Consider the following 45,249-nt stretch of genomic DNA (forward strand, 5'->3'; position numbering starts at 1 on the left):
CAGCCACGAGCCGATGACGCTGCCGTGCCGCCAGACCTCGGCCACTTCAGCGATGTCGATGTCGAACTGGTAATATTGCGGGTTTTCCAGCGGGCTGGTTTCGGCGTCGGCGGTGCGCTGCCGCTTGCCGGCATTCGCCGACTTCAGGATGTTCATGCCCTCGGCATAGGCGGCCATGACGCCGTATTCGATGCCGTTATGGACCATCTTGACGAAATGGCCGGCGCCGCTCGGCCCGCAGTGGAGATATCCGAAGGGAGCGGTTCCGGCGTCCTTGCCGGGGGCAGGCGAAGCGGCGTCGGCGCCGGGCGCCAGCGTTGCGAAGATCGGATCGAGATGCTGGATCGCGCTGTCGGGACCGCCGATCATCAGGCAATAGCCGCGCTCGAGGCCCCAGACGCCGCCGCTGGTGCCGACATCGACATAGCTCAAGCCTTTCAACGCCAGGCGCGCGGCGTGGTCGACGGCCTCGTGATAATAGGAATTGCCGCCGTCGATGATGATGTCGCCCGGCTCCATCAAGGCGGCCACCTGGTCGACGATCCTGCCGGTGATCGCCGCCGGCAGCATCAGCCAGGCGCTGCGCGGCTTCGCCAGCTTGCCGACGAACTCCTCCATCGAGGCGGCTCCGACCGCGCCGGCGCTCACAAGCGCCGCGACGCTCGCCGGGTTGATATCGTAGACGACGCATTCGTGGCCATCACGCAGCAGGCGCCGAACCATGTTGGCGCCCATCCGGCCCAGTCCCATCATTCCTATCTGCATGGTCTCGTCCTGCCTTACTTGAGGGATCGATGATCTAGTGGCGCTGTTATTGAAGCATGATCTTTTCCGAAAACCGGTCTCCACTTTGCGGGATCATGCTCTCTCCGGTATCGCCGATGCCGACAGAAAAGTCAGCGTTCTCCCAACGGCCGGCATCGGACCAGAAGAATGTGAAGACAATGCTATTGCCCGGAGCGGCGTCGGCAACCGGCAACTCCGCGAGATGGATGCCGAAAAGATTCGCGGTGGTCTCGGCGTCATGGATGGTTGCCCAATTGTCGCTGCTCCAATGAACCACCGCCCGGGCCAGAAGTTCGATGCGCAACGCCTTGCCTGCCGGGATGGTACGGATCTTGTGGTTGAAGCGCCATGCCCTGAGGCGCGACACCGTCCTGCCCTCGACATAGCGCTTGACGCCTTGCGGCGGCATGTCGAACACGGCGCCGTCGCGCAGCGAACGCAGCAGTTTGATGTGCTCGGAATGCGCCCAGACCAGCGGCTTGGCGCTGCCGGAGGGCCCGCCATGCCGCAATTCGCGCTCCGGCATGTCGGGACCGTCCCAGACCTGCTCCGGCAGCAGGCCGCCCGGCCCGGCAGAGTTCTCGAACGTCCTGAGCAGGCTTGCCGCACTATCCCTACGGCCCGCCGCCAGCTCGTAATGGGCGCGCTCGCCGACCAGAAGCGGCCAGGGGCGACCCTGGCCGGTTCCATCGAAGGGCGCGCCGTCGGCATGCTCGCCATAGCCGTCGCCATTGTAGCGGTACCAGAGCGGGCCCTGCGGCAGTTCGCAGCGCAATTGCGCGTCGATGACCTTGACCGTGTCGAGGATGCGCGGATCGTCGGCTGCCTCAAGCCGAAGCGGACCAGTGCCAGCGCATCCGGGCTGACGATCGCCTCGGCCGGGCGGTTCGCATCGCCGGGCGGACGGTTCTTGATCGGTACAAAGCCGTCCTTCGGCGATGCCGCGCCGGCCGTCTCGGGCGGGGCGATGCGGACATAGTAGCCTTCGACGCCGGCTTCGTCGCATGCGGCGGTGCCGACGACGTAGGTCCAGCGCTCGATCTGATCGTTCCAGATATCGGCGGTTTCGCGCAGATAGTTTGCCGGCTCTGTTTTGCCGGCGGCGTCGAACATGTCCGCAGCCGCAAGCAGCGCCGCGATCTCGACCGCAAGTGTGAACGGGCTGTAGCCGGCGTCTTCTTCCCAGCGGTCCTCGCCGGTGACCGGGCCGTTGCGCACGACATAGGCGGCAGCGCGCTCGATCATCGGCATGAAGGAGGAGAGTGCGGCATGCGGCAAATGGCCGGCGCGGCGCAGCGCGTCGGCGAGCAGCAGCGGGAAGGCGCATTCGTCCATCTGAATGCCCGGCCAATAGGCCGACCCGTCGAGCCAGGCGTTCTGCGGCCAATGGCCGTCCGGCTGCTGGATCGAGCGCAGATAGCCAAGGATGCGCAAGGCTTCCGCCGGGTCGCCGGCGGCGAGGAAGCCGCCGGCGGTTTCGACCAGATCGCGCGGCCAGACCAGGTGATAGCCGCCGAGGTCGTCGTCGCCCTTGTTGAAGCCCCACGGGATCGACAGGCTGGCAACGGCTGCTCCGGCGGACGAGTGGTGTGCCGCCAGCACCGCCGTGCTGAGGCGGTAGTTGTTGAGCCCGGACGCCGCATGCCGGTCCAGCGGCAGCAATCCAGACTGCCATTGGCGCCATTTGTCGATGTAGGGTCTGGCTGCGGGCCCAAAACCTTGGTTCAGGCTGGCGAAAGCAGTCTCCGCCGCCTGTTGCGGCGTCGTGCCGAAGCCCAGTGCCAGCAATATTTTTGGGTTCGCGGCCGAAAAGCCGATCTCGCCGATCAGCGCGACATTGCCGTCCTCGGCCCTGCGGCAGGCCGGATCGAGCCGGCCGCCTTGACGAAGCTGCTGCCAGCCGTCGGAGACGCCGACATAGCCGGCCGCGCACGCCTTCCACGGCAGCGACGAGACGAGCGCCAGGCAGGTGCCGCGTCCCGATGCAAACAGGACAGGCTGTCCTTCATGGTCGTCGATCCAGGCGGTGTTGCCCATGCCGGCGTTGACGAGGTGCGGCGCCAGCAGCGCGTAGACGCGGTAATCGGCGGCCGCGCCTTTGAGCGGCGTGAACATAATCTGCTGCAGCAAGACGGGACGTTCCGGATCCGTCAGGATGCGCTTTTCGATCCTGTAGGTTCCATCGCTTGCGGTGTTGACCAGCCGGTAGGCAGGCACCCCGTCCTCCAGGGGTTCGATGCTGTGCTCGGCGTCGCGCTTTTCTTCCGAGAAATAGCCGTCCGGTCCGGTGACGATCAGCCCCAGATCGCGGGTGCAGGCGCTGTCGAGGCGGGGATAGTAGATCTCGTTGAGAATACCATGGCTGATGGTGAACCAGATCGGGCACGCCGGCGAAAGCGCGGTGCCGACGCCGCTCTTGGCGCTCGACGTCCAGCGCGCCGGAATGCCGGGTGCACCCGGCGCAAGATTCGCTGCCATTCAATCGGTCTCCAGCGCCATCCCTAGACCAGGAGTCGAACCAGTTTCAATGATTGCACCGCAAGTTGATCGCTGGCCATGGATTGCTGTTGACAGCTTGTCGCCTATCTGCATTTGTCTGATAATAGATAAAAAACAGCATTATGAGCATATCAGCCATTAGCCACCAGCCAGCCATTAGCCACTAGTAAGACAGCAACTCACGGGAGGAGTATGACATGAAGAAAATATTCGTTTTGGGCGCCCTTGCGGCAATGCTTGCCGCAGGCACCGCGCTTGCCGACACCAGCGGCAAGAAGATCGCCTTCTCCAACAATTACGCCGGCAATTCCTGGCGGCAGGCGATGCTGGACAGCTACGCCATCGTCACCAAGAAGGCGGTTGCCGACAAGGTGGTCGGCGCCGCCGACGTCTTCACGACGGCCGACAAGGAAGTGCCGACGCAGGCAGCCCAGGTGCAGAACCTGATCCTGCAGGGCTATGACGCGATCGTTATCAATGCGGCGTCTCCGGATGCGCTCAACGGCGCCATCAAGCAGGCCTGCGACGCCGGCATTGTCGTCGTCTCCTTCGACGGCATCGTCACCGAACCCTGCGCCTACCGGGTGGTCGTCGACTTCAAGGACATGGGCAAGCAGGAAGTCGAGCAGATGGCCAAATTCCAACCCAAGGGCGGCAACCTCCTGGAAATCCGCGGCCTCGCCGGCACCTCGATCGACGATGCCATCCATGCCGGCATCCTCGAAGGCGTCGCCGCCCATCCCGAGTTCAAGATCGTCGGCTCGGTGACCGGCGACTGGGACCAGACCACGGCACAGAAGGCCGTAGCGACGATCCTGCCGTCGCTGCCGGATGTGGTCGGTGTCGTCGACCAGGGCGGTGACGGCTATGGCGCGGCGCAGGCTTTCGCCGCTGCCGGCAAGCCGCGCCCGACCATCATCATGGGCAATCGCCAGGACGAGTTGCAGTGGTGGAAGGAGCAGAAGGAAAAGGACGGTTACCAGACCTGGTCGGCATCGATCGCACCGGGCGTATCGACGCTTGCCTTCTGGGTGGCGCAGCAGGTGCTCGACGGCCGCACCGACGTGCCGCACGACCTGCTGGTCCCCTATCTTGCCTTCACCCAGGACGATTTCGAGGCCGCGCTGCCGAAGATTCCGAAGGGCGGCGTCGCCAGCCACGAATACACGCAGGAAGACGCCGTCGCGGCGATCAAGGCCAACATCAAGTGAGCATGGCACTATTGTTGCCGCCACAGATAACCGGGTATCGTTAAGGGATGCCCGAGGCCAGTGCAGACATCATCAGGCCTGACGGCGCCGAAAAGCATTTCGGCGCCGTCAGTTTGGACATCATAAGACTGGACGGAGCCGAAAAACATTTCGGCGCCGTCAGGGCGCTCGCCGGTGTCGATTTCAGCGTTCGTGCTGGAGAATGCGTCGGTCTTGTCGGCCATAACGGCGCCGGAAAATCGACGCTCATGCATATGGTGGCGGGCACGCTTACCCCGGACGGCGGGCAGATCGCGGTCCGCGGCGGCGTCGAGGCAAGTTATTCGGTGCCGCGCGCGCAGCAGCTCGGCATACGCTGCGTGTTCCAGGAACTGTCGCTCTGCCCCAACCTCAGCGTCGCCGAAAACACGCGGATCAACCACGCCTCGCTTAATGGCTTCGGCTGGCGGCGCAAGGCGACCGATCTGATCGCCGCCAAGCTCGACGAGATCTTCCCCGGCCACAGCATCTCGGCATCCGACATCGTCGGCGACCTTTCCATCACCAGCCGGCAGATGGTGGAAGTGGCGCGCGCCTTCACGGTCACGCAGGAGCCGCTCGAACTGGTCATCCTCGACGAGCCGACATCCTCGCTCGATGCGCATACCGCCGGCCAGCTGCTGGCGTTCGTGCGCCGCTTCATAGCCGCCGGCAAGAGCTGCATCCTAATCTCGCATGTGCTGGGCGAAGTGCTCGGAAACGCCGACCGCATCGTCGTGATGCGTGACGGCAAGGTCGTCGCCGCCGGGCAGGCCGATCAATTCGACCGCGACAGGCTGGTGACGGCGATGGGCGGAGCGGAGGCGCGCGAGAAGGCCGCGGCCGAGATTGCGAGCGGCAAGCCGGAGCCCGGTCCGCTGCGGGTCCGGGCGCGTCCGGCGCGACAGCAGGACGGCAACGAGCTTGTCGCCCGTGCCGGTGAGATCATCGGGCTTGCCGGGCTTGCCGGGCATGGGCAGACCGATCTTTTGCTGGCGATCTTTGCCGCGGCTTCCCGCGCCAAGACCGGCATCGAGGTTACCGCGCCGGTGGCGCTGGTTGCCGGCGACCGCCAGTCGGACGGGATTTTTCCGCAATGGTCGATCGCCGAGAACATCGGCATCCGTTCGCTGGCGCGATTGCGCAACGGCCTTTTGATCTCGCCGCAGCGCGAAGCTGAGCTCGCCGAGCTGTGGCAGCGGAAAATCGGCATCCGCACGCCCGACATGAACAACAACATCTTCTCGCTGTCCGGCGGCAACCAGCAGAAGGCCTTGTTCGCGCGGGCGCTCGGCTCCGACGCCAAGATCGTGCTGATGGACGATCCGATGCGCGGCGTCGACATCGGCACCAAGCTCGAAGTCTACGACCTCGTGCGCGAAGAGGCTCGCCATGGCCGCACATTCCTCTGGTACACCACCGAAACCGAAGAGCTCGACAATTGCGACCACATCTATGTGTTCAAGAACGGCCGGATCGTCGCCAACCTTCGCCGCGACGAACTGACAGAGGAAAAGATCATCCAGTCCTCGTTCGGCGACGCGGCCTGAGATGACAGCGGTATCCATCGAGAATGGGCTAAAATCTTCGGCTCGCGCCACGAGGCGGGCGCGCACGCTGCGCAGCCTGCTGCCGGCACTGTCGCTGGCGCTGGTGCTCATCGCCATTGCCTGGCTCAATCCGCGCGCCATCAGTTATTTTGGCTTCAGCCTGATGCTCAATCTGGCGATCCCGATCGCGCTGGCGACGATCGCGCAGATGTTCGTCATCGCCGGCAACGAGCTCGATCTGTCGATCGGCACCTTTGTCGGCTTCGTCGGCTGCGTGACGGCGACGTGGCTGAAGGACGCGCCACTGCTCGGCGTCGTGATCCTGCTCGGGTCGATCGGCGTCTACGCGCTGCTCGGCGCGCTGATCCATCTGCGCAACCTGCCCTCGATCGTGGTGACGCTCGGCATGAGTTTTGTCTGGCAGGGCCTGGCCATCCTGATCCTGCCGAAGCCCGGCGGCAAGGCGCCGGACTGGCTGCTGGCGCTGATGGCCTTCAAGCCACCCTTCATTCCGTTCCCGATCATCGCGGCATTGCTGATCGCAGCCGTCGTCCACTTTGGCCTGATGCGCACGTCCTATGGCGTCATCCTGCGCGGATCGGGCGGCAATTCAGCTGCACTGAAGCGCGCCGGCTGGTCGCTGCTCCGCACCAAGATCACACTGTTTGCGCTGACCGGCCTGTTCGGCGTTTTGTCCGGCATGGCGCTGATCGGCATCACCACCTCGGCCGATGCCAATATCGGCAATGGCTACACGCTGCTTTCGATCGCCGGCGTCATCCTCGGCGGCGGCGAGTTCGTCGGCGGCCGGGTGTCGCCGATCGGCGCCGTCATCGGCGCGCTGACGCTGGCCCTGGCCGCCTCGCCGCTCTTGACGTTCATGCACATTCCACCCGACTGGCAGGTCGCCGCCAATGGCGCCATCCTGATCATCGTGCTGGCGGCGCGGGTGCTGATCAGCCGCAGGGAGAGGTGAGCATGGCCTCGCTGCGGACACTGCTCGCCAGACCCTGGATCTGGTCGTTCTTCGGGGCGCTGCTGGTATGGCTGGCGACCATCGCCTTCACGGGCGGCTATGGAGGCGGCGGCATGATCACGGCGGCGCTGTCGCTCGCCGTCTTCACCGTCATCGTCGGCGTCGGGCAGATGTTCGTCATCACGCTCGGGCCGGGCAATGTCGACCTGTCGCTGCCGGCCAACATCGGCCTTGCCAGCGCCGTTGCCATGAAGGTCATGGACGGCAATGATGCGATGATCGCGGTCGGACTGCTGGCCGCACTTGCCTGCGGCATGGCGATCGGCGCCGTCAACTACCTCCTGATCTGGGCGCTGCGCATTCCGCCGATCATCGCCACGCTGTCGGCCAGCTTCGTCATCCAGTCAGTCGATATCAGCTATGGGCGGGGCTTGCAGATCAAGCCGCCGCCGGGCTTTGCCGACTTCACCAACTGGCAGGTGTTCGGCATCCCGGTGCTGGCGATCCTCACCGTGCTGTTCACCATCGGCGCCGGCATCGTTTTGCAGCGCATGATCTACGGACGCTCGGTGCTGGCGATCGGCCAGAACATCCGCGCCGCCTGGCTGGCAGGCGTCAATGTCGGCCGCACCCGCTTCCTCACCTACACGCTGTCGGGCGCGCTCGGCGGCCTCGACGGTGCATTGCTCGCCGGTTATTTCCGCGGCGCCAACGTCGATATCGGCAATGAGTATCTGCTGGCCTCGATCGCTGTCGTCGTCATCGGCGGCACGTCGGTGGCGGGCGGCAAGGCCAATGTGCCGGGGGTCTGGGGCGCAGCGCTGTTCCTGGTGCTGCTATTGACCATGCTCAACACGTTCGGCGTCAGCGTCGGCGTCCGCCTGGTGCTGACAGGGCTGATCATCGTCGGCGTCATCACCGCGGCCGGCGGGCAGAAGGCGTTGCGCTAAGGCAAGGCCCGACCCGGGGCGCGAGTATATCGGTCCAGTCCGCAAAACACGTGGTTCCCATCCGCATGCCAGCGCTGTAAATCCCGTCGCGCTATTGGCCAACATCATTGTATGAGGTTTGCGTGACCGATTTCGTCAGCACTACAAGGCACGGCAACGTCGCGCTGGTGAGCATCGACAATCCGCCGGTCAACGCGCTGAGCTTTCATGTGCGCGAGCCGTTGATGCGGGCGCTTGTCTCGCTGCGCGACGAGCCTTCGGTGGCGGCAATCGTCATCGCCTGCGCTGGCCGGACCTTCGTCGCCGGCGCCGACATCACCGAGTTCGGCAAGCCGGTGCGGCAACCGGACCTGCGCGCCCTGGTCGCCGTGCTGGAAACTATCGCCAAGCCGACGGTCGCCGCCATTCATGGCACTGCGCTCGGCGGCGGCCTGGAACTGGCGCTCGGCTGCCATTTCCGTGTTGCCGACCAAGGGGCAAGGCTCGGCCTGCCGGAAGTCAAGCTCGGCCTGCTGCCGGGCGGCGGCGGCACGGTCCGCCTGCCGCGTCTCGTCGGTCCGCTGAAGGCGCTCAGCATGATCGTTTCGGGAACGCCGATCGTTGCGGCCGAGGCGCTCGCCGACGGCCTGGTGGATGCCGTCTTCCATGGCGACCTGATCGCGCAAGCGGTGAGTTTTGCGGCCGACATGGTCGCCAAAGGCGGTCCGTTCACGCCGGTGCGCGACCGCAATGATCGCCTCGACCAGGCCGACTTGCCGGCCTTCGACAAGCAGGCGGCAGCTCTTTCCAAAAAAGCACGCGGCCTCAAGGCGCCGATAGCCTGTGCGCAGTCGGTCCGCAACGCCCTGACGCTGCCCTTCGACGAAGCGCTGGCGGCCGAACGCGACCTGTTCCTCAAACTTGTCGCCGGCGACCAATCGCGCGCCCAGCGTCATTTGTTCTTTGCCGAACGTGAGGCGGCAAAGATCCCGGGCAAGGATGTCGGCAAGCGCGAGATCGCCCGGGTCGGCGTCATCGGCGCCGGCACGATGGGCGGGGGCATCGCCATGGCATTCGCCAATGGCGGCGTCCCCGTGACCTTGCTGGAAGCGACACAGGAAGCCTTGCAGCGCGGGCTGGCGACGATCGACAAGAATTATGCCGTTTCCGTCATCCGCGGCTCCCTGAGCGAAGATGCCAAGCGCGAACGGCTGGATTTGTTCAGGGGCAGCACCGACTATGCCGACCTCGCCGATTGCGACCTGATCGTCGAGGCTGTGTTCGAGGAAATGGCGGTCAAGAAGGAGGTATTCGGCAGGCTGGATGCCGTGGCCAAACCGGGCGCGATCCTCGCCACCAACACCTCCTATCTCGACGTCAACGAAATCGCCGCTTCGACGTCGCGGCCGCAAGATCTCCTCGGCATGCACTTCTTTTCGCCGGCTAACGTCATGAAGCTTTTGGAAATCGTCCGCGCCGACAAGACTTCGCCCGACGTGCTGACGACCATCGTCGATCTGGCGCGGCGGATCGGCAAGGTGCCGGTCGTCGTCGGCGTCTGCCACGGCTTCGTCGGCAACCGCATGCTGGCTGCGCGCGGTGCGGAACTGGAGATGCTTCTGCTCGAGGGCGCAATGCCGCGCCAGGTCGACCAGGCGTTCACCGATTTCGGCTGGCCGATGGGGCCGTTCGAGATGAGTGATCTCGCCGGCCTCGACATAGGCTGGCGCAACCGCAAGGCGCGCGGCCAGACGGCGGCAATCGCCGATGCACTGTGCGAACAGGGGCATTTCGGCCAGAAGACCGGCAGCGGCTTCTATCGCTATGATGACGGTTCGCGCACGCCGCTGCCCAATCCCGAGGTCGAGGCGCTAATCCGCAACAAGGCTGCCGAGCGCGGCATTGCACCGCGCCCGATCGGCACCGAGGAGATCATCGAGCGGACGCTCTATCCGATGATCAACGAGGGCGCGAAAATCCTGGAGGAGGGAATAGCCGCCCGCGCGTCCGATATCGACGTCGTCTGGGTCAACGGCTATGGCTTCCCGGTCGGCAAGGGCGGACCGATGTTCTGGGCAAGCCTCGAAGGCGTGGACAAGATCATCCGGCGGCTGGATCACTGGCACCAGCAGACCGGCAAGGACGTCTTTCGGGTGGCACCTCTGCTCAGGCAGATGGCCGAAACCGGTTCCTGGGACGGTGCTGCCGGATAAATGTGGACTACCGAATCCGCGCGTCCATGATCTCGACGAAACGTGCGAACAGGCCGGCCTGCGATTTGATCTTGAGCTTGCGGTAAATGTTGCGGCGATGAACTTTTACGGTTCCCGGCACGATGCGCATCGCCCTGGCAATCGATTCCGTGGAATGGCCCTGAAGCACCAGATCGACGACATGCTGTTCGCGCGGCGTGAGCGAAAGGCTCTTCCAGATGTGAGCACGTTCGAACTCGCTGACCGGAGCAATCGCCTCGTCTTGCTTCGTCCCAACCGGTCCGTCAGCCGGAAGGATAGGCCAGCGCAGCCTGATGAGGCTGATCACCGCAGGCGCCATGTCGCGCAGCAACCTGGCATCGGCGGTTCCGAACGGCCCCGAAGCGCGCAATCGCATTAGCGAGAGCACCAGCGCGTCCTTTCCCGGCAGCGGCACGAAGAAGCCGACCTCCTCCGCAAGCCTGGTCTGGCTGTAATAGGAGCGGTAATATTCGCTGGCATAGAAGCGGTCCGGCGCCAATTCGCGCATGCGCCAAAAGCCTTCCTTGCGCTCGACTGCCGCATGGTGGAACGGGTCGAGCAGATAAGGCCCTTCCTGATAGAGCGCGACGAAGACGTGGCTTTCGGCCGGCGAGAATGTCTCGAACAGCAGCGGCGGGCGTGAGGCGCCGCGATAGCCGAAGATCACGCAATGATCGAAGCTGACATGCTGGCGGAGCCAGGCGACCATTGCTTTGCCGAAAAGCTCGCCGCTCGTCTCCCGCGTCGCTGCGATGAGCGCAGCGAGCCGGCTGTATTCATCGCTGCGCGAAACGCTCAATTCATACCCCTCCAAACGAGAAAATAGACGAAATATACCACCTGGGAGGTATATACTAGCTGCCATTGGCTCTGATAGCGTTTCGAGGTTAGCTACCCGCAGGAGCCCGCAGCTTTGACCGCAGTGCCCGATGTCGAGTTTCGCGGGGTCACCAAACGCTACGGCAGCGTGACCGCGGTCAGCGGCATCGATCTTGTCATCCCGCCGTCTGCCTTTGTCGCCTTACTCGGGCCGTCCGGCTGCGGCAAGACAACCTGCTTGCGCATGATCGGCGGCTTCGAACAGCCAAGCGAAGGTGTGGTATTCATCCGTGGCCGCGACATGGCCGGCACGCCGCCCTATCGGCGGCCGGTCAACATGGTGTTCCAGCAATATGCGTTGTTTCCGCATCTGGATGTGGAGGACAACGTCGCCTATGGCCTCCGCCAGGCGCGGCCGCGCCTGTCGTCGCGGGAGATCAGCCTGAAGGCAGGCGAGGCGCTAGCCATGGTTCGGCTTGCCGGCTATGGACGCCGCAAGATCCATGAGCTTTCCGGCGGCCAGCAGCAGCGTGTCGCCCTGGCGCGGGCGCTGGTCAACAAGCCGGCGGTGCTGCTGCTCGACGAGCCCCTGGCGGCGCTCGACAAGAAGCTGCGCACCGACATGCAGATAGAGCTGCAGAATCTGCAGCGCGAGATCGGCATCACCTTCGTCTTGGTCACCCACGATCAGGAAGAGGCACTGTCGATGAGCGATTTCGTCTGCGTCATGAATGGCGGGCGCATCGTCCAGCTTGGGCAGCCGAGCGAAATCTATGACGAACCCGCCGACCTCTTCGTCGCCGACTTCGTCGGCAAGACCAATCTCTTGAGCGGCAAGGTCGTCGGGCTCTCGGGCAAGCTCGTCGAGGTGGCGCTTGCCGACGGCACTGTCATTGCAGCGCGCAAGCGGACTCCGCTAGCTCAGGGTGAAGCCGTTTCGGTCAGCCTGCGCCCTGAATCGCTAAGCCTCGGCGCGCCCGGAAGCGGCCGGCTGAACGGGCTTGTCCGCAACCGGATCTTTCTCGGTTCGACCGCGGAATATGCAATCGAGGTCCAGGGCATCGGGACACTGCTCGCCAAGGCCGATCATCTGGTCGGCGGTGGAAATCTCTTCAAGCCGGGTGAACCCGTCGCCGTCGGCTTTACAGCCGGAACGCCGCTGGCGTTTCCGGAGAATAACGGGACCAACCAGTGGGAAAACAAAAATGTCGAAATCGTATCGTGACGGACTGCCGATAAGCCCTGAAAAATTCGTCGACCAGTTGATGCGCCTCAAGCGCGGTTCCATCGGCCGCCGCGAGTTCCTTGGCCTTACCGGCCTTGGTCTCGCTACCGCGGTAATGGCCCGCGAACTCGGCATCATGCCGTCGCCAGCCTTCGCCCAGGAGGGGCTTGGCGACCGCATGTCGATTGCCACCTGGCCCAATTATCACGACCCGGCGACGTTCGAGAATTTCAAGGCCGAGACCGGTGTTGCCGTCGAGGTCAACGTGTTCGGGTCAAACGAGGAGATGCTGGCCAAGCTGCAGGCCGGCGCCTCGGGCTGGAGCCTTTTCGTTCCGACCAACTACACGATCTCGACTTACAAGAAGCTTGGCATCATCGAAGCGCTGGATATGGCCAAGCTTGCCAATTATGACGGCTCGCAAGAAGACCCGCGCTTCACTGGGGAAGGCACCATCGACGGCGTGACCTACGCTGTGCCGAAGAATTGGGGCACCACCGGCTTTGCCGTCAACACCAAGAAACTGGCCAAGCCGATGACGAGCTGGAAGGAATTCTGGGACACGGCCATGGCGGAGGGCGACGGCCGGACCATGGTTCATGATTACCAGCTGACCACGATCGGCAACGCGCTGAAATATTTCGGCTTCTCGTTCAACTCGCTGAAGCCGGACGAACTCGCCAAGGCGGAGGAATTGCTGCTGAAGGTCAAGCCGCATCTGTTCGCGGTCTCCAGCGACTACCAGCCGTCGATGCGTGCCGGCGACGCCTGGATGACGATGTGCTGGACCAATGACGGGGCGCAGCTCCACCGCGACATCCCCGAAATCGCCTATGTGCTTGGCAAGGAAGGCGGCGAGATCTGGACCGACTTCTACGCAATCCCCAAGGATGCGCCCAACAAGCCTGCCGGTTATGCCTTGCTCAACTATTTGATGAACCCGAAAGTCGCGGTCAAGGAGCACCTGGCCAATGGTGCGCCTTCCACCGATGCGCGGGTCAATGCGCTGCTGCCCAAGGAGGTGCTGGAAAATCCGATCCTCTATCCGGCGGCGGATCTGCTGAAGCCACTCGAATTCGGTGCAGCCGCGACCTTGACCGATCCGGGCCGGGCCGAATTGATGGCACGCTTCAAGTCGGCTTGACCGGGGCGGACCATAGGTCCGATGCAGGCAACTCCCCCGGCGGGCAGATGTCCGCCGGCACCGGGGCGGTTTTTTCAATGCGCAGCAATGTTTTTCGTCACAATCTCCTGACCGCCCTGCTGCTCGGTCCGGCGACCGCGTGGCTGTTGGTGTTTTTAGTTTTGCCGTTCGTCGCGATCACCGTCTTCAGTGTCGGCGAGCGGGCGCCGGAAGGCGGATATCAGGCCGCTTTCACCTTGGCGCAGTATGCCAATCTTCCGGCGCGGGCGACCGCCTTCTGGAACACCATGGTGCTGGCGCCGGCGGGTGCACTGGCCTGCCTTCTCGTTGCCTATCCGGCCGCCTATTACCTCGCTTTGCGCGCGCCGGAACGGTGGCGACTGATCCTGCTGGCGCTTGTCGTCATCCCGTTCTGGACCAGCCTGCTGATGCGAACCTATGCCTGGATGTATGTGCTTGGCGGGCGTGGCATCCCGGCTCTGCTGGCCTATGTCGGGGTCGAGGACGTGCGGCTGATCAACACGCCGGGAGCGGTTCTGCTCGGCATCGTCTATGGTTACCTACCGCTGATGATCCTGCCGATTTATGTTAGCCTCGAGCGGCTCGACCGCCGGCTGCTGGAGGCCTCCGCCGATCTCGGCGCGACGCCGCTCTCGACATTCCTCGGCGTGACGCTGCGGCTCTCTTTGCCGGGTGTGATGACCGGCTTCTCGCTGGTCATTATCCTGCTGCTCGGCGAATATCTGATCCCGACACTGCTCGGCGGCGGCAAGGTCTTCTTCATCGGCAACGCGCTGGTCGATCTGTTCCTGCAATCGCGCAACTGGCCATTCGGGTCGGCAATCGCCATCACGCTTGTGGCGGTTTCCGTGGTCGTGCTGCTTGCCGCGAACCGCATTTCGACCCGGCTTTCGGGTGCCCGCCGGGTGGACCTGATCTGATGCGTGCCTTCGTCGTTGCGGTCTTCGCCTTTCTCTACCTGCCGATCGCGCTGGTGGTGCTGTTCTCATTCAACGCCGGCCACCACGCCAGCGAGTTCACCGGCTTCTCGGTGCAGTGGTACGGCAAGGCACTGGCAAACCCTTTCCTGGTCGAAGCGCTGAAGAACAGCCTGTTCATCGCCACGACCAGCGCCTTGCTGGCGGCACTCTGCGGCACGGCGGCGGCGCTAGGCCTGGCGCGTGTTGGCGCCCGAACACGAGCCGTCTTCGATGCCCTCCTGGGGGCTGCGATCGTCGTTCCGGGCGTGGTCATCGGCATCTCGACACTGGTCGCGCTGGTCCAGCTGTTTGGGCTCGTCAACCCGTTTGTCGCTTCGCTGTGGCCGAACGACCAGCCACCGCGCCTGGCGCTTGGCTATGGCTCGATCATCGCCGCGCACGGGCTGTTTTCGATGGCGCTGGTGGCGATGATTGTCGGCACGCGCCTCGGCAGCCTCGACCGCAACCTGGTCGAGGCCTCGAGCGACCTCTATGCCACCCCGCTGACGACGTTCCGCAGCATCGTGTTGCCGCAGATCATGCCGGCGGTAATCGCCGGCTTCCTGCTCGCCTTCACATTCTCCTTCGACGATTTCATCGTCGCTTTCTTCGTCGCCGGCGCACAGACGACATTGCCGATCTATGTCTTTGCCTCGATCCGGCGCGGGGTCACGCCGGAGATCAATGCCATCGCGACGATCGTGCTTGTCGCCTCCGTTCTGCTCGTGGTGCTTGCCCGATGGCAACTGCGGCAACGAAAACCATCACACTGAAAGATAAAAAACATGATTCTGAGAGATCGCATCGCCTTGGTGACGGGTGCCGGGTCGGGGATCGGGCGTGCCGGCGCCATGATGATGGCCAGGGAAGGCGCGCTCGTGGTGATCGCCGACAGGGACCAGGCGGCGGGGGAAGCAACCGCTTCCGACATTCGTGCGGCCGGCGGTCGGGCCGAGGCAGTCGCCACCGATGTCGGCGAGGATGCGGCGGTCGAGCAGCTCATTGCAGGAACGCTGGGCCGGCATCGGCGGATCGACATCCTGCACAATCATGCCGGGATCCAGGTCGGCGGCACGCTGACCGAAGTCGGCGCCGACGGCATGGATGCCTCCTGGCGGATCAATGTGCGGGCGCAGTTCCTCGCGGCCAGGCTGGTCATGCCGTCGATGATCGCGCAAGGCGGCGGGGTGATCCTGAATACCGCCTCGAATTCGGGTGTGTTCTACGACCGCGAAATGATCGCCTACGCAACGTCAAAACATGCAGTGGTGGCGATGACCCGGCAGATGTCGCTCGACTATGCCAAACACAATGTCCGCATCAACGCGCTGTGCCCCGGCTGGGTCGATACGCCCTTCAACGAACCGTTCATCACGCAGATGGGCGGGCGGGCGGCGATCGAAAACTATGTCCGCACCAAGATCCCCATGCAGCGCTGGGCCAGCGCGGAGGAAATCGCCGAAGCGATCCTGTTCCTCGTCTCCGACCGCTCGTCCTTCATGACCGGCCAGGCGCTGGTGATCGACGGTGGCGAAAGCGTCGGCTGATCCGCCGCTCCCCGCATTTAGGAGCGGAAGATATCCTCTTGGCCTAACGGCCGGCGGCGAGATGTGCTTTCGTCTCAAGGAGAATGCGGCCAACATGGCTGGGCCGGGAGCAGAAATCGTCAGCGCAAAAGGGAAGGCTTCATAATGGCCGAGGCCTATATCTGCGACTACATCCGCACGCCGATAGGACGCTTCGGCGGTTCGTTGTCTGCGGTCCGCGCCGACGATCTTGGCGCGATCCCTCTGAAGGCGCTGGTCGAGCGCAATCCCGGCGTCGACTGGGCTGCCATTGACGACGTCGTCTATGGCTGCGCCAATCAGGCCGGCGAGGACAATCGCAATGTGGCGCGCATGGCGTTGCTGTTGGCCGGCCTGCCCAAGGAGGTTCCCGGCTCGACAGTCAATCGCCTCTGCGGTTCGGGAATGGATGCAGTGATGATTGCCGCCCGCGCCATCAAGGCCGGCGAGGCGGAGCTGATGATATCAGGCGGCGTCGAATCGATGAGCCGTGCTCCGTTTGTCATGCCGAAGGCGGAAACCGCCTTTTCGCGCAATGCCGAGATTTACGACACCACGATCGGCTGGCGCTTCGTCAATCCGCTGATGAAGAAGCAATACGGCGTCGATTCGATGCCTGAGACCGGCGAGAACGTGGCGGAAGAGTTCGCGGTCTCCCGCGCGGACCAGGATGCGTTTGCCGTGCGCAGCCAGGACAAGGCGGTCGCCGCACAAGCCAATGGCCGCCTGGCGAAGGAAATCACGCCGGTGACGATCCCGCAGCGCAAGGGCGATCCGGTGGTCGTATCAAAGGACGAGCATCCGCGCGCGGGTACGACCGTCGAAGCGTTGGCCAAGTTGCCGACGCCGTTCCGGCAAGGCGGCACGGTCACGGCCGGCAATGCGTCGGGCGTCAACGACGGCGCGGCGGCGCTGATCGTCGCCTCGGAAGCAGCCGTGAAAAGATACGGGTTGACGCCGATCGCCCGTATCCTCGGCGGTGCCACTGCCGGCGTGGCGCCGCGCATCATGGGCATCGGCCCAGTGCCGGCCACGCAAAAGCTATGTGCCCGGCTCGGCCTGACGCCGCAGCAATTCGACGTCGTCGAGCTCAACGAGGCCTTTGCCTCCCAAGGCATCGCCGTGCTGCGCCAGCTCGGCATCGCCGAAGACGCGGGGCACGTCAACCCGAATGGCGGCGCCATTGCGCTTGGCCATCCCCTCGGCATGTCCGGGGCGCGCATCACCGGCACGGCGGCATTGGAACTGCGCGAACGCGGCGGCCGCTACGGCCTCGCGACCATGTGCATCGGGGTCGGCCAAGGCATTGCGGTGGCGCTCGAGAGATTGTGAGCAAGCGTGGGTTTGCCGGGCCATTTAATGGCGCGTTCCGCCCACTCAAATTTGACCATGTGGACAAAAGCCGGGCACCGCTCCATAGTTCCTTCGCCGATATTCCAGAGAAGAGAGCCGGCTCGACACGGCGCCAATCAGAGGGGCATGCAATGGACAACGGGAAGAGCAGAATCCAATCGAAACGCGAAGGACTTTCGCGCCGCAATGTGCTGGAATTGGGCGCGCTCGGCCTTGCGGCGGCGATGCTGCCGGGCAGCGCCTTCGCTAAGACAAAGAAGCTGAAAGTGGCGGCGATCTTCGCCACGCCGATCGAGGAGCCGTGGGACAACCAGATCCACGTCGCCCTGCAGAAGGCCGAGAAGGAACTCGGCATCGAATACAAATGGTCGGAGAAGGTGCAGACCGCCGATTTCAGCCGTGTCATGCGCGAATATGCGCAAGGCGGCTATGAGCTGGTGCTGGGCGATGCCTTCGCCGCCGAGCGCGAATCGCGCAGGACCGCCAAGCAGTTTCCGAAAACGGCCTTCCTGTTCGGCTCCGGCGCTGGCCCGGCCGAGCCGAATTTCGGCGTTTTTGACAACTGGATCCACGAGCCGGCCTATCTGTCCGGGATGATCGCCGGAAAGATGTCGAAATCGGGCACGATCGGCACCGTCGCGGCGATGGGCATTCCGGAAGTGAACCGGCTGGTCAACGCCTTCTTTGCCGGCGCCAGGGAGGTCAATCCCAACATCAAGAAGAAGGTCGCCTTCATCGGCTCGTTCTTCGATCCGCCAAAGGCAAAGGAAGCGGCCGTCGCCCAGATCGATGCCGGCGTCGACGTCATCTATGCCGAGCGCTTCGGCGTCATCGAAGCGGCGGCGGAGAAGAAGATCCTCGCCATCTCCAACATGTCGGACCAGTCGAGCCTCGGCCCCGACACGGTGATCACCGGGCCGGTCTGGGATATGTATCCGACCGTCGAGCAGGCGATCAAGCTGGTCAAGGCCGGCGTCTTCACGGCGCAGGACTACGGCGATTTCTCGCGCATGGCCAAGGGGGGCTCCTACCTCGCGCCCTACCATAAATTCGACAAGACGCTGCCGGCCGAGGTCAAGGAACTGGTCGAGAAGAAGAAGGCCGAGATCCTCGATGGCAATTTCCGCGTCGACGTGGATGAGAATACGCCGGTCTCGGACTGAGAGATCCCTCCCCCTTGAGGGGAGGGTGGCCCGCAGGGCCGGGTGGGGTCCTCAGCGACGCGCTCCATCGTCTTAAGTCAAAGTCGAGGCAGCTGAGGTGACCCCTCCCGCCTCGCTTCGCTCGGTACCCTCCCCTCAAGGGGAGGGGTATCCGCGCCATCAACCCACCGGGAGCCATCTTGCCCGCCCCTCTCATCGAAATGCGCGGCATCTCCAAGAGCTTTGGCGCCGTCAAGGCGAACGAAGCCGTCGATCTCAGCGTCGCGCCGGGAGAGATCCTCGGGCTGCTCGGCGAAAACGGCGCCGGCAAGACGACGCTGATGAATGTGCTGTTCGGCGCCTATGCGCCTGACGCCGGCGAGATCCTGGTGCAGGGCCGGCCGGTGGCGATCAACAGCTCGGCCGATGCGCTTGCCGCCGGCATCGGCATGGTGCACCAGCATTTTCATCTCGCATCGCGGCTTTCGGTGCTGGAAAACCTCTTGATCGGCATTCCCGGCAGATCGGGCCGGATCGACCGGCCCGGCGGGCTGGCGCGGCTTGCCGAGATCGGCCGCCAGCACGGGCTGACGCTCGACCCGGACCTCCCCGTCGCGGCGCTGTCGGTGGGCGAGCAACAGCGGCTCGAGATCGTCAAGGCACTGTTTCGCGGCGCAAGGCTGCTGATCCTCGACGAGCCGACAGCGGTGCTGGCGCCAACCGAGGTCGACGGACTGTTTTCGGCGCTGCGCTCTATGGCGGCACAGGGGCTCGGCATCATCTTCATCTCGCACAAGCTCAACGAGGTGCGGGCGCTGACGCATCGCTGCGTCGTGCTCAGGCACGGGCGCGTTGCCGGCCGCGTCGATGCGCCGGCCAGCACGACATCTTCGGAGATGGCGCGGCTGATGTGCGGCCACGAGATCGTGCCGCCGGCCAGGGGGCCATCGACGCCGGGTGCGGCGGTACTGACGCTCGACGGCATCTCGACATCGCAGCATTCCGGCATGGCGCTGCGCGACGTGTCGCTGTCTGTACGTGGCGGCGAGATCCTTGGCATCGCCGGCGTCTCCGGCAATGGCCAGCGCGCGCTTGCCGAGGTTATCTCCGGCGTGCGAGCGCCCGATGCGGGACAGATGACGATAGCCGGCAAAGCAGTTTCGCGGTTCTCGCCGCGCGACGTGCAGGCGCTCGGCCTCGGCCGCATCCCGGAAGACCGTATGACGACAGGGCTGGTCACCAATCTGCCGCTCGCCGATTCCATGGTGCTGCCGCGCATCGGCACGGCGGCGTTCAGCCGCAACGGCCTGCTCAAGCCGGATGCGATCCGCGCCTTCGCCGAGGCGCAGATCAAGGCCTACGATATACGTTGCCCCGGGCCGATGACGCGCGCCGGGGCGCTTTCCGGCGGCAATCTGCAAAAGGCGCTTCTGGCGCGCGAACTCGCCTTCGATCCGAAGGTGCTGGTTGTTTCGCAGCCGACTCGCGGCCTCGATATCGGCGCCGCGCGCTTCATCCACGAAAAATTCCTCGACATGCGCGCCAAGGGCTGCGGCATCATCGTTATCGGCGAGGATCTGGAAGAGTTGCTGATGCTCTCGGATCGTATCGCGGTGATGTATGAGGGCCGCATCGTCAGCACGCTGGACAGCGCCGATGCCAGCGTTGCCAGACTCGGGTTGATGATGACTGGGGCGGAGGGAAAGGCTTGATGTTCCGTCTCGAGGCCCGCACCTCAACGCCCACCTGGTTCAATCTGGCGCTGCCGCTGCTCGCCATCGGGGCGGCGCTGATCCTGTGCAGCGGCCTGATCGCATTGGCCGGCGCCGGTGTCGTTGAGGCCTACGGCGTGATGTTTTCGGCGTCGCTGGGCGACAGCTATGCCATCACCGAAACGCTGGTGCGTGCCACTCCGATGATCTTCACCGGGCTTGCCGTGGCGGTCGCCTTCCGCGCCAAATTCTGGAACATCGGCGCCGAAGGACAATTGCTGGCCGGTGCGGTGGCGAGCTGTGCCGTCGGCGCCAGCCCGATGCCGGGTCCGCTCGCCATGCTGCTGATGGCGCTGGCGGGCGCCGCCGCCGGCGCGGCCGTCGCCCTGATCCCTGCGACGCTGCGGGTGAAATTCAGGGTCGATGACGTGGTCAGCTCGCTGCTGCTCAATTCGGTCATTTTCTACGCACTGATGGCGCTGATCGAGGGGCCATGGAAGGATAGTTTCAGCGGCTACCCGATCTCGCCGCCGATTGAGGATACGGCCAATTTTCCGGTGCTGCTCGAAGGCACGCGGCTGCATCTCGGCGTCGTCGCGGCGCTGGTCGCAGCACCCCTGATCTGGTTCGTGGTCGCGCGTACGACGCTCGGCTTCCGCATCAGGGTCATCGGCGAAAACCCCGAGGCGGCACGCTATGGCGGCATCAATGTCGAGCGGGTGCTGATTTCGACGGCGCTGCTGTCTGGCGCATTGGCCGGCCTTGCGGGCGTCGGCGAGGTCGGCGGCGTGCATTTCCAGGTGATGAGCGACATCTCGCCGGGCTATGGCTATTCCGGCATCGTCGTCGCCATGCTGGCGAGGCTCAATCCGCTCGGCGTGGTGCCGGCGGCGATTTTCCTTGCCGCGGTGATGACCGGCGCCGAGGCGATGTCGCGGGCGACCGGCGTTCCGGCCTTCCTCAGCGACGTTATTCAGGGAACGGCGCTGCTCGCCATGCTGGTGGCGCTGCTGTTCACCGCCTATCGCCTCCGCCGCGTGGGAACAGCCAAATGAGCGCGGTGCTGGAGCAGATATTCCAGGTCGGCTTCCTGGCCGCGATTATCCGCATCGCCACGCCGCTTGCCTTCGCGACGCTGGGCGAAATGTTTTCCGAACGCGCCGGGGTGCTTAATCTCGGTATCGAAGGCATCATGCTTTTGTCGGCAATGACCGGCTTCACCGCGGCGAGCCTCAGCGGCAGCCTCTGGCTTGGCGTGCTAGCGGCGGTGCTGACCGGGGCGCTGATGGGCGCCGTGCACGCGCTGTTCACGGTGGCGCTCGGCCTCAGCCAGCATGTCTGCGGCATCGGCGTGACGCTGTTCTCGTCGGGCCTTGCCTATTTCCTCTACCGGCTGATCTTCGGCCAGCAATCGGTGCCACCGAACATCAAGGGGTTCGAGACGCTGCCGATCCCGATCCTGTCCGGCATTCCGGTGCTTGGGCCGGCGGTGTTCAACCAGTTTTCGCTGGTCTACATGGCGATGCTGTCTATTCCCCTGGCCGCCGTCGTGCTCTACCGCACACCGTGGGGCCTGTCGGTTCGCATGGTCGGTGAAAACCCGCGGGCCGCCGATTCGGCAGGCGTCAGCGTCATCGCTACGCGCTTCCAGGCGGTGATTCTCGGCGGTGCCTTGATGGGGCTGGCCGGTGCCTTCCTGTCGATGGCGCAGTTCAACGCGTTCACCTTCGGCGTGGTTTCGGGGCGGGGCTGGGTGGCAATCGCACTCGTCGTTTTCGGCCGCTGGGATCCGTGGCGATCGGCAGGCGCGGCACTGCTGTTTGCCTTCGTCGACGCCTTGCAGTTGCGCATGCAAGCGAGTGGGCTCGGACACATTCCTTACGAGGCGTTCCTGATGCTGCCGTTCATCTTCACCATCGTCGCTATGGCGGTGATGTCGCGCAATGCGGTAGCCCCGTCGGCGCTGCTCAAGCCGTTCCGGCGCGAAGAGCGGTAGCGGCGCTTCGCCTTTCACATCGCGGTGAAGCCGTTGTCGACGAACAGATGGGCGCCGTTGACGAAGCTGGCCTCGTCGCTGGCCAGGAACAGGGCTGCCTTCGCGACCTCTTCCGGCTCGCCGATCCGTCCTTGTTGCGCCGCCATTGCCGCGTCGGAGACATCGACGCCGAGTTTGTCGAGATCGGCGACCTCGCGCAGGCCATGCGGTGTCCTGATGAAGCCTGGACAGACCGCATTGCAGCGGATGTTGCGGTCGCGGAACTCGACGGCAATGGCGCGCGCGAACATGTGGCAGGCACCCTTGGTAGTGTCGTAAAGCACCTCCATCGGCGTTGCCGCCACCGCCGAGATCGACGAGGTGCAGACGATGGAACCGCCGCCGGCGGCGATCATGCCGGGCAGCACGGCGCGCGTCATCAGGAACATCGAACGCACATTGACGGCATGCAGCCAGTCCCATTCCTGCAGCGTGGTCTCCAGGAAGGGCTTGATGACGATGGTGCCGGCGTGGTTGAACAGAACCGTGACCGGGCCGAATTTTTCCGTCGCGCCCGTCACCGCCGCTTCGACCTGCGCCTCATCCGATACGTCGGCGACCCAGTGCTCGGCGACATGGCCGCGTTCCCTGATTGCCGCTGAGGTGGCGGCAGCCGCTTCGCCGTTGCGGTCGATGATCGCCACCTTGGCGCCCTCGGCCGCGAAAAGCTCCGAGGCCGCACCGCCCATGCCCGTCGCGCCGCCCGAAATGATGGCGACCTTGCCGGCCAGTCTTGTGCCCATCTTTTGCTCCCTGCTGCCTTGCCGTGACGTCCCGGCTTTCCGCTGAAGCAGCGATGCTATCCTTCGTCCATTGGATCGCCAAGGAGCCACAGACACGTGGACCTGACATTTTCTGCCGTCATCCCGGCGTGCCTCAAAGGCAGCGCTAAGCAGTAAAAGCACTAAGTTGTCCGCCGTTTGGAGAAAATTGTTCTAAGGATCGCGCGAAAATAGCACTCGACAAAGTCTACTGATTTTATAGATTAAGCGCCGAGACGGAGGTCGATATGTCCTATAGCCAGAACGCTCAGACTGCCCGCAAAGGCCAAAGGCTGGGTTCCGACCAGGTGTGGCGGCCGGCCTACGCCGGCGCTTTCGCCTATCTCGTCTTTGCCCTTGCGTTTGTATTCACCGGGGCAGTGGTACTGGGGCTGATCCCCTGATTGTCAAGGCTCTGATCATCGAGGCTTCCTCGGGATAGCGGCCTGCCGTTTGCAGAAATTCCGGAGTTGATGAACCGAATGCCGGTGCGCTTTTGCGCGCCCTGATTCCAACGTGATGGAGGAGATGGCAATGCCGATCGAGTTCACGCATGTTCCCGGTAAGATCCACGCTGCCGACGCCAGCTTTTTCTATGACTTTGTCGAGACCGCGACGAAGCTGTCACTGATCGAGGATGCCGGATTCCAGAGGATCGTCATCGACGACCAGGCCGGGCTGCTGACCAATATGGACCTTGCCGCCCAGACGCTGGACCGTACCTCCTCCCTGGAGGTCGTGCTCACGCATTGGGCGGGCGTGATCGAACCAACCGTGGCGGCGCGGCAGCTTGCTGCCCTCGACCAGAGAAGCGGTGGCCGGCTGTCGCTCAGGATGCTCAGCGAGCCGCTGAGCGACGACGATGCCGAGGCACGTCCGGCCGGCCATACGGTGGTCTGGCAACGCATCGACGAATATCTGGTGCTGCTGAAGCGGTTGTGGTCGAACGACAGGCCGTTCGACCATGAAGGCGCCTTTTACAGCGTCAAAGGCGGCTATGTGCCGCACAAGGGGCCGCATGGTGCCGACGTGACCATCCGCATGGGCGGGCAGTCGGGCACCGCGCTCAGGGTCGCGGGCAGGCATGCGGATGTGTTCGAGCTGGCGCCGGGCTCGCTTGCAGAAATCCGCCAGTCAATGGAGCGCGTACGCGGCGCTGCCGCCGAACACGGTCGGGCCGGCAAGCTGCGGTTCGCGCTTCCCGTCCGGATCCGTTCGGAAGACAAACCGGCCGCCTCCTGCCAGAAGGTGGTCGAACTTGCCGAGCCGCCGGCGCAGGTCGCGCTGTCGCTGCTTTCCTACGCCGCTTTGGGGATCAAGGAGTTCATGATCGTCGGCGTCGACAGGCCGCGCGAGATTGCGACTGCCGGCCGCGAGGCGATTGCACTGCTGCGCAACTCGCTGGCATGGCGCGAGGCGGATGCCCCTGCGTCAGGGACGTTTGCGTCACGCGCGATACCGGGCCCGCGAGCCGAGTGCTGAAGAGCCACCGTCGTCACGCACCTTGGCTGACGGACCCTACCACCATTCCGGGAAAGCCGCGTGAGCGGCCCTGGCCAGCGTCGGGATTTCCTGATCGGGAACGGAGCTGTAGGGCCAGAGCAGTCGCGGGCCGAGCGGCGCCCAGCCGCCGGCCGCCGCCATCGCCTTGTCGAGTGCTGCATCGCCGACATCGTAACGGGTGCGAAACGGTAGGACATGTGTGGCGAGGAAGGCCTGTATGCGGGCCTCGACCTCGGCAGCGGCGGCCGTGTCGGTGCGGATCATTTGCCACCATCGTACCGCGCCCTTCGGGTTGAGGCAGGCAACGTTGGAATAGCTGCCATGGGCCCCTCCAGCATAGCCTGTTGCCAGCGTGTGGCCGGGGACGAAGACGGAAAATCCGTCCAGTTTGCGACGCATATCGGCATACCAGCCGGCGTCGCCGCCCGGCAGCTTGGCGCCGACCAGCGATGTCACGGCCGCACGCAGCCTGGCGATGGCGTCGAGCGTCAGGCGGCGCTTGGCGTGCGGCGGGTTGTAGAGCACCAGGGGCGTCTCGGGCGCAGCTTCGCAGAGGCCGCCGGCAAAGCGCATGATCTCGTCGTCACTGGGCGGCCACCAGTCGGGCAAGGTGAATTGAGCCGCCGTCGGGCGAAGTGCGGCGACCCGCGTCAGCCGCTCCAGCGCGACGCGCGGATTGGACTGGCTGATGCCGATCTGGAAAGGAAGGCGCGCGCGGCCGGCTATGGTTGCGACCAACTCACAAAGCCGGTCAAATTCGGGCTCGGTCTGGCAATGGAATTCGCAGGCCGTGCCATTGGAATAGACGCCGTCGACGCCTGAGGCGCAGAGCCGGGCGATCGTCTCTTCCGTCGCCTGCCAGTCGATCGCTCCGCGATGGTCGATGGCCAGCATCACTGCGCCCCAGACGCCGCGCGGCGCGTGTGCGGGCAAGCAGGCCAGGTGGTTGTTAAGGTCAGCGTGCACCGGCGATCTCGTGTTCGCGGCGGGTTTCGTTCGACGCAAAGGCAGCCTCGATAATGGCGATGATCTTGCGTGCATAGATACCGTCGACCGGCACCGGCGTGTCGTCGGCAATGGCATCGCGCATTGCGCTCCATTCGCGCACCAGCGCGTTATGCATCCAGTTCGGCTCAAAGGAACCGGGCAGCTCGGTCCAGACCGTCTCGCGGCCAAGCATCGTGCCGCGATCCATGTCGATGCGCAGCGTTCCCCGCTCGCAGACCAGATCCATGGCGTAGGTGGTGGCGCCGGTGCGATAGCCGACGCTCTGCACCTGGCCGATGCCGCCGCCGGCGAAACGCAATCCAAGCAGGGCGCTGTCGTCTGCTTCCTGGTCATGGAACTTGGCGCCGAGCATGCCGCTCACCGACACGACATCGTCATCCATCAGCCAGACGAGGCGGTCGAGCGCGTGGATGCCGGCCGTCAACAGCATGCCGCCGCCGGTCGTCTTGCGCAGATGCCAATCGCGGCGATTGTGCTCCATCCACAGCTTGATGATCCAGCTCGATCCGGCGAGCGGCCGGCCAAGCGCTCCTTCCTCCAGCTTTTCTCTGGCAGCCATGCAGGGCAGGGCGAAATGCATGAGGTGGGCGACCATCAGCTTGACGCCGCTCTCGGCCACGGCGGCATTGATCGCATCGCAGGCGGCCGCCGTCGGCGCCATCGGTTTTTCGAGCAGGATATGCTTGCCGGCCTTTGCAGCGCCGATGGCCATTTCGGCATGGAGATGGTGCGGGCTGGCAATGAGGACCGCGTCGACCTCCTTGTCGTCCAGCAGCCTTCGCCAGTCCGCGTAGCCGCGGCCGCCATGTTCGACGGTGAATTGCTGCAGCGCATCGGCATTTCCACGAGAGGCGGCAACGAGACGAATGCCTCCAACCTCACGGATTGCCCGCGCATGGGCTGCGCCGAAATCGCCGGCGCCGATAATGCCTATTCCAATCATCGTCCTGCCTTTTCATAAGCGGCGTCGATCAGCGACACCGCCGCAACATAATCCTCGATGGACGCGGACGGAGGCGCGTTTCTCGCCAGCCGGTCAAGCGTATCGCGCATGAACAGACGATAGCGCGTTGCCGGCAGCTCGACCGGCAAGTCGACGATTGCCGCATCGTCGAGCGTTGCGCAGATGGCATGGTCGCCATGATCGACCAGGGTCGCATTGGCACTGACGATGCGCCACTCGAAGTCACCGCCGGGGCGCATCGAAGCAAAGGTGTAGCCGGCCTCGACGATGAACAGCGCTCCGGCCTCGTCTTCCAGCACCAGAAGTACGTGATCCTCGACCGGGCCGGGATGGATGCGGTTCGCGATCGAAACGCTTTTCAGGCCGAGCTTGCCGGTTGCGAGGCTGAGTGCCGCGTCGACGCCGTGTATGCCGAGATTCCTCAACGCACCCCCGCCACCAACCGCCGGGTCGAGGACCCAGGCGACACCGTCGGCGATGTAGCGTTGCGGCGGGCCATTGACCAGCCGGAATTGGCAATGTGCCACTGCACCGGCGCGATCTTGCCGGCGCAGCCGTTCAAATGCCGTGACGGCCGGTCCGAAACGGTTGGGCAGGGGAACAGCGACAAAAGCCTGCTGCTGTCTGGCAATCTCGCGCAGCGCTATCAGTTCCCTCGTATGGCTGGCCGCCGGCTTCTCCAGGATCAGCGGTATCCCTGCCTCGATGATCGCGCGTGCCCGCGCCGGCACCATCGAAGGGTGCCCCATCAACAGGATCACATCCGGCGGGCTGGAGAGTATCTCCGCGAAATCTTCGATAAACGGCAGGTCGCGGTTCGCGGCGAACGCATGCGCTTGGCCAGGATCCTCGTCCCAGATGCCGGCGATCTCCGCACCGTAAAAGCGTGCGGCGTCGAGGTGCATTTCGGCGTGCCAGTGGCTCGAGCCGGCGAGGGCAATCTTCATTCGGAGGCAGCAGGTTTGTTATGGGCTTGCAGGATATCCTACAAGTAGCTATACGACAAGCGGCGGGCAGGCTAATCCGGCGGACGATGAAAGCAGTGGGATGGCGGAATTGAAGTCGATCGAACCGTTGAGCAGACCGCCGCTCCTTCACGTCACCGTGCAGGAAAGCCTCAGGGCCTATATCGAAAGCAACCAGCTCAAGGCCGGCGATCCCTTGCCGCCGGAGACGTTCCTGGCGCAGCGGCTCGGCGTCGGCCGCAACTCCGTGCGGGAAGCCATCAAGGCGCTGGAATCGATCGGCATCCTGGAGACGCGACGCGGCATCGGCGTGTTCGTCAAGGAGTTCTCGTTCAAGCCGCTGCTGGATAACCTGGCATACGGTTTGCAGGATTCGCTGCGCGACGTCGAAGAGCTGCGCGAAATCCGTCGCGTGCTGGAAACCGGCCTCATCGCCAAGACGATCGAGATGATCAGCGCCGAGGACATCGAGGCGCTGCGCCAGTTGACCGAGCGCATGCGGCAACGTGCCGAGCGCCATGAGAGCTTCGCCGAAGAGGACCAGCAATTCCATCAGCTGCTGTTCCGCTGCCAGAACAATCACATGCTGAGCGCGCTGATCGACATCTTCTGGATAGCGTTCAACAAGGCCTCGAATTTCACCAATCTCGACAATCCGACGCCGCTGGCGACATGGCGCGACCATCACGAGATCGTCGAGGCTGTCGCCGCCAAGGATGTCGACCAGGCGCGTGGGCGGCTCGACGACCATTACCGGGGAATCCAGCAGGTTATCGCCAAAAACCGAGCAAGCTGAAGAACAACCTGACTATGCCAAGGGAGGAAACCATGCGCATCAGGACTATCGCATTCTCAGTCGCCGGGCTGCTGCTCGCCAGCATTGCCCCATTGACCAGTGTCCAGGCACAAAGCGCCAAGACCATTGCGGGCGGCTTCGACGTCGGCCCCGGCGGTTTTCCCAAGAACTTCAACCCGCTGGTCGCGACGGGCGGCTACACCTGGCTCAGCACCTATTTTGAACCGCTGGTCATCTACAATGCCGGGCTAACCGATATCGAAGGCGACCTCGCCAAGGACTACAAGATCAGCGACGACCAGCTGAGCTATACGTTCAACCTGGTCAACGAGACCTGGCATGACGGCAAACCGTTCACCTCGAAGGACGTCAAGTTCACCCTCGAGCTTGCCAAGAACAAGGCCTCCGGCAGCCTGTTTGCCGCCCGCCTCGCCAACATCGCCTCGGTCGATGCACCGGATGACCACACCGCAGTGGTGAAGCTATCGAAACCGAACGGCTCGTTTCTATCGATCCTCTCGCAGCTGATGATCCTGCCGGAGCATGCCCTGGCCGCTCTGCCGCCGGAATCGCTGGCGACAAGCACCTGGTGGTCGACCGCTCCGGTCGGCACCGGCCCGTTCAAGTTCAAACGCTACGTGACCGACCAATACGTTGAACTGGCAGCCGATGACGATTATCGCGGCGGCAAGCCGAAGGTAGACGTGCTCATCAACCGCTATTTCGAGTCGCCGGCGGCGGCCGTCGCCGCGCTCCGCGCCGGCGAGATCCAGTTCACCTATGTCGAGCCCGACGATGCGGCATCGTTCAAGAGCGACAGCAATTTCAAGGTGATCGAAGGTGCCTCCTATGTGGTCAACTATATCGGCCTGAACCAGAAGGTCGACCTGTTTAGGGATATCCGTGTCCGCCAGGCGATTATGTATGCGATCGACCGCAACGCGATCATAGACAGCCTCTATGGCGGTGCCGCCAAGCCGGCCAATTGCGGCTATGTCGCGCCGCATCTGGTTCCCGCAGGCCTCGAACCCTATGCTTACGATCCGGTAAAGGCCAAGGCGCTGCTGGCCGAGGCGGGCTGGGACAAGATCAACGGCGACAAGCCGATCACCTTGCTGACCTATTACGGCTCGCCACAAGCGGCCAATGTGATGGCCGCTGTCCAGTCGATGCTGGCCGAGGTCGGCATCAATGTGGTGCCGCGGGTTGTCGATACGCCGACCTATAACGGCATCGTCTACAAGGAAGGCACGCCGGACTGGAACGCATTTCCGATGGTCTATGCCGGCCTGCAGAACGGCCCCAATCCAGCCGGCCTCAATCCCGGCCTCAACAAGTCGCAGATCCCGCCGGCAGGCTTCAACACCATGCGTATCGAGTTCGACGACCTGAGCACCGCGTTGGACGCCGCGCTCGGCCAGACCGATCCGGCCAAGCTCGACGCCTCCTGGCAGGAGGTCTGCAAGGTGATGAACAAGGAGCTGCCCTGGGCGACGTTGTGGGTGGCCAACCGCTATGGCGTGGCCTCCAACAAGCTGCGTGACTTCGTCTGGACGCCGGCGCCGGGCGGCGGCCCCTACGCAGCTCACCCCGAGCGCTGGGACATCCAGTAAGAACCCCGCAACCAAGCGAGCAGGCGGGACCACTTTGGCGCCGCCTGCCACCGCCACGGAAAGCCCATGTTGAGCTTCATCGCCCGCCGCAGCGCCACAGGATTGCTGATGCTGGTCGCGCTCAGCGTCCTCATCTTCATCCTGTTGCGGCTGGCGCCGGGCGATCCGATCGACGCCTACATCAATCCCTCTGTGCCGATGTCGGCTTCCGACCTCGAGGGCCTGCGCGAACGGCTCGGGCTCGATCGGCCGCTTCCCGTGCAATATCTCGCCTGGCTGCGTGCGGCGCTGAGCGGTGACTTCGGCTATTCGATCCAGCGCAGCGGCGTTGCCGTGCTGCCACTGGTCATGGATCGCATCGGCCCGACCGCGCTGCTGATGGGCACGGGCCTGGCGATCGCCATCGTGCTCGGCATTTCCGCCGGCATTTTCAGCGCGGTGCGCCGCAACGAACCGTCTGACATCGCGCTGTCGGTGCTGTCGTTCATCGGCATCTCCAGCCCGGCTTTCCTGACGGCGCTGCTTGGCCTCTATTTCTTCTCGGTGCTGCTGCGCTGGGCGCCGTCCGGCGGCATGCAGACTGCCGGTGCGCCGTTCTCGGCGACGGATGTGCTTGCGCACCTCGTCCTGCCCGCCTGCCTGCTGTCCATCGGCCATGCCGCGCTGATCATGCGTTACATGCGCGCCTCGCTGCTGGAAGTGCTCAACCAGGATTACGTGCGGACGGCGCGTGCCAAGGGCGTGCGCGAGTTCTGGGTGATCATCAAGCACGCGACCCGCAATGCGCTCTTGCCAGTCATTACCCTGATCGGCTCGACCGTCGGTATCGCCATCGGCGGTGCCATCTTCCTGGAAAGCGTGTTTAACTGGCCGGGCATGGGACTGCTTCTGGTCAACGCCGTCGGCACCCGCGATTACCCGGTGATTATGGGCGCCACCCTGGTGATCGGCGTTTGCGTCATCCTGGTCAACCTCTTGACCGACGTCGTCTATGCCGTCGTCGACCCGCGCATTCAGGTGGCTTGATGGCAATCACCGCGCCGGACCCATCGGTCGACCCGGCCGCCGTGTCGAAAACCAAAGGCCCGCTTCGCCGCGCGTTCGACCGCTTTTTTGAAAACCGTGCGGCGCGCGCCGGGCTTTTGATCGTCATTCCAGTCCTGCTGGCGGGTTCGACCTATCCTCTGTGGTGGCCGTTCGGCCCGAACGCCATCGACCTCAGGGCGATGAACAAGGCGCCGTCCGCCATTCATTGGCTGGGCAGCGATGGCGTCGGGCGTGATGTCATGGCCCGGTTGCTGCAAGGCGGGCGGATCTCACTGCTGGTTGCCATCTGTTCGGTCGCTATCTCGACCGTCATCGGCTTCCTGGTCGGCGCCGTCGCCAGCTTTGGCGGGCGTCTCGTCGACGGAATGGTGATGCGCCTGGTCGATCTGGCGATGACGCTGCCGCCGGTGATCTTCCTGCTAGTGCTGGCTTCGATTGCCGGCACCGGCATCGCCCCGACCATCCTGGTGATCTCGCTGCTCTCCTGGCCGGTGCTGTCGCGCATGGTGCGTGCCCGGCTGCTCGAACTGCGCGAGCGCGACTTCGTCGTCGCCGCCCGCGGCATGGGGGCGGGGCTGCCGCATCTGCTGTTCCGGCACGGCCTGCCCAACTGCATCGATATCCTGGTCGTCTACGCCACCTTGCAGATCGCCAACGCCATCCTGCTCGAGGCCGGCCTGTCCTTCCTCGGCCTTGGCATCGCGCCGCCCGAAGCCAGCTGGGGCAACATGCTCAATCTCGCCCGCTCCACCGTCGTGCTCGAACAATACCCGTGGCAATGGATGTTCCCCGGCGCCGCACTGGTGCTCACCGTGCTCGCCATCAATTTCATTGGCGACGGCTTGCGCGACGCATTCGACCCTCGTTCCGATCTCAACTGACCTCAAAGGTTCATCAAAATGCCCCTGTTTACCGGCGTCGTGCCGCCTGTCGTTACTCCGCTCAATTCCGACTTCAGCATCGATTTTGCGTCGTTCACCCGGACGATCGAAAACCTGCTCGACGGCGGCGTTCACGGGCTGTTCGTGCTCGGCTCGACCAGCGAGGTGGTCTTCCATGACGAGGCCGGCCGCAGGGCCATCATCGAGCACGCGGTGAAGGTCAATAACGGCCGGGTTCCGATCTTCGTCGGGGTGATCGATCCGACGACCGATCGTGTCATCAACCACGCCCGCATCGCCAGATCGGCCGGCGCCGACGCCATCGTCGTCACCGCGCCGTTTTATACCCGCACCAGCCAGTCGGAGATCGGCGATCACTTCCGCTATATCAAGGATGCGATCGACATTCCGGTCATCGCCTACGATATCCCGGTCTGCGTTCACATCAAGCTGGAGCGCAAGACCACGGTCGGCCTCGCCAGGGAAGGCGCCATCGCGGGCATCAAGGATTCCAGCGGCGATGACGGCAATCTGCGTTACGTGCTCAAGGACATGGCCGATGACCCGGGTTTCTTCGGCATGACCGGCTCCGAGATCCTGGTCGACAGCGTGCTGGCCATGGGTGCGCATGGCGTCGTGCCGGGCCTCGCCAATGTCGACCCGCATGGTTACGTCAGGCTGTGGAAGCTGATGCAGGCCGGCCAGCATGCCGAGGCCCGGGTGGAACAGGAGCGGCTTTTAAAGCTGTTCGAGATCGTCTGGATATCGCTTGGCAGGACAAGCGCCGGCTCGGCCGGCGTCGGCGCCTTCAAGGCAGCGATGAAGAGCCTCGGCATCATCGCCTCGAACACCATGGCGCGGCCGCAACGCAGCCTGAACGAGGAGGAAACCGCGAAGATCGACATGATCCTTCGCGATGTGGGGCTGCTCCGCTGAGTGTCGCGCCGATCCTCTCGATTTCCGGCCTGCGCGCGGTGTTCCGCATTGCGGGGCGCGACATCGCGGCGGTAGCGGACGTCGACCTGACGATCGGCTCCGGCGAGACGGTGGCGCTCGTCGGCGAATCCGGATCCGGCAAATCCGTCACCAGCCTGTCGATCATCGGCCTGTTGCCGAAAAGGGTCGGACATATTGCTGAGGGATCGATCGCGCTACGGAGCAAGAGCGGCACGGTCACCGAGCTGACCAGCCTCGATGGCGAGTCGTTGCGCAAGATACGCGGCAACGAGATCGGCATGGTCTTCCAGGAGCCGATGACCAGCCTCAACCCGGTCTACACGATCGGCGAGCAGATCGCCGAACCGATCCGCATCCATCTCGGCAAATCGCACCGCGAGGCAGAAGCAGACGCTGTGCGGCTGCTGGAGCAGGTCGGCATTCCCGATCCGAAGCGGCGGGCGCGGCAGTATCCGCACGAGCTGTCAGGCGGGATGCGCCAGCGCGCCACTATCGCCATGGCCCTGTCCTGCGATCCAGGCTTGCTGATCGCCGACGAGCCGACGACCGCGTTGGACGTCACTATCCAGGCCCAGATTCTCGATCTTTTGGCCGAGCTGCAGGCGCAGCGCGGCATGGGCATCCTGTTCGTCACTCACAATCTCGGCCTCGTAGCCGAAATCGCCGACCGGGTAGCGGTGATGTATGCCGGGCGTATCGTCGAAACAGGTCCGGTGAGCGAAGTGTTCACCCGTCCGCGTCATCCCTATACCGCGGGGTTGATGCGCTCGGTGCCGCGGCTCGGCCAGGCCACGGCGCTGAAGGCGGCGGGAACGCCGCTGCCGACCATTGCCGGCAATGTTCCCTCGCTCGCCTTGCTGCCCAAGGGCTGTTCGTTCGCGCCGCGTTGCCCGATGGCTATCGCTGCCTGCCGCGCCGCGGTCCCGCCATTGTTTGCGGCGACGCCGACCCAGCAAAGCCGCTGCCTGCGTTGGGAGGAGCTTTGATGGTGGACGCCCCCTTCCTTTCGGTCAAAAACCTGACCAAGCATTTTGCGCCGACAGCGTTCTCGCGTGGCCCGGTGGTCAGGGCGCTGGACGATATTTCCTTTGATGTCGCGCGCGGCCAGGTGGTCGGCCTGGTTGGCGAATCCGGCTCCGGCAAGACCACGATCGGCCGCTCGGTGCTGCGTCTGATCGAGCCGACATCCGGCCAAATCAGCTATGACGGCACCGACATCACCAGGCTGGGTGCCGCCCAGTTGCGCCGCCAGCGCCGCAAGATGCAGTATATTTTTCAGGACCCCTTCGCCAGCCTGTCGCCGCGCATGACGATCGGGCAGATCCTCACCGAAGGCCTGGACATTCAAGGCATTGGCAAGAAGTCCGAGCGGCGGGCGAAGGCCGAGAAGGCGCTTGCCGCGGTCGAGTTGCCGGTCGACGCCTATGACCGCTACGCCCATGAATTCTCGGGTGGCCAGCGCCAGCGCATCGGCATCGCCCGTGCGCTGACGCTCGAGCCGGAATTCATCGTCGCCGACGAGCCGGTCTCGGCACTCGACGTCTCGATCCAGGCGCAAATCATCAATTTGTTGCGCGACCTGCAGCTCCGGCTCGGCCTGACCATGCTGTTCATTTCGCACGATCTGGCCGTCGTCGAGTACATCTGCAACACGGTCATCGTGCTCTATCTCGGGCGCATCATGGAGGTTGCGCCGGCGGCCGAACTCTATGCCCGGCCGCAGCATCCCTACACGCGCGCGCTGCTGTCAGCCATTCCGTCGCTCGATCCGCTGGCCAGGCAAGGCCGGCAGGTGCTCAAAGGCGATATTCCCAGTCCGGCGAACCCGCCGTCGGGCTGTGTTTTCCGGACCCGTTGCCCGTTTGCGCTGGAGGCTTGCGCCGGGGCTGTGCCGCCGCTGAGGGCGACAGCCGAGGGCCATCTGAAGGCCTGCATCCGCGACGACATCGCTTAGGTTTTCTGCCCTCTGCCTACGGGAGAACTTGGGCGAGATGGACAAGGTCGTCGGTCACGAAGTCCCAGCTCTCAAGAGGCGAGAGATCGGTCGTCTGCGCCGGGCCATGCTCTCTTGGCCGAGCAACAAAGGCGGTTCCGATACCGCACCTTCGTGCCGCGGCCAGGTCGTTATTATGCGCGGCGACTAACACGGCCTCCGAAGGTCGCACCCCCAGGATCTCCACTGCGCGGAGATAAGCCTGTGGCGCAGGCTTGTAGGTGCCGAACACATCCGAGCCAAGGACGGTGTCCCAAGGCAGGCCGGCGCGCTTGGCCATATCCAGTAACAGCCGGGTATTGCCCCCCGAAAGGGCGCGATGATGAAGCGTTCCTTCAGCCTCGCAAGGCCTTTCAGCGAATCGGGCCACGGCTCCAGCCGGTGCCAGGCGAGATTGAGTTCCTCAAGTTCGGTGGCTGGCAGCGCGGATGGGGTCAGCCCGAACTGGATGAGAGTGGCGTCCAGATTCTCCCGGTTGATCACGTCGAGTGAAACAAAAGGCCGGTGCCCTGTCCGCACCGCCTCGGTCGAGGCGTCATAGCGCAACGCCCACGCATCGGCGAATTCACCCAGGATCGACCTGCTGTGCACCATTTCGCGCTAGGAAGGCGCCGGCCTCCCTTGCGATACCGCTGCGCCAGTCAACGACGGTTCCCAGAACATCGAAGAATAGGACTCGAGTAGTGGTCATATTGAGCTTCCCGGTCGGGGTTGCGGTGCGTGTCCTGCCGCATCGGTCGCGATAGGACGGATCGGCCTCGTCGAGCTGCTGATCAGATAATCGAGATGTTTAAAAGCCTGTCGCGACGGTGGTTCCCCGACCTCATTGAAACGACGTCGACGCCAACCCATATGCAATCCGCGTCGGATGTTTCCTCCCATTCGTCCGGCGCGTTCCCCTCTGAAGGTTTTCGACCTTCATATCTGGCCGGGCTTTGCAGCCCGGCCTTTTTTCTGCGGGGGTGGGTGAGCGAGCCGAGATCATGGGCCAGGCGTGCCCAGCGTATCGATGCGTTTCGCCAGCGCCGCGGGATCGCCAACCACGCGCAGCGTCTTCAACCGCGCGGTGTCGCCAGCGACGATCGAGACCGCTGAAGCGGCCACGCCAAGCGCCTTGGCGACCAGCCTTTCCAGCGCTCGATTGGCGGCCCCGTTTTCCGGCACGGCGCGGACGCGGGCTTTTAAATAGCTTCGCCCATCCGCCGATGTCTCGATCCCCTCCAGCCTGTCCATCGCCGCTTTCGGCGTCAGCCGGACGAACAGGTCGATGCCGTCGGTGCGCGTGCGGAACGGCGCGCTCATGGGACGCCTGAACTCAGACGACCAGCGAAAGCACGGTGGTGAGCAGGAACTGCCGGATGAAGAACAGGATCAGCAGCAGGATGATCGGCGAGATGTCGATGCCGCCGAGATCGGGCATGAAGCGGCGGATCGGCCGCAGCGCCGGCTCCGTCAGCCGATAGAGCATGTTGCTGATGGTATCGACGAACTGGTTGCGGGAGTTGACGACGTTGAAGGCGTAGAGCCAGGAAAATATCGCCGAGGCGATGATGATCCACCAGTAAAGGTCAAGCGCCATGACAATGGTCTGAATGAGGGCGATCATGCCGGTCTCCGATTGTTGCCGACATGTAGCCACTGTGGGGGAAAGCGGCAAGAGCCGCCTTCCGCCGCATGGCGAAGCCGGACCAACGGCCGAACGGCATTTCGGCAGCAAGCGCAGCCTTGACAGGAAACCGCAGCGGCCGATAAAAGCCCCATCCGCTGGACGGGGCTGTAGCTCAGCTGGGAGAGCGCGTCGTTCGCAATGACGAGGTCAGGAGTTCGATCCTCCTCAGCTCCACCAGCGGATTTTTCGAATCCCTTGCCTGCTTGCATGCCGAAGACCCGCTCATCGCCGGGTGGATTCACATCGGCGACGTAAAGGTCCTCTACACCAGTAGAGTATGCGGCCTATTGCCACTGCGCCTCATCCTTGCCAGACTTGGCCCGTCTTCAAAACCGAGGGGAATTCACTATGACCAGCACGACAAGACGTGATTTTGTAGGTCTTACAGGAGTGGCAGCGACTGCCCTGGTCGGTGCTGTTGCAACACGAGCTACCGCTGCTGAAACCGACGTATCGCCATCGTTCGACGAGGCTCTTCAAGAGTACAGTCAAAACAACACAGAAAGGACTAGATCAAAGCTGGCGATCTATGTGGTGCTTTCTCATCTGCACGCCAGCCTCGAGGAGGAATTTAGTGACCTTGGGCTAGAGCTGCCTTTAGGAAAAAAGGCCTTGCCATCGAATCTGCCGGCCAATTTCGAGGACGCGCAGGTTGCACCCCTTCCTTGGCTCTTCAAGCCCTCGGAAGTTACCGACCAGGAACGAAACGGCTATGCGACGATTGCAATGCGAATGAACGCAGTGATGGCAAGACACACCGCCGACGTGAGTATCGGGGTTTCGCATATCATGTCACACAAGGGATAACCGCGACCCTTGCCGGCGAGCACGGCACGTCAGGCGAGCACAACGCCGGCCGGCGATTTGTTGTTGCGGGCGAATCGATTACCTGTTTTCGCGAGGCGACTGCGCTGCGAGAGTCCTCACAATGGATAAATCCTTCCGGGACGCGCCGCGCGAGATAGCAAAGCTCTCGGCACCCCGGCCAGTGGGAATTGTCAGCCGTCCGCGCGTAGTGGCGCTGCTCTCGCAGGCCCTCGACAGCGGTGCATGCTGGCTGGCGGCGCCTGGTGGATACGGCAAGACCACCGCGGTGATCGACTTTCTGGAACAAGGCGGGCTGGAACACGGCGGGCTGAAGCAAGGCGAATCGGCGTACAACTGGTATCGCGTCGACACCGAGGACCAGGACGTTGCGCGCCTTTTCCACTATCTGACGCTGTCGCTCGACGGCAGGCATGCCGGCATGCCCGTCTTCGGTCCGGAATATGCCGACAATTCCGACGATTTCGCGCGGCTGTTCTTCCGCACCTATTTCTCGCGGCTTGATCCCGGCACGATCCTGGTCCTCGACGATCTGCATCGTGCCGACGCGCCAGGCTTCCGCCGGACGCTGGCGATCCTGTTGCGCGAACGCCCCAACACCATCCGCTGCATCTGCACATCGCGGATGCTGCCCGAGGGCGATGTCGCCGACCTCGTGCTGTCGGGACAGTTGCCGGTCCTCAACCAAACGCTGCTGGAGTTTTCGCCTGCGGAGGCACGCAACCTCGTCGCCGCCCGCTCGCAATCGCCGTCCGAGGTCGGCGACATTTCGGAGGCGCGCGGCTGGGCGGTGGGCCTTCTCCTGCTGGCCAACGCCGGAATGTACTACCCGCTTTCGCAGACCGGCCTTGCCGGAGGCGCCGGCCTTCGGGAGATTGTCGGACGTTATTTCCTGCGCGACATCGCGCCGGAGGACCAGGATCTGCTTATCAGGCTCAACCTTCTGCCGGAGATCAGCACGGAGCTTGCCGATGCGTTCCTGGGCTCGCCGCAGGCTGCTCGCCTGCTGGAGCGGCTGCAGCAACGCCAGCTGCTGATCACGCGCGACGGTCCGGGCGGCGCCGCCTTCCAGCTGCATGACTTGTTGCGCGAATACCTTGCCGGCCTGCTGGACTGGCGCGTGACGGAAGCGGACCGTTCCAGGCTGCGCGAGCAGGCAGCAAAGGTCCTGCACGAGGCAGGCAAAACCGACGCGGCAATCTTGCTGGCGTTGCAGGCGAGCGCCTGGCCGCTGGCACGCCAGCTCATTCTGGAGTGCGCTAACGGCGTTCTCTCGCAAGGGCGCCGGGCCAGCTTCGTCGAATGGTGCAACAGGCTGCCGTCCGACCAGATGGACGGGTGGGTCCATTATTGGCTGGGCGTTGCCTTCGCATCGGACGATGCGAAGGCCGAACCGCACTTCTCCAAGGCATGGCAAGCATTCGAGAACACCGACATGCGCGGCCAATGCCTGACCGTCGCGCGGGCGGTCGTGGTCAAGACCGCCAGCTGGCGTACGCATGAGGGGCTGGCGGAGTGGACGCGCCGAGCCTCACAGCTTCTTGCCAAGGGATTGCCGGATTTGGATCCGGAGGAACTCATGATGGTCAGGCTCGGCATCCTGCGGGCCATCGATTTCGCCGAACCTGGCGAATTCGAAGCCCACGACGCGAAGCGCCTCGTGAATGATATCCAGCAGCGCCTGATACGTCTGCCGATCGAGGATTCGGTCGAGTTGCGCCTGCTGGCAAGCGAAGCGCTCATCGACTACGCGACCTCGTCGGGGCAGCGCGACATTTTTGCCAATGCCGTGGACAGCGTTGCCGCCGATCTCGAACATCCGGATATCCCGCCGCTGGTGCTCGGCATGTGGCTGGTGTCCTTTGGCTCGGCCAGCGGCCGTTACTTCCCCTATTCGCGGCGCGGCTTTGTCTACGACTCGGCCGAGGATGCCTTGCGACGAGCCACGACCATAGGGGAGCAACATGCCTTGCGGGGCGTCGAGTTCAGCGCCCTCTATCAGCTTCAATTGCTGATGAAGCTTCACAACAACTTCTCGGAGTTCAATGCGCTGGTTTCCCGCCTGGGCGAGATTGCGGACAGCAGGTTCACAACCCAGGTCGCGGTGGTCGCCGATTGCCATGCGGCGATGCACACGCGCAATGGCGACTTCGATAAGGCCTATCTCGACTGCGATGTCTTCATGGATGCCATCGAGCGGGCGAACGAGCCGATGATCGAACGCTGGCCGCATTACGTCACCAAATACCAGGTCCTGCTGGCCGATCGGCGTCCGGCGGAGGCCATTGCGCTACTTCAGGAAATCGTCGAAAGGCTGAGCGGCGGCCCCCGCCAGCGTGTCGAACTGAGCATTCTGGCCGCCCAGACCCTGGAGCAGAAGTGGAACGGCGGCGCGCCCTATGGCGCTCGTCTGGCTGAATTCATGGAGGCGTTGCGCGAGGTAAACCCCTCCGCAATCCTGCTCAACCTGCCGGACTTATTGGCCGATCTGGTCGCCGACGCGCTGGAGCGAAAGATCGACATCGATCTCTGCCGCCGCGTCGTTCGGGCGCGATATCTGGTCCCGCCCGCTGGCCGACCCGCCCAGTGGCCTTGGCCGCTCAGGATCCACTTGATGGGAGGCTTCCGCCTCGAGATCGATGGCGCCGAGGTCGCGCCCGGTGCCAAACCTACCCGCGCGCTCGACATATTGCGCATTATCTGCCTGTCGAGGGACCAGGTCTGTTCTGTGGAAACCCTGCAGGATTGGCTCTGGCCCGACCTCGACGGCGACCAGGCCAAAGCGGCCTTGGAGCAGGCGCTACATCGTTTGCGCAAGTTGCTCGGGCAAGGCGAACTCGTAACGCTGAGAGAAGGCCGTTTGCGGCTCGCTGCCGACAAGGTCTGGATCGATCTGCAGGATTGGGAAGACCGGCTGAAACGCGTCCTGTCGGGCCGAAGAGACAGCGCAATCGAGGAGCAGGAGATGCTGCTGGAAGGCTTTGTCGGCCCGCTTTTCTCGAATGGCCCGACGCCCGCCTGGTCGAACGCCGCGGCCGACCGGGTGCGGGACGGGTTTGTGGAGCTTGCCGTGCGGATCGCCAAACACTGGCAGAGCCAAGGCAACGCGGATCGGGCACGCCAGGCGTGCCGGCGTGCCCTCGATTTCTACCCGGAATCGGCCAAACTCCATGGCACGCTCATCCAGGAGAGCCTCTCCAGGAACGACCATGCCGGCGCCATCGAGGATTACCGGCGCTATGAACGCGCGCTCGCTTCGACCGGCGATGACGAGCCCTCGCCTTTGCTGCGTTCGCTCGTGCGCCCGTTTCTCTAGACCGGTTCATCGTTTCACGGAAACGCCGAACCGCTCTATCTCTTATTTTTGCGCAATCCCGGACGGAAAACCGTTTCACACTTTTCCTGGAATTGCTCTGGCGCAGCTCGGAACTCCGTAAGCCGTCCGTAAGTCGCGGTCTGGGAACCTCGGCCCGTCGATCACAACCGATCGCCGGAGGCCTGAAGCCCCCGATACCAACACTCACAGGAAGGAAAAAGGTCATGCCGTATACTGCCAGAGCAACTTCGAGAGTGCGTGCCGGCGCCGCCCGCGCTGGAGCCACAAGACTTTCCGATCAGCTCAGGATCGGGCCTTGGTCGCTCCTCTCGCCGGAAGCCGTCATACAGCAAAAGTACAACTCCCTTGGAGGCGCCGGCTTCGCTGAGATCGACCGGAAGGACACTGGAAAAGCCTGGTATCTCAAGAATGGCTTATGCATTTGCTACAACGATGCCATGCACAACGCCTTTGAGATCCATGGCGAAATCTATAGGAAATGGATCGCACTTGGCGGTCTCGCGTGGGGGATTCCCTGCACCGACGAAACCGGAACTCCCGACGGCGTCGGCCGATACAATCACTTCAACAACAACACTGCCTCAATCTACTGGACGCCGAATACCGGTGCTCAAGCGATTTGGGGGGCAATTCGCGGCAAATGGGCAGCAATGGGCTGGGAGCGCTCTGTTCTCGGCTATCCGGTCACCGACGAAACCGGAACTCCCGACGGCGTCGGGCGCTACAACCATTTTGCCAACGCCGGCTCGATCTACTGGACGCCGAACACAGGAGCCAACGTGGTTTACGGCGACATTCGAAAGAAGTGGGAAAGCTTGGGCTGGGAGCGGTCATATCTGGGGTACCCAACCACCGACGAGACCGAATTTGCCGAAGGAGGCCGCGCCAATTTGTTTGAAAACGGCGGCATATACTGGTGGCCCGACACCGGCGCGATCGACCTTCGAGATGTCGTCGTCCACTATACCGGCCTCCATTGCTTCGGCGAGACCGACTGGGATCAGGGATCGAGTGCGGATGAACCATATGTCATCGTCAGCGTGACAACGCCGCAGATCGCCGACACCAAGCGCAGCCAGGTCTACGGCGACGTCGATGCCGGAGATACAAGACCCGACCTTATGGAAATCTATCGAGGCAAGCCCTACGGCATCAATATCGGTACGGTGCTGATGGAAAACGATTTTGGCGATCCCAACAAATACAAGGACGAGGTGCAGAAGATCGTCATGGGCGTCCATACGGCCGGTACGCTTGCTTTGGGCCTCATTCCGGTAGCGGGACCTATCATTGCTGCTATCGCCGGCCCGGCCCTAGGAACCTTGATGCCATCGATCGGCGGCGCCATCAGCGATCTCTTCGACTGGGGCGATGACAGGATCGGGAGCACGACAGTGACCATCTCCGCAAAGCAGATGGTGTTGCTCGCGGCACGCACGAACAATACCACCTTCAATGGGATTGGGTTCAAAGTGGAAACACCCCTGATTTCCGGCGACGGGGCTTCCTACAAAGCCTATTTTGGCTTTGTGCCTGCCTAGGCCAATCGCCCCGGCAAAAAGCTTGCCGGGACAATCAACTTACCAGCCCCGCCTTTCCGTTGGCGGGGCTGACAGTTCGCGACTGAGAGATTTATTTCCGTAGCGGTCGTCGCAAGGCTCGGTCCAGATGCGGCAGCGCCGATCAGCATAGCGGGCAAGCTGTCGTTGCCATCCCCCGCACAGCCCGTAGCGCCGCCATCAACCCGGCTCCTTCGGCCGGAACGATGGAGACCGCATTAAGGCAGTCACCTCAACGACGCGGCCGCAGCCAACGAGGCCGAGCGGGACCGGCGGAAACCGGATCAGGCGGTGCGCAACCCGACGCCATGACAGCCGACATCAATCAGATGGAAAGAGAACGGTGACAAGAGCGGGCATGCATCACACCAGCCCGCGCTTGGCCATCATCGCTTCCGGGGAAGGCATCTTGCCGCGGAAGGCGGTGTAGAGTTCTTCCGGGTCCTTTGAGCCGCCGGCGGCGTAGATGTTCTTGCGCAACCGCTCGGCCAGCGCCGGGTTGAAGGGATCGCCTGTTTCCTCGAAGGCGGCGAAAGCGTCGGCGTCGAGAACTTCCGACCACATGTAGGAATAGTAGCCGGCCGAATAGCCATCGCCGGCAAAGATATGGCCGAAATGCGGGGTGCGGTGACGCATGGCGATGGTGTCGGGCATGTTGAGCCCTTCGAGCGTTTCGGTTTCGAAACCAAGCGGCTCTTGCGGCGCATCCCGCCGCGCATGGTAGGCCATGTCGACCAAGGCCGAGGCGGTGAACTCGACCGTGGCGAAGCCGGCGCCGAAAGTGCGCGCCGCCAGCATCTTGTCGACCAGCGCCTTTGGCATCGGCTTGCCGGTCTTGACATGCAGCGCATGCCTTTCCAGCACTGCCGGCACCGTCAGCCAGTGTTCGTAGAGCTGCGAGGGCAGCTCGACGAAATCGCGGCTGACCGAGGTGCCAGCGACCGATGGCCAGGTAACGTCGGTGAGCATGCCGTGCAGCGCATGGCCGAACTCGTGGAACAGGGTCTTGGCCTCGTCAACCGATAGCAACGCTGCCTCACCGGCCGGCGGCTTGGCGAAATTCATGATGTTGTAGATGACCGGCTTGGAGCCATCGCCAAGCTTGTAGCCGGATTTCAGCGCGCTCATCCAGGCGCCGGAGCGCTTCGAGGGTCGCGCGAAATAATCGGCAAGGAACAGGCCGCGCTCGCTGCCGTCGGCATTCTTCACCACGAAAACCCGAGCGTCCGGGTGCCAGGTGGCAATGCCCTTCTTTTCCTCGAAAGAAATGCCGAACAATCGCGTTGCAACGTCGAAACAGGCCTCGATGATGCGGTCGAGCTGCAGATACGGCTTCAGCTCGGCCTCGTCGAAGGCGAATTTCTCTGCGCGCAGCTTCTCCTGATAGAAGCGCCAGTCCCAGGCGGCGAATCTCTCGTTGCTGCCGGCCTCGGCCGCCAGCCGCTGCAATCCGGCCTGGTCGCTTGCGGCCTTTTCCACCGCCTTTTCCCAGACCGGATCGAGCAGCGCGTGCACCGCCTCCGGCGTCTTGGCCATGGTATCGTCGAGCTTCAATGCGGCGTAGGAAGGATAGCCGAGCAGCTTCGCCTTCTCGGCGCGCAGGCGCAGCATGTCGCGCACCACTTCCGTGTTGTCGGTAGCGCCGCCATTCTGACCACGCATGATGAAGGCGCGGAACGCTGTCTCGCGCAGGTCGCGGCGTTCTGAGAAGGTCGAGAACGGCTCGTAGATCGAACGCGACAAAGTGACCGCGTAGCGGCCCTTCTGGCCGCGCATCTCGGCGGCTTCCGCCATCGAGCTTTTCAGGAATTCCGGCAGGCCGGCAAGGTCGGCCTCATCGAGGAACAGCGCCCAGTCGCGCTCGTCGGCAAGCACGTTCTGGCCGAAATTGGTGCCGAGCGACGACAATTCCTCGTTGATCGAGGCGAGCCGCTTCTTGCCTTCGGCGTCGAGCCTGGCGCCGGAGCGGACGAAGTTTTTCCAGGTCTTTTCCAAGACTCGCAGCGTTTCGGCATCGAGCTTCAAGGCATCGCGGCGCTGATAGAGATCGTCGATGCGGGCAAACAGCCGCTCGTTCATCGAAATCGCCGAGAAATGCCGCGACATCTTTGGCGAGATGTCGCGCTCCAGCGCCTGGATCGCCTCATTGGTGTGGGCGCCGGCGCGGCACCAGAAGATCGAGGAGACATGGTCGAGCGCCTCGCCGGCAAGCTCAAGTGCGGCAAGCGTGTTTTCGATCGTCGGCGTCCGGGTGTTGCCGGCAATCGCCTCGATCTCGGCTTCATGCGCCTTCAGGGCGGCGTCGAAGACCCGAGAAAAATCGCCATCGCCGATGCGCGTGAAATCGGGCAGGCCGAGCGGCCCTTGCCATGCGGTCAGCGGATGGGCGGCGAGGTCGACGGTGGACGGCATGGACAAACTTTCGCTGAGTGGGAGGTGGATCGTCACCGATGTAAGGCGGCGGCCGGCTCCACGCAACAGCGCCTGGTAGTGCTAAAGCGTGGCCACATGGTGCTGCGAGTATCGTTCGAGCCGAATTCAATGCCTACCAAGATATTATCTTGTAACATGCATTTTATTTCGACGGAGGCTTCCACTCGCATCCTGACACCATCCAAAGGAACCTTAATGAGAGTAGAATTCCATGGCCTCACCTTCGACCTGCCTGCCGGATGGGTAGACATAGCCGGCGATCTTCCTGAGGGATCGCCACCTACCTTAGCCAAAGAAACGGACGGCTGCGGCGCGATTCAATTCTCAATTGCGAAGTATCGTGGCGGAGAAAAACCAAACGTAGACTTTAACGCTCTGAGAACGTTTATGCTCCAGTTTTGTCAGAATAATTCCATAGATGCAGGGAATATCACAAAGAACGAGTCCGAAAGCATAATCTCTGTTGGCGTATTGTCCGACACCGATGATCAATTGTTGTCTGCCTGGTATTTGTCGAATGGGAATGATGTTGTATTCATGACATACCTTGGTATGGCTAATGATACAGATTGCCTGAAAGAATTGGACGTTGCCCTAGCAATCGTGTCGTCTATATCGTTTTAGAGACCTCGATATTGGGTGGAATTACGGGAACTACGATGACAGTGCGCTTTTTAGGTCGTGAACCCATAAATGGGAATGAGGGAGATGGGTGAAAAGCGATCGTTGCGTCGTTTGACAGATCGCGCATATTGTCGAG

General features: G+C 63.5%; 38 protein-coding genes, 1 tRNA gene and 1 pseudogene (1 of these 40 running past the window's edge). 29 read left to right on the plus strand and 11 right to left on the minus strand.

Annotation, left to right across the window (positions count from 1 at the left end; all coding sequences use genetic code 11):
- On the minus strand, positions 1 to 765 hold the 5' portion of the coding sequence (gene gnd / locus NKH70_RS03645) for a phosphogluconate dehydrogenase (NAD(+)-dependent, decarboxylating) (RefSeq protein ID WP_352912958.1). Its footprint begins 252 nt before the window's first position; only the first 765 of its 1,017 coding nucleotides appear in the window; it begins with the start codon at positions 763 to 765; the stop codon falls past the left edge of the window.
- 46 nt (positions 766 to 811) lie between these two features.
- A pseudogene (locus tag NKH70_RS03650) lies at positions 812 to 3,264 on the minus strand (glucan 1,4-alpha-glucosidase).
- Positions 3,265 to 3,482: 218 nt separating this feature from the next.
- Here NKH70_RS03650 and NKH70_RS03655 point away from each other — a divergent pair.
- The 5 genes from NKH70_RS03655 to NKH70_RS03675 all read left to right on the plus strand — a co-directional run bounded on the left by NKH70_RS03655 (position 3,483) and on the right by NKH70_RS03675 (position 10,182).
- Positions 3,483 to 4,496 carry an ABC transporter substrate-binding protein gene (locus NKH70_RS03655; RefSeq protein WP_352468173.1) on the plus strand — a complete coding sequence of 338 codons (1,014 nt, stop codon included), beginning with the start codon at positions 3,483 to 3,485 and terminating at the stop codon, positions 4,494 to 4,496.
- 47 nt (positions 4,497 to 4,543) lie between these two features.
- On the plus strand, positions 4,544 to 6,064 hold the full coding sequence (locus NKH70_RS03660; RefSeq protein WP_352977060.1) for a sugar ABC transporter ATP-binding protein: 1,521 nt from the start codon (positions 4,544 to 4,546) through the stop codon (positions 6,062 to 6,064).
- A gap of 1 nt (position 6,065) precedes the next feature.
- Positions 6,066 to 7,040 (plus strand): ABC transporter permease, encoded by a 975-nt coding sequence (locus NKH70_RS03665; protein WP_352912956.1) that lies wholly within the window; start codon positions 6,066 to 6,068, stop codon positions 7,038 to 7,040.
- A 2-nt stretch (positions 7,041 to 7,042) separates the two neighbouring features.
- On the plus strand, positions 7,043 to 7,990 hold the full coding sequence (locus tag NKH70_RS03670) for an ABC transporter permease (protein ID WP_023678189.1): 948 nt from the start codon (positions 7,043 to 7,045) through the stop codon (positions 7,988 to 7,990).
- 122 nt (positions 7,991 to 8,112) lie between these two features.
- Positions 8,113 to 10,182 carry a 3-hydroxyacyl-CoA dehydrogenase NAD-binding domain-containing protein gene (locus tag NKH70_RS03675; protein ID WP_353024814.1) on the plus strand — a complete coding sequence of 690 codons (2,070 nt, stop codon included), beginning with the start codon at positions 8,113 to 8,115 and terminating at the stop codon, positions 10,180 to 10,182.
- Positions 10,183 to 10,189: 7 nt separating this feature from the next.
- On the opposite strand, the gene NKH70_RS03680 is transcribed toward NKH70_RS03675, so the two are convergent.
- Positions 10,190 to 11,002, minus strand: a complete 813-nt coding sequence (locus NKH70_RS03680) for a helix-turn-helix transcriptional regulator (RefSeq protein WP_352912954.1) — start codon at positions 11,000 to 11,002, stop codon at positions 10,190 to 10,192.
- A 114-nt stretch (positions 11,003 to 11,116) separates the two neighbouring features.
- Here NKH70_RS03680 and NKH70_RS03685 point away from each other — a divergent pair, with 114 nt between their 5' ends.
- The 10 genes from NKH70_RS03685 to NKH70_RS03730 all read left to right on the plus strand — a co-directional run bounded on the left by NKH70_RS03685 (position 11,117) and on the right by NKH70_RS03730 (position 22,139).
- A complete protein-coding gene (locus NKH70_RS03685) occupies positions 11,117 to 12,247 on the plus strand; it encodes an ABC transporter ATP-binding protein (protein WP_352912953.1) in 1,131 nt (376 codons plus the stop codon).
- A complete protein-coding gene (locus NKH70_RS03690) occupies positions 12,228 to 13,391 on the plus strand; it encodes an ABC transporter substrate-binding protein (RefSeq protein ID WP_353024815.1) in 1,164 nt (387 codons plus the stop codon). The genes NKH70_RS03685 and NKH70_RS03690 overlap by 20 nt, the downstream gene beginning before the upstream one ends.
- Positions 13,392 to 13,468: 77 nt before the next feature.
- Positions 13,469 to 14,332, plus strand: coding sequence for an ABC transporter permease (locus NKH70_RS03695; protein ID WP_352912952.1), 864 nt, complete (start codon positions 13,469 to 13,471; stop codon positions 14,330 to 14,332).
- Positions 14,332 to 15,144, plus strand: coding sequence for an ABC transporter permease (locus NKH70_RS03700; RefSeq protein ID WP_352912951.1), 813 nt, complete (start codon positions 14,332 to 14,334; stop codon positions 15,142 to 15,144). The genes NKH70_RS03695 and NKH70_RS03700 overlap by 1 nt, the downstream gene beginning before the upstream one ends.
- A 12-nt stretch (positions 15,145 to 15,156) precedes the next feature.
- Complete coding sequence (locus tag NKH70_RS03705) at positions 15,157 to 15,918, plus strand: SDR family NAD(P)-dependent oxidoreductase (RefSeq protein WP_353024816.1); 762 nt, start codon at positions 15,157 to 15,159, stop codon at positions 15,916 to 15,918.
- 144 nt (positions 15,919 to 16,062) lie between these two features.
- Complete coding sequence (gene pcaF, locus NKH70_RS03710; protein ID WP_352912949.1) at positions 16,063 to 17,268, plus strand: 3-oxoadipyl-CoA thiolase; 1,206 nt, start codon at positions 16,063 to 16,065, stop codon at positions 17,266 to 17,268.
- A gap of 152 nt (positions 17,269 to 17,420) precedes the next feature.
- Positions 17,421 to 18,452 carry a BMP family protein gene (locus tag NKH70_RS03715; RefSeq protein WP_352912948.1) on the plus strand — a complete coding sequence of 344 codons (1,032 nt, stop codon included), beginning with the start codon at positions 17,421 to 17,423 and terminating at the stop codon, positions 18,450 to 18,452.
- A 179-nt stretch (positions 18,453 to 18,631) separates the two neighbouring features.
- Entirely contained in the window at positions 18,632 to 20,143 is a 1,512-nt protein-coding gene (locus tag NKH70_RS03720; protein ID WP_502908311.1) for an ABC transporter ATP-binding protein, read from the plus strand.
- Positions 20,143 to 21,198, plus strand: coding sequence for an ABC transporter permease (locus NKH70_RS03725; RefSeq protein WP_352912947.1), 1,056 nt, complete (start codon positions 20,143 to 20,145; stop codon positions 21,196 to 21,198). Before NKH70_RS03720 ends, NKH70_RS03725 begins: the two co-directional genes overlap by 1 nt.
- Positions 21,195 to 22,139 carry an ABC transporter permease gene (locus NKH70_RS03730; protein ID WP_352718417.1) on the plus strand — a complete coding sequence of 315 codons (945 nt, stop codon included), beginning with the start codon at positions 21,195 to 21,197 and terminating at the stop codon, positions 22,137 to 22,139. Before NKH70_RS03725 ends, NKH70_RS03730 begins: the two co-directional genes overlap by 4 nt.
- Positions 22,140 to 22,153: 14 nt before the next feature.
- Here the strand turns inward: NKH70_RS03730 and NKH70_RS03735 are convergent, their stop codons facing one another.
- Positions 22,154 to 22,921 carry an SDR family NAD(P)-dependent oxidoreductase gene (locus NKH70_RS03735; RefSeq protein ID WP_352912945.1) on the minus strand — a complete coding sequence of 256 codons (768 nt, stop codon included), beginning with the start codon at positions 22,919 to 22,921 and terminating at the stop codon, positions 22,154 to 22,156.
- Between the two features lie 266 nt (positions 22,922 to 23,187).
- On the opposite strand from NKH70_RS03735, the gene NKH70_RS03740 reads away from it, so the two are divergent.
- Together NKH70_RS03740 and NKH70_RS03745 are read left to right on the plus strand one after the other, a co-directional pair.
- Complete coding sequence (locus NKH70_RS03740) at positions 23,188 to 23,343, plus strand: hypothetical protein (protein WP_023678176.1); 156 nt, start codon at positions 23,188 to 23,190, stop codon at positions 23,341 to 23,343.
- Positions 23,344 to 23,473: 130 nt separating this feature from the next.
- On the plus strand, positions 23,474 to 24,421 hold the full coding sequence (locus NKH70_RS03745) for an LLM class flavin-dependent oxidoreductase (protein ID WP_352912944.1): 948 nt from the start codon (positions 23,474 to 23,476) through the stop codon (positions 24,419 to 24,421).
- A gap of 36 nt (positions 24,422 to 24,457) precedes the next feature.
- Here the strand turns inward: NKH70_RS03745 and NKH70_RS03750 are convergent, their stop codons facing one another.
- From NKH70_RS03750 to NKH70_RS03760, 3 genes are read right to left on the minus strand one after another with little or no spacing between them, the layout of a single operon-like run.
- A complete protein-coding gene (locus tag NKH70_RS03750) occupies positions 24,458 to 25,408 on the minus strand; it encodes a dihydrodipicolinate synthase family protein (protein ID WP_352912943.1) in 951 nt (316 codons plus the stop codon).
- Positions 25,398 to 26,393, minus strand: coding sequence for a Gfo/Idh/MocA family protein (locus NKH70_RS03755; protein WP_352912942.1), 996 nt, complete (start codon positions 26,391 to 26,393; stop codon positions 25,398 to 25,400). Before NKH70_RS03755 ends, NKH70_RS03750 begins: the two co-directional genes overlap by 11 nt.
- Positions 26,390 to 27,361 carry a Gfo/Idh/MocA family protein gene (locus tag NKH70_RS03760; RefSeq protein WP_352912941.1) on the minus strand — a complete coding sequence of 324 codons (972 nt, stop codon included), beginning with the start codon at positions 27,359 to 27,361 and terminating at the stop codon, positions 26,390 to 26,392. Before NKH70_RS03760 ends, NKH70_RS03755 begins: the two co-directional genes overlap by 4 nt.
- A 100-nt stretch (positions 27,362 to 27,461) precedes the next feature.
- Here NKH70_RS03760 and NKH70_RS03765 point away from each other — a divergent pair, with 100 nt between their 5' ends.
- From NKH70_RS03765 to NKH70_RS03795, 7 genes are all read left to right on the plus strand, one after another.
- Complete coding sequence (locus tag NKH70_RS03765) at positions 27,462 to 28,175, plus strand: FadR/GntR family transcriptional regulator (protein WP_352669398.1); 714 nt, start codon at positions 27,462 to 27,464, stop codon at positions 28,173 to 28,175.
- A gap of 32 nt (positions 28,176 to 28,207) precedes the next feature.
- A complete protein-coding gene (locus tag NKH70_RS03770) occupies positions 28,208 to 29,788 on the plus strand; it encodes an ABC transporter substrate-binding protein (RefSeq protein WP_352718397.1) in 1,581 nt (526 codons plus the stop codon).
- Between the two features lie 66 nt (positions 29,789 to 29,854).
- Positions 29,855 to 30,814 (plus strand): ABC transporter permease, encoded by a 960-nt coding sequence (locus tag NKH70_RS03775; protein ID WP_352718394.1) that lies wholly within the window; start codon positions 29,855 to 29,857, stop codon positions 30,812 to 30,814.
- Complete coding sequence (locus NKH70_RS03780) at positions 30,814 to 31,716, plus strand: ABC transporter permease (RefSeq protein WP_353024817.1); 903 nt, start codon at positions 30,814 to 30,816, stop codon at positions 31,714 to 31,716. Before NKH70_RS03775 ends, NKH70_RS03780 begins: the two co-directional genes overlap by 1 nt.
- 18 nt (positions 31,717 to 31,734) lie before the next feature.
- Positions 31,735 to 32,652, plus strand: a complete 918-nt coding sequence (locus tag NKH70_RS03785; RefSeq protein WP_352718390.1) for a dihydrodipicolinate synthase family protein — start codon at positions 31,735 to 31,737, stop codon at positions 32,650 to 32,652.
- A complete protein-coding gene (locus NKH70_RS03790) occupies positions 32,649 to 33,659 on the plus strand; it encodes an ABC transporter ATP-binding protein (RefSeq protein WP_352718531.1) in 1,011 nt (336 codons plus the stop codon). Before NKH70_RS03785 ends, NKH70_RS03790 begins: the two co-directional genes overlap by 4 nt.
- Entirely contained in the window at positions 33,659 to 34,627 is a 969-nt protein-coding gene (locus tag NKH70_RS03795) for an ABC transporter ATP-binding protein (RefSeq protein ID WP_353024818.1), read from the plus strand. Before NKH70_RS03790 ends, NKH70_RS03795 begins: the two co-directional genes overlap by 1 nt.
- A gap of 16 nt (positions 34,628 to 34,643) precedes the next feature.
- Here the strand turns inward: NKH70_RS03795 and NKH70_RS03800 are convergent, their stop codons facing one another.
- From NKH70_RS03800 to NKH70_RS03810, 3 genes are all read right to left on the minus strand, one after another.
- Positions 34,644 to 35,036 carry an HAD family hydrolase gene (locus tag NKH70_RS03800; RefSeq protein ID WP_352912938.1) on the minus strand — a complete coding sequence of 131 codons (393 nt, stop codon included), beginning with the start codon at positions 35,034 to 35,036 and terminating at the stop codon, positions 34,644 to 34,646.
- A gap of 611 nt (positions 35,037 to 35,647) precedes the next feature.
- The gene (locus NKH70_RS03805; protein WP_352912937.1) at positions 35,648 to 35,968 is read right to left on the minus strand and encodes a DUF167 family protein; all 321 of its coding nucleotides are present in this window, start codon (positions 35,966 to 35,968) and stop codon (positions 35,648 to 35,650) included.
- A gap of 13 nt (positions 35,969 to 35,981) precedes the next feature.
- The gene (locus NKH70_RS03810; protein ID WP_023678162.1) at positions 35,982 to 36,272 is read right to left on the minus strand and encodes a YggT family protein; all 291 of its coding nucleotides are present in this window, start codon (positions 36,270 to 36,272) and stop codon (positions 35,982 to 35,984) included.
- Positions 36,273 to 36,436: 164 nt separating this feature from the next.
- Between NKH70_RS03810 and NKH70_RS03815 the strand changes: the two genes are divergently transcribed.
- The 4 genes from NKH70_RS03815 to NKH70_RS03830 all read left to right on the plus strand — a co-directional run bounded on the left by NKH70_RS03815 (position 36,437) and on the right by NKH70_RS03830 (position 42,038).
- Positions 36,437 to 36,512 (plus strand) — tRNA-Ala (locus tag NKH70_RS03815).
- 171 nt (positions 36,513 to 36,683) lie between these two features.
- Positions 36,684 to 37,142 (plus strand): hypothetical protein, encoded by a 459-nt coding sequence (locus NKH70_RS03820; protein WP_352912936.1) that lies wholly within the window; start codon positions 36,684 to 36,686, stop codon positions 37,140 to 37,142.
- 121 nt (positions 37,143 to 37,263) lie between these two features.
- The gene (locus NKH70_RS03825; protein WP_353024819.1) at positions 37,264 to 40,476 is read left to right on the plus strand and encodes an AfsR/SARP family transcriptional regulator; all 3,213 of its coding nucleotides are present in this window, start codon (positions 37,264 to 37,266) and stop codon (positions 40,474 to 40,476) included.
- A 92-nt stretch (positions 40,477 to 40,568) separates the two neighbouring features.
- Complete coding sequence (locus NKH70_RS03830) at positions 40,569 to 42,038, plus strand: LGFP repeat-containing protein (RefSeq protein ID WP_353024820.1); 1,470 nt, start codon at positions 40,569 to 40,571, stop codon at positions 42,036 to 42,038.
- A gap of 381 nt (positions 42,039 to 42,419) precedes the next feature.
- Here the strand turns inward: NKH70_RS03830 and NKH70_RS03835 are convergent, their stop codons facing one another.
- Positions 42,420 to 44,468 carry a M3 family metallopeptidase gene (locus tag NKH70_RS03835; RefSeq protein WP_352912933.1) on the minus strand — a complete coding sequence of 683 codons (2,049 nt, stop codon included), beginning with the start codon at positions 44,466 to 44,468 and terminating at the stop codon, positions 42,420 to 42,422.
- Positions 44,469 to 44,684: 216 nt separating this feature from the next.
- Here NKH70_RS03835 and NKH70_RS03840 point away from each other — a divergent pair, with 216 nt between their 5' ends.
- On the plus strand, positions 44,685 to 45,113 hold the full coding sequence (locus NKH70_RS03840) for a hypothetical protein (RefSeq protein WP_353024821.1): 429 nt from the start codon (positions 44,685 to 44,687) through the stop codon (positions 45,111 to 45,113).
- Positions 45,114 to 45,249 lie beyond the last annotated feature (136 nt).

Source organism: Mesorhizobium sp. M0991, from assembly GCF_040318915.1.
Classification (GTDB): domain Bacteria; phylum Pseudomonadota; class Alphaproteobacteria; order Rhizobiales; family Rhizobiaceae; genus Mesorhizobium.

Coding starts and splice junctions, on each gene's coding strand:
- NKH70_RS03695 (WP_352912952.1), top strand. CDS start 13,469: ATGCGCAGCAATGTTTTTCGTCACAATCTCCTGACCGCCCTGCTGCTC.
- NKH70_RS03780 (WP_353024817.1), top strand. CDS start 30,814: ATGGCAATCACCGCGCCGGACCCATCGGTCGACCCGGCCGCCGTGTCG.
- NKH70_RS03690 (WP_353024815.1), top strand. CDS start 12,228: ATGTCGAAATCGTATCGTGACGGACTGCCGATAAGCCCTGAAAAATTC.
- NKH70_RS03665 (WP_352912956.1), top strand. CDS start 6,066: ATGACAGCGGTATCCATCGAGAATGGGCTAAAATCTTCGGCTCGCGCC.
- NKH70_RS03715 (WP_352912948.1), top strand. CDS start 17,421: ATGGACAACGGGAAGAGCAGAATCCAATCGAAACGCGAAGGACTTTCG.
- NKH70_RS03770 (WP_352718397.1), top strand. CDS start 28,208: ATGCGCATCAGGACTATCGCATTCTCAGTCGCCGGGCTGCTGCTCGCC.
- NKH70_RS03730 (WP_352718417.1), top strand. CDS start 21,195: ATGAGCGCGGTGCTGGAGCAGATATTCCAGGTCGGCTTCCTGGCCGCG.
- NKH70_RS03825 (WP_353024819.1), top strand. CDS start 37,264: ATGGATAAATCCTTCCGGGACGCGCCGCGCGAGATAGCAAAGCTCTCG.
- NKH70_RS03735 (WP_352912945.1), bottom strand. CDS start 22,921: ATGGGCACAAGACTGGCCGGCAAGGTCGCCATCATTTCGGGCGGCGCG.
- pcaF (WP_352912949.1), top strand. CDS start 16,063: ATGGCCGAGGCCTATATCTGCGACTACATCCGCACGCCGATAGGACGC.
- NKH70_RS03725 (WP_352912947.1), top strand. CDS start 20,143: ATGTTCCGTCTCGAGGCCCGCACCTCAACGCCCACCTGGTTCAATCTG.
- NKH70_RS03840 (WP_353024821.1), top strand. CDS start 44,685: ATGAGAGTAGAATTCCATGGCCTCACCTTCGACCTGCCTGCCGGATGG.
- NKH70_RS03660 (WP_352977060.1), top strand. CDS start 4,544: ATGCCCGAGGCCAGTGCAGACATCATCAGGCCTGACGGCGCCGAAAAG.
- NKH70_RS03820 (WP_352912936.1), top strand. CDS start 36,684: ATGACCAGCACGACAAGACGTGATTTTGTAGGTCTTACAGGAGTGGCA.
- NKH70_RS03760 (WP_352912941.1), bottom strand. CDS start 27,361: ATGAAGATTGCCCTCGCCGGCTCGAGCCACTGGCACGCCGAAATGCAC.
- NKH70_RS03655 (WP_352468173.1), top strand. CDS start 3,483: ATGAAGAAAATATTCGTTTTGGGCGCCCTTGCGGCAATGCTTGCCGCA.
- NKH70_RS03795 (WP_353024818.1), top strand. CDS start 33,659: ATGGTGGACGCCCCCTTCCTTTCGGTCAAAAACCTGACCAAGCATTTT.
- NKH70_RS03755 (WP_352912942.1), bottom strand. CDS start 26,393: ATGATTGGAATAGGCATTATCGGCGCCGGCGATTTCGGCGCAGCCCAT.
- NKH70_RS03810 (WP_023678162.1), bottom strand. CDS start 36,272: ATGATCGCCCTCATTCAGACCATTGTCATGGCGCTTGACCTTTACTGG.
- NKH70_RS03765 (WP_352669398.1), top strand. CDS start 27,462: ATGGCGGAATTGAAGTCGATCGAACCGTTGAGCAGACCGCCGCTCCTT.
- NKH70_RS03775 (WP_352718394.1), top strand. CDS start 29,855: ATGTTGAGCTTCATCGCCCGCCGCAGCGCCACAGGATTGCTGATGCTG.
- NKH70_RS03740 (WP_023678176.1), top strand. CDS start 23,188: ATGTCCTATAGCCAGAACGCTCAGACTGCCCGCAAAGGCCAAAGGCTG.
- NKH70_RS03705 (WP_353024816.1), top strand. CDS start 15,157: ATGATTCTGAGAGATCGCATCGCCTTGGTGACGGGTGCCGGGTCGGGG.
- NKH70_RS03835 (WP_352912933.1), bottom strand. CDS start 44,468: ATGCCGTCCACCGTCGACCTCGCCGCCCATCCGCTGACCGCATGGCAA.
- NKH70_RS03745 (WP_352912944.1), top strand. CDS start 23,474: ATGCCGATCGAGTTCACGCATGTTCCCGGTAAGATCCACGCTGCCGAC.
- NKH70_RS03670 (WP_023678189.1), top strand. CDS start 7,043: ATGGCCTCGCTGCGGACACTGCTCGCCAGACCCTGGATCTGGTCGTTC.
- NKH70_RS03700 (WP_352912951.1), top strand. CDS start 14,332: ATGCGTGCCTTCGTCGTTGCGGTCTTCGCCTTTCTCTACCTGCCGATC.
- NKH70_RS03785 (WP_352718390.1), top strand. CDS start 31,735: ATGCCCCTGTTTACCGGCGTCGTGCCGCCTGTCGTTACTCCGCTCAAT.
- NKH70_RS03805 (WP_352912937.1), bottom strand. CDS start 35,968: ATGAGCGCGCCGTTCCGCACGCGCACCGACGGCATCGACCTGTTCGTC.